We start from the raw sequence: 57032 nt of genomic DNA on the forward strand, positions 1-57032 counted from the left end.
TGGGAGCCCGAGTAGACCACTTCGTAGTCTTCGTCGGGGGTGATGCCCTGCTTCGGGAACAGGGCACGCGGTGCCAGGTTGCCGGAGTTGGAGGTGGGGGAGGTGTGCGCGACGCGCTTGCCCTTGAGATCGCTCAACTCGTCGATGCCGCTGTCCTTGCGGGTGTAGACCTGCAAGGTATAGCCGAACTCGCCGTCGTCGCTGCCCATGATCGCGAACGGCACCGCCCCGGCGAGGTTGACCGCGAACGGCGTCGGCCCGGTGGAGAAGCCCGCGACCTGGATGCGCCCGCTGCGCATCGCTTCGATCTCGGCAGCATTCGACTGCACGGCGTAGAAGCGAACGTCCTTGCCGGTGACGTCGCGGAGGTGCTCGATGAACGGCTCCCAGATATCGGCGTAGATCGCCGGGTCCTCGACCGGGGTATAGGCGAAGACCAGCGGATCGGGATCGAGATACTGGGATTCGTCGGTCGGCGCATCGGCGACCAGATCGCCATCGGCGTCGCAGTACATGGGCGCCAGGTCCCCGCGTTGCGGGCACGCATCGGCGGCCTGAGCCGAGAGAGCGAGGCCGCAGCCGAGCAGCAGCGTGGTCAGCAGGGAAAGCGGCAGGCGCAGCGAGGGGGAGCTGGAGGATTCGAGGCGTCGTAGCATGGCGGATCTCCTGGAGCGGAGGTTGTTATAGGCGACACCGGCTGCGCGATTTGTCGATCTCTTTGGAGGCGCTTTGGGTGTCATGGTTTTGTCACAGTGTGCGCAAAATCCGCCGTAAAGCGCATACGACTTTCGCTAATGACTGCGTTTCATGTTCGTTTCCGAGCAGAAAAGAAGAGTGTTGGTGTTTTTATTGTTATGTTATAACATTAATTGGCCAGGACGCTCCGGAGGAGATCGCCATGCCGTCACCGCTTATCGAGGAAGAGAGCCAACTGCTGGCCATGCCCGAGGATGCCTACATGAACGAGGCTCAGCTCGACTTCTTTCGACGGCGTCTGCTGGCGGAGCAGGCGGATCTTGAAGTCGCGCTTGAAGAGACTCGCCGCACCATCGTCGACAGCCGTGGCGTCGGCGACGAGGCCGATCTGGCCGCCAACGAGGAGACGTTGCGTCTGCTGCTGCGTCAGGCCGACCGCGAGACCCGGCTGCTGCGCAAGGTTGCCGGTACCCTGAAGCGCTTGGACGAGGGCGACTATGGGTTCTGCGAAGAGACCGGCGCGCCGATCGGCCTGCGACGATTGTTGCTGAGACCCACCGCCACGCTCTGCCTGGAGGCCAAGCAGCGCCAGGAGCAGCGCGAACACCACTATGCCAAGCGCCGCAGCGCCTGACTCCAAACGCTGCAGCGTGAGAGGCGCTACGGCTCCGCGGCCCTGACACGCGCCGCACCAGCCGCGTCCTGGCAACGACCGATGCCGTGAGGAAACGATCATGAGTGAAAAAACACCGAGTGAACCGCGCCCCATGGCGCAGCCGCTTCCCGTCACCGTGCTGTCCGGCTTTCTCGGCGCCGGCAAGACCACGCTGCTCAACCACCTGCTCAACAACCGTGACGGCCGCCGTATCGCGGTGATCGTCAACGACATGAGCGAGATCAATATCGATGCCGCCCTGGTCGAGCGCGAAGTCGATCTCAACCGTGCCGAAGAGAAGCTGGTCGAGATGAGCAACGGCTGCATCTGCTGCACCCTGCGCGAAGACCTGCTGATCGAGGTGAATCGCCTCGCCGAGGAGGGGCGCTTCGACTACCTGGTGATCGAGTCCACCGGCATCTCCGAGCCGCTGCCGGTGGCGGAGACCTTCACCTTCGAGGATGAACACGGCCGCAGCCTGTCGCAGGTGGCGCGCCTGGATACCCTGGTCACGGTGGTCGACGGCGCCAACTTCCTGACCCAGTACTACGAGGCCAAATCGCTGGCCGAGGCCGGTGAAAGCCTGGGCGAGGAGGACGAGCGCAACGTCGCCGACCTGCTGGTCGACCAGATCGAGTTCTGCGACGTGCTGCTGATCTCCAAGAGCGATCTGATCGACGCTGCTCAGCTCGCCGAAGTCGAGGCGGTGCTCAGAACCCTCAATCCGGACGCCGAGATCCACGCCATCAGCCACGGCCAGATCGCCCTGGATCGGGTGCTCGATACTGGCCGCTTCAGTTTCGATAAGGCCCAGCTCGCCCCGGGCTGGCTCAAGGAGCTGCGCGGCGAGCATGTCCCCGAGACCGAGGAGTACGGCATCAGCAGCTTCAGCTTCGAAGCGCGCCGGCCGTTCCACCCGCAGCGCTTCTTCGAGCTGTTGCACGGCGACTGGGGCGACGGCCGCCTGCTGCGCTCCAAGGGCTTCTTCTGGCTCGCCAGCCGGCCCGAGTTCGCCGGCCAGTGGAGCCTGGCCGGCGGCATTGCCCACCACGGCTTCGCCGGTCTGTTCTGGCGAGCGGTGCCCGAGTCGCGCTGGCCCCAGGACCCGGAGTATCTCGCCTCGATCCGGGAGAAGTGGGAAGAACCCTTCGGCGACATGCGCCAGGAGCTGGTGTTCATCGGCCAGGGGCTCGACGTGGCGCACATCCGCCGCCGCCTGGAAGCCTGCCTGCTCGACGACGACGAACTGGCCCGCGGCAAGGTGTACTGGAAAAGCTTGCCCGATCCCTTTCCCGACTGGGGTGTCGCCGCCTGAGCCTGCTGTTGACGACTCGCTATGGTCTGGTCTCCACCAGAGCTTCCCCGGTAACCCCTCGCGGTTTACCGGGGTTTTTTTGGCCGCCATAGTCAGCGGTCATCGTGCGAGTGGTCATTCACGACCTCGACAGCCGCCCGGTGGATGTTTGGTTCCGCCATCAAGATGCAGATATTGCTAAAAAATTATTAGCAAGCTACATTTTTGCCATCATCCGTCTCAGTCAGGAACAGGATTCATGGCATCTCCCAAGCTGTTTACACCGTTCAAGCTCGCCGAGCTCGAGCTGCCCAACCGTATCGTGATCTCGCCGATGTGCCAGTACTCGGCCGACGGCGAGGGCAGCATGACCGATTGGCATACGATCCACCTGGGCCAGCTGGCGCTCTCCGGCGCCGGCCTGCTGATCATCGAGGCCTCGGCGGTGGCCGAAGCGGGACGTATCACCCCGGGCGACGTCGGGCTCTATTCCGACGCCAACGAGCAGGCGATGGCGCGTACGCTCGCCTCGGTACGCGCTCACTCGCCGATGCCCATCGGCATCCAGCTCGGCCACGCCGGGCGCAAGGCCTCCTGCCAGGCCCCCTGGGAGGGCGGCAAGCAGTTGAGCCTGGAGGCGGGAGGATGGCAGACCCTGGCGCCCTCCGACGTGCCCTATCAGGACGATCAGCGCCCGCCGCAGGCGATGACGCTCGACGATATCGACGCGCTCAAGGCGGATTTCGTCGCCGCGGCGAAGCGTGCCGAGCGTCTCGGCTTCGATCTGATCGAGCTGCACGCGGCCCACGGCTATCTGCTGCATCAGTTCCTGTCGCCGCTCTCCAACCAGCGCGAGGACGCCTACGGCGGCAGCCTGGAGAACCGCATGCGCCTGGTCCTCGAGATCTTCGAGGCGGTGCGCGAGGTATTCCCGGCAGACAAGCCGGTGGGCATTCGCATCTCCGGCAGCGACTGGGTCGAAGGCGGCTGGGATCTGGAGCAGAGCGTGGCCCTGGCTCAGGCGCTGGACGCCCGCGGCTGCAGCTTCATCGACTGCTCCGGTGGCGGGCTCGACCCGCGCCAGGCGCTCGATGTGGGCCCCAGCTACCAGGTGCCGTTCGCCCGGCGCATGAAGCAGGAGGTCGCCATGCCGGTGATCGCGGTGGGTCTGATCACCGAGCCGGAGCAGGCCGAAGGGATCGTCTTCAGCGGCGAGGCCGACGCCGTGGCGCTGGCCCGCGGCATGCTCTTCGATCCGCGCTGGCCGTGGCACGCCGCAGCCAAGCTGGGGGCCAGCGTGCACGCACCCAAGCAGTATCTACGCAGCCAGCCGCATACCTTGAAAGGGCTATTCGGCTAGGTTTTTCGGCAGGGACGTTTCGGCTGGCGCGATTCGAGAGCGGACGCACGCGCAGGCATTTTCCTGTACACCCCTCTTGGCGCTCATTTCCAAACCCTCTGGCGATGGGCGCCGGGGGCATGGCAAAGCGAGGGTCCCTTGCCATGGATGCAAAAGTAGCGCCCAGGGATGGGTTCACAGCGCCCTCACGACGCCCTGCCGCCGGATAAGCCCACGTCGCTTGGCGGCTGTGAAAGACGTTCTTAGCAAGTGTCGTCCACCCCCTTGGGCGCCCCCTCGCGCAGCTTGGCGATCGCCTCGCGGGCATCCTCCAGGCTGGTCGGATCGTCGATGGTGGCGGGCACGTCGAAGGTCTCCCCGTCGGCGATCTGGCGCAGCGCGCGGCGCAGGATCTTGCCCGAACGGGTCTTGGGCAGGCGGTCTACCACCCGCACCTGCTTGAAACTCGCCACCGGGCCGATCCGTTCCCGCACCAGGGCGACCAGCTCCCGCTCCAGCTTGGCGTGGTCGCCATCGAAGCCATCCTTGGGGATCACCAGGCCCAGCGGTAATTGCCCCTTGAGCGCATCCTGGGCGCCGATCACCGCGCACTCGGCCACCGCCGGGTGCGAGCCGAGTACCTCCTCCATCTCGCCGGTGGAGAGCCGGTGGCCGGCGACGTTGATCACATCGTCGGTGCGCCCCATCACGAACAGGTAGCCGTCCTCGTCGATATAGCCACCGTCGCCGGTGAGGTAGTAACCCGGATAGGTGGCCAGGTAGGCGCTGTACAGGCGCTCGGGGTCGCCCCAGATACCGGCGAGGCAGCCCGGCGGCAGCGGCTGCTTGATCACCACGCTACCCTCGGTCAGCGCGCCCACCTCCTCGCCGTGGCGATCGAGGATGCGCACATCGTAGCCCGGCACCGGGAAGGTGGCGGAGCCGGCGCGGGTGGGCACCGGGTCGAGCCCCAGCGGATCGGCGGCGATCGCCCAGCCGGTCTCGGTCTGCCACCAGTGGTCGACGATCGGCACGTCGAGATGCGCCTTGAGCCAGTGGTAGGTGGGTGGGTCGAGACGCTCCCCGGCGAGGAATAGCGAGCGCAGGCTGGAGAGGTCGTAGCCCTCCTTCAGCCGCGCCTCGGGGTCCTCCTTCTTGATCGCGCGGAAGGCCGTAGGCGCGGTGAAGAAGCTCTTCACCCGATACGCCTCGATCACCCGCCAGAAGGCGCCGGCATCGGGAGTGCGCACCGGCTTGCCCTCGTAGACCACCGTGCTGGCGCCGCGCAGCAGCGGGCCGTAGACGATGTAGGAGTGGCCCACGACCCAGCCCACGTCGGAGGCGGAGAAGAACACCTCACCCGGGGCGATGTCGTAGATCGTCTCCATCGAGTAGTGCAGCGCCACGGCGTAGCCGCCGGTATCGCGTACCACGCCCTTGGGACGGCCGGTGGTGCCGGAGGTGTAGAGGATGTAGAGCGGGTCGGTGGCCTTGACCGGAACGCAGTCGGCGGGCTCGGCCGTGGCCATCAGCGTCTTCCACTCGGCCTCGCCGGGGCCGAGCTCGGCGCGGCAGGCGTCGCGCTGCAGGTAGACGCAGTGAGCCACCGCATGGGCGCTGCGCGACAGCGCCTCGCGCACGATCGGTTGGTAGGCCACCACGCGGCCGGGCTCGAGCCCGCAGGAGGCCGCTACTACCACCCTGGGCTTGGCGTCCTCGATCCGTGCCGCCAGCTCGCGGGCGGCGAAACCGCCGAACACCACCGAGTGGATGGCGCCGAGGCGTGCGCAGGCGAGCATCGCGATCAACGCCTCCGGCACCATCGGCATGTAGATCACCACGCGCTCGCCCGGGGTCACGCCCAGCCCGCGCAGGGCGCCGGCGCAGCGGGCGGTGGCATCGCGCAGCTCACGATAGGTGTAGCGCCGCTGCTGGCCGCTGAGCGGCGAGTCCCAGTAGAGCGCGATGCGCTCGCCGTGCCCCTGCTCGACGTGATGGTCGAGGGCGGCATGGCACAGATTGAGCTCGCCATCGCCGAACCAGCGGGCGTGTCCGTTTGCGTCGTAGGCGAGCGCTCGGGTCGGCGGGGTGAACCAGGGCAGACGCCGGGCCTGGCGCATCCAGAAGGCTTCCGGGTCCTCGAGGGAGGCTCGGTACTCGTCCTGATAACGGCTCATGGCATACCCCGCTGAAGTGCCTGCCCGGCCCATCCCGCCGGGGCTTGATGACACTGTATGAGGGGTAACGTCCGACGACCGTCAGACCATCGGCTAGCTTCGACGAATGGACGCCGAACCGGGCACGATGGGTGATCGTGTTCGGTGCGCTGGCGTCACCCCTGCGATCTCCTCGGAGGGCGAAGTCGCGCTCGGCCCGGGCCATCGTGTCCGCGCGCCGTACTACCGGGTAATCCATGGCTGCCGGGCGCGGGGGAGACCCAATGAATCAGTCGCCGATGCGGTCCAGCCGTGCCATCTGCGCCGCGGGAATCTCCAGCGCTGCCGCCTGGATATTCTGCTGCAGATGATCGGGAGACGAAGTCCCGGGGATCAGCAGGATATTGGGTGAACGAGCCAGCAGCCAGGCCAGTGCTACCTGCATCGGGGTGGCGTCCAGCGTCGCCGCGACCTCGGTGAGCGTCTGCGACTGGAGTGGGGTGAATCCGCCCAGCGGGAAGAACGGCACGTAGGGAATGCCCTCCGCGGCCAGCTGATCGATCAGCGCATCGTCGGCGCGGTTGGCCAGGTTGAACTGGTTCTGCACGCAGACGATGGGCACGATCTTCTGTCCGTCGGCCACCTGGGTCGGCGTGACATTGCTCAGGCCGATATGCTTGATCAGGCCGCGCTCGCGAAGTTCCGCCAGTGTCGTCAGCGGGGCCTCCAGCGAGCCCTCCGCCGGCCCATGCACATCCAGCATGCTGCGCAGGTTGACGACCTCCATCTGCTCGAGCCCCAGATTGCGCAGGTTGTCTTCCACAGCCTGGGTCAGCTCGGCGGGCGAGAGGGCGGGCAGCCAGGCGCCGGTGTCATCGCGCCGGGCACTGACCTTGGTGACGAGGCAGAGATCGCTCGGATAGGGGTGCAACGCCTGCTTGATGAGCTGATTGGTGATGTGGGGGCCGTAGAAGTCCGAGGTGTCGATATGATCGATACCGGCGGCGATGGCCGCCTCGAGGACCTGCAACGCCCGCGCCGGATCCTTGGGCGGACCGAACACGCCGGGGCCGGCGAGCTGCATCGCCCCATAGCCCAGTCGTTTGACCCGTCGGTTGCCGAGTGGGTAGGTGCCAGCCTTGTCGATGAGGGACATGCGTTCACTCCTGTGTCGAGGTCGGGGCGTCAGATGCCCCGATGTCCCCTCATGGTAGGCGCGTCAGTGCTGTGCGACTATTGCCCTCAATACATACAAGGTGTGCGGAGAAATGCACAATGAGTGCCGATCTCGGTGATCTTCAGGTCGTGCTGGCCGTGGCCAGAGCCAAGGGGTTTCGGGAAGCGGCGCGGCTGAGCGGTAGCAGTGCGTCGCGCTTGAGCGATGCGGTGCGGCGTGCCGAGACGGCGCTGGGCATTCGGCTGTTTCATCGCACCACGCGGGCGGTGACGCTGACCGAGGCCGGCGCTGCCCTGGTCGCGCGGCTGGCGCCAGCGGTCCAGGAGGTCGAAAACGCGCTGGATGCGATCAACGGCTTTCGGGATCGCCCCGCCGGCACGCTACGCCTCAATGTCCCGGTCAGTGCGGCGCGGCTGATCCTGCCATCGATCCTGCCCGATTTCCTCAAGGCTTACCCGGAGATCCGCGTGGAGGTCACCGCCGACAGTGCGGCGACGGATACGCTGGCGGCGGGCTTCGATGCCGGCATTCGCTATGACGAACTGCTCGAGCAGGACATGATCGCCGTGCCCATCGGTCCGCGCGAGCAGCGTTTTGCGCTGGTGGCCTCGCCCGACTACCTGGCGCGTCGAGGCACGCCCACGCACCCCCGCGAGCTGCTGCAGCATGCCTGTATCCGTGGCCGCTTCACCAACGGTAACCGGGCGGCATGGGAGTTCGAGCGCGGCGAGGAGTCGATGCGCATCGAGCCCACCGGCCCTTTGACGATCAGCATCGGCGGCGGCGTGGATCTTGGTGTCGAAGCGGCACTGCAAGGCGTCGGCCTGATCATGCTCTTCGAGCAGTGGCTTGAACCGTACCTTCAAAGCGGCGCGCTGGTGCCGGTGCTCGAATCCTGGTGGCCGCGGTTCACGGGACCCTATCTCTACTATTCGGATCGAAGGCTGGTACCCGCGCCGCTACGGGCCTTCATCGATTTCGTTCGCGATCACGGCTAGCGTTCCCGGCGGCGCAATAACGTATCCTGAGCCTCTTCGCCGCTTCCCTGGAGCTTTCCATGCGCATGTCGCCGCTGCCGCCGCTCAACGCTCTGATCGCTTTCGAAGCGGCGGTGAGACACATGAGTTTCACTCGCGCCGCGGTCGAGCTGAATCTGTCCCAGAGCGCGGTGAGCCGCCAGATCGTTCATCTCGAGCAATTTCTGGGACGCAAGCTTTTCATCCGCGAGCAGCGCCAGCTGACGCTGACCCGTGCGGGCGAAACCTATGCGCTGCAGGTGCGCTCGATTCTGGACGACTGTGTCAACGCCACCGCCGAGGTGATGAAGAGCACTGGCGAGAACGAGTTGACGGTGGCCTGTACCGCGGGGGTGGCCCAGTTCTGGATGGCGCCACGGCTGGGCGATTTCCGGCGTCAGTACCCCAACTTCAAGCTGCGCCTGATCGTGCGCGACGGCGTGACTTCGCTCTCCTCGTTCGAGTTCGATATCGGGCTCTACTATCTGAAACAGGCGTCCCTGCCAGGATTCGAAACCACTCATGCGATCCCCGAGAAGGTCTTCCCGGTCTGCGCGCCCGCCTATCTCGCGGCGTGTCGCGAGCGTTACGGCCTGGGCGAGCACCAGAAGCTCGAGCCCGAGCATATCCTGCAGGAGACGCTGTTGACCCTGGAGGATGCCCAGAGCCTGTGGATCTCCTGGCGCGACTGGTTTCAATACCACGATGTGACCATCTCGCCGTCGACCCAGGCGGTGATCTTCAATCACTACCCCACGCTGGTCGAAATGGCGGTATTCGAGCAAGGCATCGTGCTCGGCTGGCGCCACGTCATCGACAGCCAGATCGAGCGTGGCCGCCTGGTGGTCGCCTCTGACCACTGGGCCAGCCATGGCGGCGGCTACTATCTGATCACGCCGGACGAGCGTCGGGAAAACGTCGCCACGCGCTGTTTCAAGCGCTGGCTGCTGGAGATATCACCGCGGGAAGCGTGAGCGGGCGATCGATGCGCTGGCCGCATGCTGCCATGCGTTTTTAGCGCTTTTCATGGGCTCGAGGCGCTGGGTAGGCTCAAGCCATATTCGAGTCACCCACAAGAGCCCAAGCCATGACCGAACCTACCTCCTCCCGCGCCACCCCGGCGGTGCTGTTCCGTAATGCCAGCCTGGTCGACGGATCCTCCCCGCAGCCACGGGCCGGCGTGCACGTCTTGGTCGAGGGTGACCGCATCACCCAGGTTTCCGACTCGCCGATCGAGGCACCCCGGGACGCCCGCGTGATCGACCTCGAAGGGCGCACGCTGATGCCGGGCCTGATCGACTGCCATGTCCACGTGATCGCGACCACGGCCGATCTCGGTGCCAACGCGCTGCTGCCGGACGCCCTGGTGGCCGCGCGCGCGACACCGATCATGGAAGGCATGCTGATGCGAGGCTTCACCACGGTGCGCGACGTGGGCGGTGCCGATCGGGGCATCCAGCAGGCGGTGGCGGAAGGGCTCTTCGTCGGGCCGCGTCTGGTGATCTGCGGCAAGGCGCTCTCCCAGACGGGCGGGCACAACGATTATCGCGGCTTCTATGACGAGCGTGACGATCAGTACCAGACCCGGCGACTGGGATCGATGGGCCGTATCTGCGACGGCGTCGAATCGGTGCGTCGTGCGGTGCGCCAGGAGATCAAGGCCGGCGCCCAGTTCATCAAGGTGATGGCCAACGGCGGCGTCTCCTCGCCCAGCGATCCGATCGATTTCCTGAGTTTCTCGGTGGACGAGCTCAAGACCATCGTCGAGGAGGCCAGCAACGCCCAGACCTATGTCAGCGCTCATCTCTACACCGACGAGGCGATTCGACGTGCCGTCGAGGCCGGCGTCCGCTCGCTCGAGCACTGCAACCTGATCACGGCGGACACGGCCCGACTGGCAGCGGAGCGTGGTGCCATGGCCTGTCCCACCCTGGTGACCTACGAACGTCTCAAGATCGAAGGCGCCGACTACGGTCTCAAGCCCGAGTCGGTGGCCAAGATCGACGACGTGCGCCTGGCCGGGCTGGAGAGTCTGGTGACCATGCGCGAGGCCGGCCTGGAGATGGCCTACGGCACCGATCTGCTCGGCGAGATGCATCCGCATCAGTCGGAGGAGTTCGTGATCCGCGCCCAGGTCCTGCCGGCCCATGAGGTGATCCGCAGCGCCACCGCCACGGCGGCCAAGCTGCTGCGGATGGAGGGCGAGATCGGCTGTGTCGCGCCGGGGGCGTGGGCGGATTTGATCGTGGTCGACGGCAATCCACTGGAAGACATGAGCCTGCTGGCCGGCCAGGGCAAGCACCTGTCGCTGATCATGCAGGGCGGCCGTGCGGTCAAGGATCGCTTGAGCCGCTGACACCCGTTCGATCCGGGGCTAGCGTTCGCACCGGGTCGGCACAACGACATGCAAGACAGTCACGACGCATAACAATCACGACTCATAACAAACAAGAACGGGAGGCTGCGATCATGCAGGCATTCTTCGTCATCGCGTATATCGTGTTGATGGTCGTCATCGGGCTCTACTTCTCGCGACGCAAGGTTCACGACGACACCGACTTCATCGTGGCGGGGCGTTCGCTCTCCACGCTGGTGCTGACCGCGACGCTGCTGGCCACCTTCGTCGGCTCCGGCTCCATCGTCGGCGGCGCCAGCTTCGTGTTCCAGCACGGCCCGGGGGCGGCAATCTTCTTCTTCGCCGGCACGCCGATCGCGGCGCTGGTGGTCTACTTCCTGCTGGCGCAGAAGATGCGGCGTTCGCGCGCCACCACCATTCCCGGGCTGATCGAGGAGCGGTTCGGCTCCACGGCGCGCTCGATCGCATCACTGATCATCCTGCTGGCCTACGTCGGCATCGTCTCCTACCAGTTCACCGGGGCGGGCCAGGCGCTCAACCTGGCGTTCGGCCTGCCGGTGTGGCAGGGGGTGGTGATCGCCGCGCTGGTGATGATCGGGCTGGCGACCATGGGCGGGCTGGTCTCGGTGGCCTATACCGACTACCTGAGCGCCATCATCATCTTTGGCAGCATGCTGATCGCCTTGCCGCTGGTGCTGACTCGGCTGGGCGGTCTCGGCGACATGATGGATGCGCTGCCGGCCACGCACCAGACACTGCTCGGCGGTCTCACGCCATGGCAGGCGCTGGGCTATTTCCTGCCGCTGTTCCTGCTCATCCTGGGCGACCAGAACCTGTTTCAGCGCTTTGCCGCCGCGCGGGATCCGGCCACCGCCAAGAAGGCCGCGATGGGGCTGGTCATCGCCTCCATCGTCTGCACTTCGCTGATTACCCTGCTGGTCTGTGCCACGCGGGTGATGTATCCCGATATCACGCCGTCGACCGCGATGATGACCCTGGCCCAGCAGGGGTTGCCCACGGTGGTCGGCGGGCTGCTGCTGGCGTCTCTGGTGGCGCTGCTGCTGACCACCGGCAACTCGTACCTGCTGTCGGCCTCGGCCAGCCTGACCCAGGACATTCTCGGTGGATTGCTGAGACTGAATATCCCGGCGGGCAAGGCGCTGCTCGTCAACCGGTTGACCGTGGTCGGGTTGGGCATTCTGGCCTGGGTCCTGGGGGCGTTCTTCCCCAGCGTGCTGGCGATGCAGATGTACTCCTACGGCATGTACGGGGCGGCGATCACCCCGGTGTTCCTGGCCGCGCTGCTGTGGCCACGGGCGACTCCGGCCGGGGCGCTGGCGGCGATGATCGTCGGCGGCGTGATGACGCTGGTGTGGGAGATCGCGCTCGGCAAGCCGATGGGCTGGAACAGCGTGCTGGTGGCGATGCCGCTGGCGGCGGTGACGCTGATCGGCGTGAGTCTCGCCGGGCGGAGGCAGCCCACGGTGTCCGCCGGCGCCTGACGCGCGCGGCGGTAGCGCGGAAACCAAGCGGCCGGGCCATCATCGATGGCCCGGCCGCTCTGTCTTGGCCACTGAGTCGCCGCGGGAGCTCAGTGGGCCAGCCAGCCGCGCTCGATCAGCGGGGCGAACAGGCGCCGATAAAGGCCGCGTGACAGGCCATGGAGCGACGGCATGTAGAAGCGTTCGGTGATGGCCAACAGCGTGGCAACCAGGGCCGAGACGACGATGGCGCCGAGCATGTCCAGGGGAAAGTGAACGCCGAGGTAGACCCGGGACCAGGCGATGCCCAGCCCCAGTCCGGCGAAGAGATAGCCGAGCGGACGCCACTCACGGGACAACAGTAGCGTGATCGCCAGTGTCGAAATCACGGTCATGTGATCGCTGGGAAACGAGCTGTTCGCGGCGTGATCCAGGTAGGTATGGCCGACGGGAATGACGAAGGGGCGAGGATGATCCCACAGCAAGGCGATGACTTCGTTGACCGACAGGGCGAAGACGCACCCCAGCAGGGCTTTCAGCGCCAAGCGCTGGCGGGCGGGGTCTCGGTGCAACCAGCCGAGAATCATCAGTAGCGGCACGAGATAGATGGCGTAGATGGCCAGGGCGTAGGCCAGTGACAGGGTCAGATGCGAAGCGTGCGACGGGGCATTGAGCCAGGCGAAGAGACGTAAGTTGAAAGATTCCATGATCCGGTACGGTAGCGTCCTGAATGAAGCCGCTCATGCTACAGCCGCCAGGGAAGGCGATTCGCAGGAATTGGTAACGATAGTGTGATTTTTTATTCGCCACCCCGTGCGGGTGTCTGCCGGCGGCAACGCTTCGTCAGTATGATTTCCGCCACCCGTGGGGCACGCCACGATGTTCGCCAGCCGAAACCCGAGTGCGACTAAAGTCTGGTCCAGCCGAATGCCGTGACCGCTCCCGGATCCCGCCGCAAAAATCTTTTCTATTCATAGGCTTGAAATCGTCTTGTCGATGGCCATCCATTTTCTTTGGAACCCATCGAGAAAAAGCGATTTGTGACGCCACAATCGGCCGTGACACCTTCCCAAGCCATGACACATGCGTTACAGGGCGTGACTCATGGCAGCGAAGAACCTGGGCGATCCCCCTCCTTCTGTCCAGTGCCGCAATGTCGCTCTGACGAGGCCCGTCGTGACGTCCGCGTCGTTGACATCGCGCGTCCCGCATTACGCCTGTAGCCGATAGCGCCGCCGACCCTCGTCGCGTCGTTCCGGGTGTTCGTACCGGACGATACGACGCTATTGGCCCCGACTTACGACATTCGAGACAGCCTACCCATGACTTTATCCCAGCAATTGGCGGCACGGATCGTGGCGTTGACCTATGAGGATCTTCCGGCGACCGCCATCGACAATGCCAAGACGGCGATTCTCGACACGTTAGGCTGCGCGCTTGCCGGAGCCAGGGAACATGCGGTTGACACCTTGATGGCGACGCCCGGGATGGCGACTTCTGGCGAGTGTTCGCTAATGGGCCGGAGCGAACGCCTAGACCTATTGAGTGCCGCGCTGATCAACGGGTGTGCCGCGCACGCGCTCGACTTCGATGACGTCAATACTGCCATGGGCGGGCATCCGTCCGCGCCGCTGCTGGCGGGGCTGTTGCCGTTGGCGGAGGAACTCGATAGCAGCGGGAGGACGCTACTGCTCTCCTTCATCGCGGGGTTCGAGACCGAAACGCGACTGGCGCGGGCGGTCAATTTCTATCATTACGATCTTGGCTGGCATCCGACCGCCACGCTAGGCGTATTCGGCACCGCTGCCGCCTGCGCCAAGCTTCTGAACTTGAGCGCGAACCGTACTGCGACAGCGCTCAGCATCTGCGTGAGCCTCGCCAGCGGCGTCAAAGCCAACTTCGGCACCATGACCAAGCCTTTCCACGTCGGACACGCCGCGCGTCATGGCGTGATGGCGGCACTGATGGCACGCCAGGGTTTCTCTGCCAGTCTGGACGCCTTCGAACATCGTCAGGGCTTCTTCAACGTCTTCAACGGCGAGGGCAATTACCATGCCAATCGCGTCCTCGAGAATTGGGCCGCGCCGCTCGATATCGTCACGCCGGGAATCGGCATCAAGCTCTACCCATGCTGTGACAGCACCCACGCCAGCATCGATGCCGTACGCTTGCTCCAGGGCGAGCAGGCGTTCGATGTCACGGATGTAGAACGCGTCGTGGTGACGATTCATCCGCTACGCCTGACCCACGTCGACCGCCCCATACTGCGCAGTGCGACCGATGCCAAGTTCAGCGTCCAGTACTGTATAACGCGGACATTGCTGGATGGGCGAATTGATTTCGATAGTTTTACCGAGCATGCCTATGAGAACGAGGCGGTGAAGTCGCTGATGGCCAAGGTCGAAACGCGCCCTCATGCCCATAGCGCGCCGACCCCCGAGGGAAACTATCTCACCGAGCTTTGCATCGTGCTGCGAGACGGGTCGCAGCGGTTCAAGCGGCTGGACCGCCCGTTGGGGCGTCATGCCGAAGAGCCTGCGCCGACAGCCATGATTCGCGCCAAGTTCGACCGCTGCACGGCGCATGTCCTATCCGCCGAAGCCGGCTCACGACTGCATGATACCGTCATGGGATTGGAAACGCTGATGCGCGTGAGCGAGTTGACGGCGCAGGCCCGTTCCACCGAATGACGGGCGGGACCATCACCTGAGGAACCAACGTACTCACTCGGCCGGGTTTGCCATGCACGGTGCCGACAGGCCCCGTAAGGTCATGGCGAGCGTGGCGCTGGCGCTTGTCGGCGTGGTTGTTCAGTGCGTACAACGGTCGTTCGAGCCCTCGCGCCCAGCCCGTGTCGGCTAACGCTCTGTTGTTTCTCCCTCCCATCTTCTCGGCTGCGCACTGTTACTTGTGAACCCTTGCGCGGCTGATTCTCCTCAGCGCTGTCATCCGTGCCGCTGTCGGCTCGACGATGCGATGTCGTGACGAAGGAGCACGCTGCTGGCACCGATTCGGCGTGCAGTCCTCGTGCCCAAGTCAAAGCCGATGGCCACGGCATGGCTCCGGGATTTCGGCCCATGGCGAGGCTATCGGCGAGGGTAATATGGCAGGTAGAACACTGTAACTTTAGTCTAAGATTAGCTCGGTATCCCCTCTTATACCTAAGTTCATGTTGTTCATAAATATTTGATTTCTAATATGAATAAAAAGATTCTACCGACGGTGAAAGCTAGGTATAGCGCAATGCTATGGGTCTGGCAAAAAAACGCATTCGTGGCGCTCCAGCTTTTTCCCTAGCGTGGCTCCCCAGACCACAGAGGGGAGAGGTACATGAAAGCCATATCCAAGGGATTGATGCCAACGGTCGTTGTCTGCATCGCGCTGATGGGGGCATCTATCGCCTTCATCGTCATGGGCGCAGGCCTTCCATTGGAATCGGCGATGTTTCCATTGGGCGTTCTCGGCGTCGTGTGTGTCTTGAGCGTCGTGCTGCTCGTGCAGTCCTGCCTGCAGGACCGCAAGCGGGAGGCCGGCGAGGGTCATCCCGAAAGCCTGGGCAAGGTCGTGCTCGGCCTGTTCTGCGTGCTGGTCTACCTGGTGGCCGTTGCCAAGCTCGGCTTCTATGCCTCCACCTTTCTGATGATTCCGCTGATGAGCGCGGCATTCGGTTATCGCCGATGGGAGCGCAGCCTGTTCGGCTCGGCGCTATTCACGGTGATGCTCTATCTGCTGTTCGACATGGCCATGGGCAGAAGCTTGCCCCATGGCTGGCTGATGTGAGGCACGTCCATGTTTGAAGCACTCTGGCACTCCCTGCCCGATATTCTGAGCGTCAGCAGTCTGCTGGCCGTCGCGGTCGGCGTCGTCGCCGGCATTTTCCTCGGTGCATTGCCGGGGTTGAGTGCCACGCTCGGCATCTCGGTATTGCTCCCTTTCACCTTCGGCATGAGCCCGCAGGTTGCGCTCGGGATGATGGCGGGGATCTATAACGGCTCGATGTACGGTGGCGCCATTCCCGCCATCCTGTTGCGTATCCCTGGCACGCCAGCGGCCGTGGCGACCACCTTCGATGGCTACCCTATGGCGCAGCAGGGCCGTGCCAACAAGGCGCTGCGCGTGGCGCTTGTCTCCTCTGCCATCGGTGGTTTGGCCAGTGGACTGGCGCTGATGTTGCTGGCGCCGCCGCTGGGCAGTGTGACGCTAATGTTCGGGCCAACCGAGATTTTCTGGGTCTCCGTGTTCGGCATTCTGAGCATCGCATTATTGATCAAGGGCAACGCCCTGAAAGGGTTGATCAGCGCAGGCATTGGTATCTTCGTCGCCACGGTTGGGATCGACCCGGTGAGTGCCAATGAGCGCTTTACCTTCGGCTCGCTTTATCTCGATGACGGTATCAGCGTGATCGTGCTGCTGATTGGGCTGTATGCGATGCCACCGGTCATCGACACCTTGGTCAATCCACAGAATGGTGAAGAGAGCCACGTCAAAGAGGTGGACGACGAAGGTTTCTTCAGGTCTTTGGCATCAATGCTCGGCTACTGGAAAACTTGGTTACGGGCATCTCTGATCGGTATCGCAGTAGGCATTTTGCCGGGCGCTGGTGGGTCCTTCGGGACATTCATCAGTTACAACGAAGCCAAGCGAAGTGCGCGCAACTCGGAAGCGTGGGGTAAGGGGGAGCCAGAGGGCGTCGCCGCCGCCGAGACCTGCAACAACGCCGATACCGCGGCTTCGATGATCCCGGCGCTGACCCTGGGCATCCCCGGCACCTCGGTGGCTGCTGTCATGCTGGGGGGATTTCTCATCCATGGACTGCAGCCTGGCCCCAACCTGTTCCGAGAGCACCCGGACGAGGTGTTCGGCTTCATGTGGCAGTTCCTGATTGCGTCGGTGATGCTGCTATTTCTTGGCGGGTCCGTGGCGACCCGACTCTTCTCCAAGGTGCTCCATCTGCCGAGACCGCTGCTGGGCAGCATCATCCTTTCGCTGATGGTGGTCGGCGCCTACTCGATTCACGAAACCCTGTTCGACGTCTTCTTGATGTTCGGTTTCGGGGTGTTCGGTTACGTACTCGAGAAGCTCAAATTCCCGATGGCGCCCATCGTGCTTGGCGTCATCTTGGGCGGGTTCATGGAGTACAACTTCCGTATTTCGATGCTGATGAGCGGCAACGATCCCGCCGTGCTGTGGGGCTCGGCTCCATCGATCGTGCTCATTGCGATGATCGTGATGCTGATCGTCTTGACGTGCTTCAAGCAACGTCTGTCGTCGCTGATCGGTAAAAGACTCACCAACTAGGAGAGGCACCATGTTGAATCACCGGAACAAGATGACAATGATGACGGGCCTGGTGGCGTTGATGCCGCTGGTGGCTCAGGCCGACTTTCCGGACAAGGACATTACCATCGTGGTCGGCTACGGACCCGGTGGGGGGACCGATATTACCGCGCGTGTGGTCGGGCGCTATCTCGAGAAGTACTTGGATGGCGATGCCAGCGTGGTGGTCAAGAACGTCAAAGGGGCCGGTGGCGTCATCGCGCTGACCCAGGTATCCCGGGCCGATCCCGATGGCTATACGGTGGGGACCTTCAACGTGCCCGCATCGATCGGGCGGATGGTCGACCGCAAAGTGAGCTACGACCTCGATAGCTTCGAATTTCTCTCCAGTGTCACTTCGGATCCCAATACGCTGATCACTCAGCGCGATGACGATATCGATTCGCTGGAAGATCTTAAGCAGACATGCGCCGATGGCGGCCAGTTGACGCTTGGCCTGGCGGGATACGGTGGTGAAGACCACTTCGCCGCCAAACAGGTCGAGAGTGCCCTGGGCTGTCACTTCACTTACGTGCCACTGGGCGGCGACGGCTCGGCCCGGACGGCACTGATGGGCGGGCATGTCGACCTCGCGGTCGTCAACGTCAGTGCCGCCTACAATTATCAGGATTCCGTGAATTTCCTGGGTGTAATGGATGAATCTCGCTCGGCGTACCTGCAGGACGTGCCGACCTTCGAGGAGCAGGGTTACGATATCGACATGGCCTCGACTCGGGGCTACGTGCTGCCCAAGGGAACGCCGACAGCGATCGTCGACCAGTATAATGAAGCCTTCGCCAAAATGTTCGAGGATCCCGAGTTTCTCAAGGACATGAGCCGAGAGGCGGTACCCGCGGCCTATCTCGATGCCGATGCCTGGAAAGGGCTGGTCGAGCAGCAGCACCAGGCCGTCGTCGAGCTCTGGAACCGCGACCCCTGGAAGTGAGGGCGCGCTCAGGCCTGGGTTAGCCGGCCTGGAGGGGCCGCGCTACCGAAAGTGTCTTCATCGTCAGGAGTCGGCATGAAAGCCAGTATCCGCAGCCTCGAGGTGTTTCGTTCGGTGATGCACACGGGTTCGATCAGCAAGACCGCCATCGAACTGAACGTATCGCAGCCCACCGCCAGCGGCATCGTCAAGAGGCTGGAGGAGAAGGTCGGCATGCCGCTGTTCTATCGCACCAGCTTCGGTCTCTCGCCGACGCCGGAGGCGGTACAATTGCTGCCCGAGGTGGAGCGTATTTTCGGCCACTTCGATCATATGCAGACCAAGATCGACAATATTGCTCGAGGCGGCGATGCCTTTCTGGCGGTGCAGTCGATCTCCTCGATGTCAAAGCACTTCGTGGCGCCGACGATTCCCCGGTTCATGGCTGCTTATCCCAGAGCGAAGGTCTCGTTTCATGCCGGACAATCCTCTCAGGTGATCGGCAATATCGAGGTCGGCTCGTTCGATGTCGGTTTCATCTATGGTTCCAAGGTCAACGAGACGCTCGAGGTCATTCCGCTGGAACAGATCCAGTATCGGTGTATCGTTCGCCGAGACAGTCGGCTGGCCAGCAAGGCGGTGGTGGATGTCGCCGATCTCGCGGATGAGATTCTGATCCTCAATCGCAGCGGTACCTACCTGCGACATGCCGTCGAGCGCGCGCTGCAACGGCAGGGCTCGCATCTGGAGCCACAGATCGAAGCCGGTACCATGCAGGCCTATGATCTGATCAGTCAGGGCGTCGGCGTGGGCATTCTCGATGCCTCGCTGATCACCGAGGGACACTATGCCGATCTGATCTCTCTTCCCACGACGCTCGACATTCGCGTGCAGGCATCGCTCATCTATAACAGAAACGTCTCTCTGTCGTTCTTCGCCCGGCAGTACATCGACATGGTCGTCGAGCGGTTTGCGCCCACCCGAGGCGTGTCAGCGCCGCTCGACGGGTAGCGATCCGCCGCTGGCTTCGCGCTTCGCCGTGCGTCTCGTCGAGACGACGAATGCCACGATGAAGACGAGCGAGAACAGCAGCACGATGGTCGGTGCCGGGGCGCTGTCCAGGAAGAACGAGAGATAGACACCGAGGAAGGCGATGATCGCCGACATCGTCACCGACAGCAGCAGCATGGTGCCAAAGCGCCGGGTCAGCAGGAAGGCGATGGCGCCGGGCGCGATCAGCAGGGCAATGGCCAGGATGATCCCCGCCGCCTTCAGGGCGCCGACGATGGTCAGCGACATCAGGCAGAGCAGGCCATAGTGCAGCAGCCCGGTTCGCAGTCCCACCGCCCGGGCCTGGGTCGGGTCGAAGGCGTGGAGCAGAAAGTCCTTCCACTTCACGCCGATGACGCCAACGGTGACCAGGGCGATCAGCGCCGATTCCACTATGTCACGCCAGGCGACCCCGAGGATGTCGCCGAACAGGATGTGGTCGAGGTGGACCGTTGACTGGATCTTGACGAACAGCACCAGGCCGATGCCGAACATGCCGGAGTAGACGATACCCATGACGGTATCCTGCTTGATACGGCTGTTCTCCTCGAGGAAGCCGGTGGCAACGGCACAGAACATGCCGGCGACGAAGGCGCCGATGGCGTAGGGGATGCCGACGAGATAGGCGATCACGACACCCGGGAAGACCGCGTGGGAGATGGCGTCGCCCATCAGCGACCAGCCCTTGAGGACCAGAAAGCAGGAGAGCAGGGACATCGGGATGGTCACCAGCACCGCGATGATCATGGCGTTGACCATGAAGCCGAACTGGAACGGCATCAGCAGCGTCTCGAACCCGCTCATCGAGGTGACTCCGTGGGCCCGGAGGCTGGCGATCGTGTCTGGCTCGTCGATGACTGCGCCAGCGATGCGGCGGCCCTGCGTCTCGCCGCCAGCATGCCGTGGTTGGGTGCGAACACGAACGCCAGAAGGAACAGCACCGTCTGCAGCACGACGATGATGCCGCCAGTGGCGCCGTCGAGAAAGTAGCTGGCATAGGCACCGAAGAAGCTGGTCAGCGTGCCGATCGTCACCGCGATGATCAGCAGGCGCGGGAAGCGGTCGCTGAGCAGATAGGCCGTCGCGCCCGGGGTGATGACCATGCAGATCACCAGAAAGGCACCGACCGTCTGCAGCGCCGCGACGGTGGAAGCGGCCAGCAGGGTGAAGAACAGGATCTTGAGCGCCGTCGGATTGAGCCCGATCGAGCGGGCATGGTTCTCGTCGAAGAAGGTCACCATCAGATCCTTCCACTTGGCCAGCAGCACGACCAGCGATACCACCGCGATCGCCACCAGCTGGAGCGTGTCGGCGGGGGTGATCGCCAGAATGTTGCCGAGCACGATGGTCTGGATATTCACCGAGGTCGGCGACAGCGACACCATGAACAGCCCCAGGCCGAAGAACGAGCTGAAGATCAGGCCGATGATGACGTCTTCCTTCAGCTTGCTGCGCTGGTTGAGAAACAGCATCGTCGCGGAGGCCAGCCCACCGGCGAAGAAGGCGCCGAGCGAGAACGGCAGCCCCAGCATGTAGGCACCGGCGACGCCAGGCACGATCGAGTGCGACAGCGCATCGCCGATCAGTGACCACCCCTTGAGCATCAGGTAGCAGGAGAGAAACGCGCAGACCCCACCGACCAGTGCGGATACCCACATGGCATTCTGCATATAGCCGTAGCCGAAGGGTTCGAGCAGCGCACCGATCATCGTCGCTCCCCTGGCTTGCTCGAGGGCCGCCTGGCGGCGATGCCGTTCTGCAGCACCAGGGGCCGTTCATCGTCGGTGAACACCCCCACGGCCTGGGGCGGCGCGCCGGCCTGTTGGGATTGGTCGAGCACGAAGTGCCGCAGCACGCCGCCGAAGGCGCGCTCGAGGTTGTGCTGGGTGAATATCTCGTCGGTGAGGCCGTGGGCGAGCACCGTGCCCTTGATCATCACCGTGCGGTCGCAGAACTCCGGAACCGAACCGAGATTGTGGGTCGAGACCAGCATCACCCGCCCCTCGGCGCGCAGCTCTCTCAGCAGGTGGATGATCCGGTCCTCGGTCTGCACATCGACGCCGGTGAACGGCTCGTCGAGCAGAATGACGCGGCTGTCCTGGGCCAGCGCACGGGCCAGGAACACACGTTTCTTCTGGCCGCCGGAGAGTTCACCGATCTGGCGCTGGCGGAACGCCTGCATATCGACCCGGGCCAGTGCCGTCTCGACCGCGTCGCGATCCTGCCGCTTGGGGATTCTGAGCATGCCCATGTGCCCGTAGCGGCCCATCATCACCACGTCCTCGACCAGCACCGGAAAGTTCCAGTCGACCTCCTCCGACTGCGGCACATAGGCGATCAGGTTGCGCTTGAGCGCCACGCGCGCTGGCACCCCCAGTACGCGTATTTCGCCCCGGGCCAGGCGCACGAAGCCCATGATCGCCTTGAACAGGGTCGACTTGCCGGAACCGTTGACGCCGACCAGCGCGGTGATCGTACCGGTGGGGATCTCGAAACTGGTATCGCGCAGCGCGGTGTGCCCGTTGCGATAGATGACGGCGGCGTCGGTCACGCGGATGCCCGCGCCGGCCCGATCGGCAGTCGTGGCATCCGCCTTGTGATCGGCAGGTGCCGTATCGCGCCGCCTCGTCATGAAGAGGCTCCCTGGTTCAGGCCGTCCACGATGGTCTCGGTGGTGACGCGCAGCAGATCGATATAGGTCGGTACCGCGCCATCGGGATCGCTGAGCGAATCCACGTAAAGGACACCGCCATAGTGAATGCCGGTTTCGCGGGCCACTTGGCGGGCCGGCTTATCGGAGACGGTACTCTCGCTGAAGATGACCGGAATATCGTTGGCGCGGATGACGTCGATGACCTGGCGAACCTGCTGTGGCGTACCCTGCTGATCGGCGTTGATCGGCCACAGGTAGCGCTCGCGGAGGTCGAAATCCCGTGCCAGATAGGAGAATGCCCCCTCGCTGGTCACCAGCCAGCGATGCGTCTCCGGGATCTGGGCCAGCGCTTCACGGATCGGCGCCACGGCAGCCTCGATCTGCTGCTTGTAGCGCGCCGCATTGTCGCGGTAGGTGTCGGCGTTGTCCGGGTCGTACTGGATGAAGGCGTCGCGAATGTTGTCGACGTAGATCATCGCACTCGCCGGTGACATCCAGGCATGCGGGTTGGGTTTGCCGTCGTAGGGCCCTTCGGCGATGCTGATCGGGCTCACGCCCTCGGAGACCACGACACTCGGTACCTCCTGCAGGTTGTGGAAGAAGCGCTCGAACCAGCGCTCCAGGTCGAGCCCGTTCCAGAGGATCATGTCGGCATCCTGGGCACGCAGTATGTCGCGCGGGGTCGGCGCATAATTGTGGATCTCGGCGCCCGGACGGGTGATGGATTCCACCGTGGCGGCATCCCCGGCCACGTTCTGGGCCATATCCGCGATCACCGTGAACGTCGTCACCGCCTTGAACTTTTTCCGCTCGGCATCCTGCGCGAAGGCCGGCAGCGCGATCAGCAGCATCGCGAAGGCCACGATCCGCACCAGTGTCCAACGTCGATCCATCATCCCAGGCATGAGGCGCTCCTACTCGAAACGAGATTGGCCAGGGTAGTCGCGACCGTTGTGCTCCAAGCCCACGCAGTGCTTCGAGCGCGAAACGTTAGCGCGATTCGTTTTTTTACCCTGGTTAAATGGTGTTCCTTTGGTTTCGATGTATAGCATCGGTTGATTCGGCTGTGAAGGGAAAAGCGACTTCAATCGAAAGGCGAGGGTCGGAAGCGGGGAAGGACGGCCAAACCGGTGGTGAGGGCGAGAGCGTGCCGGATGGCGCAGCGCCCGCAGGCGCTCGGGCTCAAAGCTGTGCCAGTAGTCCTCGACAATCCTGATGGTGCCAGTCGGTGAGGCTTGGCCAACGGTTGTCCGCGACATTGACCAGGACGGTGCGGGTACCGGCGGCGCGACCGCACTCGAGATCCAGCGGGCTGTCGCCGACCATGACCACCGCCGAGGGTTCGACCCGCCAGTGATGGATGAAGTGGTCGAGGCCGCCGGGGTGGGGTTTGGGCGGCGCTTCGTCGCGGCCGAGCACGTCCGCGTGGGCGAAGCAGTCGGCGAGGCCGATCGCCTCCAGGGTGATATGCGCCAGCTCCTTGGCATTGCGTGTCAGGATACCCAGCCGGCAGCCGCGATCACGCAGCGCCTTTATCAACTCGACCGCACCGCTGGCGGCGGTCGAGCGCATCGCCAGCTCGCGTTCATGCTCGAGCAGCCAGCTGTGCTTGGCGTCGCGCTCGGCAGCCGGGAGCGTATCCAGGTGGTGCAGGATATCGGCGCCTTCGGGTATCTCCAACTCGCGGCGGATCGCCGGGAAGTCGTGCACACCGACGGTGAGCGTGCCATCCATGTCGAAGACCCAGTGGCGTATTGGCTTTAAGGCAGGCGAGGTCATAGCGAGTGTGCCGCGTGTCAAAAGGCCATCTTGCCATGGGTGTCGTCGGTTGTCCGTGATGCCGGCGCTTAGCCCATGTCGACAGCTGCCATGTCGATGGCCGTTGCACCATGCCCGACGCCCGGACGCGAGACCCCGAGGCGCGAGTGTCGCGCCGGGCTCGCCTTCTCGGCACCCGCGGCCCGCCGGCGATGATGGCGAATCAGACCGTGTCTTCGATCTGCCAGTTGATCGGGACCGTGGCGATGCCGGCGGAGGGCGGCAGCGTGACGAGCATCTGCACCACGCGGGCGACCTCCTCGGGTTGGGTGACGCTGGCGCCATCGACCTGTGCGGCGGTGGCCATATCGGTCGCGACGAAGCCGGGGCAGATCGCGGTGGCGCGGACACGGGTCTCCGCCGTGCAGTGGCGCAAGCCGTGGACGAACGCCTGGGCGGCAAACTTGCTCATCGCGTAGAGACCGGAAGCGGCGGACCTGACCCTCAGCCCGGAGAGCGAGACGATCGAGATCACCTTGCCCTGTTCGGCGGCGACCAGGTGCGGCCAGGCTTGTTGGGTGAGCAGCATCGGTGCGCGGGCATTGACCGCCATCACGCGGTCGAACTCATCGCCACTCGCTTCCAGCACCGTCGATTGGCTGAGGATGCCGGCGTTGTTGATCAAGGCATCCAGGCGGCCGAAGGTGCGCAGGGTGTCATCGACCCAGGCCTGGCCGCTGGCGGCATCGAGGGCATCGTAGTGACAGCTCAGCCAGTTGGCGCTCTCCGGGCGTTCGCTGGGCGGGGTACGGCAGCCAAGGCTCACGCGCCAGCCGGCGGCCAGCAGGGTGTCGGCGATGCTGGCGCCAATACCGCGATTGGCGCCACTGATCATGGCAACCGGGGCGTCGGACATGATCTCTCTCCTGGTTGGGATGGAATGACGGGTGGGGTGACGGGTGAGGGCCAAGCCAGGCCGCTGGGCATTTTCCTCATGTTCAGCCTGCTACTTGCAGCGGTCTATCACCGCGCCTGGCTCTTCATGTTAGTGGCTGGCTGCCAGGAACGTCATTGTCGGGATTTATCTGTCGCGCCATGTCTCGAGCAGGTCGCCCAGGGTCTCCTCCAGCACCTCGCACAGGCGTTCGACGTGTGTGCGGTTGAAGACCAGCGGCGGGCGGATCTTCAGCACATTGGCCTGTGGCCCGGTGGCGCTGATCAGCACCTGGCGCTCGCGCAGGCCGTCGACCAGCGTCTGCGCGAGCGCGGCGTCCGGTGCGCCCTTTGCATCGAGCACCTCGACACCGGCCAGCAGACCCGCACCGCGCACCGCGCCGAGCCGGTCCGTGGTGGCCGCGATCTGACCCAGGCCGGCGTGGAGCTCGGCGCCAACCGCGGCGGCCTGGGCCACCAGATCCTCCTCGGCCATGACGCGCTGGACCGCCAGCGCGGCGGCGCAGGCCACGGGATTGCCGCCGAAGGTATTGAAGTAGCGCGCCGTCTCCCCGAAGTGGTCCATCACCTCGCGCCGGCCGGCAACCCCGGCCACCGGGTGGCCGTTGCCCAGCGGTTTGCCGAGCGTGACCAGATCGGCCCTGACGCCGTGGCGTGGGAAGCCCCACAGGACGCCGGTGCGGCCGAGCCCGGCCTGCACTTCGTCGGCGATATAGAGCCCGCCGGCACACCGGATGGTCTCGACCGCCGGGGCGAGAAACCCGACCGGATCGGTCACGATGCCGTCGCTGGAGAAGACGCTGTCGAGCAGCAGCGCGGCGGGGCGGATGCCGTGGGCGGCGAGATCGTCGATCGCCGCCTGCACGCCGGCGGCGAAGCGTGCGCCCATCGCCGCGACGCCGTCACCGCGATCCACCGGCGCGGGCACGGTGCGCACGCTCCTGCCCAGCTTGACCTTGCTGCCGAGGGAGGGCGACGCCTCGGCGATCGCCTGGGTCACGCCGTGATAGGCCAGCTCGGTGACGATCAGCCCCTCGCCGCCGGTGAAGGCGCGGGCCATGCGCAGGGCGAGATCGTTGGCCTCGCTGCCCGAGCAGGTGAAGACCAGCTGTTCCAGCGGCGCCGGCAGCGAGTCGATCAGCCGCTCGGCGCAGTCGAGGATCGTCTCGTGCAGGTAGCGGGTATGGGTATTGAGGGTAGCCGCCTGGGTGGCGATGGCTGCCACGACCTTCGGGTGGCAGTGGCCGACACAGGCGACGTTGTTGTAGGCGTCCAGGTGCGCCGTGCCGTGGCGGTCGAAGAGCCACACGCCCTCACCGCGCACGGGATGGAACGGCCGCTGATAGAACAGGCGGTAGGAGGCGCCGAGCAGGCGCTGGCGCCGCGCCAGCAGGGCCGCGTCGACGGCATCGTCATCTTTCACGCTGGGCTCCTGCATGTTCACTCTCCCGTACCCGGTGGATTGATGGGTGAGTCGAGGGCCTCGCGCAGGCGGTGCTGGAAGGTCGCCGCGGGCAGGCTCAGGCAGTGCTCCAGCGCCCGGCGGGAAGCGGCCGTATTGCGCAGCAGATAGTCGGCGTTTTGCGGGTAGCGCTCGGCGCGATGGGTGGCGATGGTAATCGCCATCGCCAGCCGGGTCTCGATCAAGCCGCGCAGCAGCGCGCACTCCGTCTCGTCGAGCGGCGAGTGGGCATGATAGCCGGCGATCAGCGCCAGGGCCCCCGCCAGCGGATCGGCGGCACCCTTCATCTGGTAGGCCGCGGCCACGGCGAGATCGATCACCCGCGGGGCGAACAGCATGTCGCCGAAATCGATGATCGCGGCGGGGTGTTCGGGCGCGGCGTTGGCGTCGTCCGCGGTCGGGGCAAACAGCACGTTGTGACCGTTGAGGTCGTTATGGATCGGTTGACGCGGCAGCACCGCCAGGCGCGGGCGCAGCTGCTCGGCGAAGCGCTGGAGCAGGTCGCGGATGCGCTGGCGCGAGGCGTCATCGAGGCTGTCGGTCTGCGGCAGCAGGTCGTCGGCGCGCTGCAGGTCCCATGGCATCGACAGCTCGCGAACCGGGTGGTCGAAGTCGGCCAGGGCGGTATCGATCCGCGCCAGCCAGCCGCCGAGCCTGAACTGGAAACGCGGGGAGGCCACCCGGTCGGCCAGCGGCGTGCCGGGCAGGAAGGTCGACAGGCGCACGTGACTGACGCGGCCGTCGTCGAGACGCAGCGGTGGCGCTGGATCGCCATCGCGGTCGCGCAGCACCCGCGGGACCGGCAGGGCCGGGTCCTGTTCGGCCAGGTGCATCAGCGCACGGACCTGAAAATCGCTCACCGCCTGGCGCTCGGCCGGGTGGGTGAACTTGAGCAGATAGCGCTGGCCGTCGGCCGTCGCCGCGCGGAAATTGCAGTCGCGCTCGCCGCTGAGCGGCTCGAGGGTGGCAGCGAGGCCGAAGCGCTCGGCCAGCACTCGTCGGGCGGTCCCTGGTGACACCGTCAGGGCCGTGGCCGCGAGGACGTCCGTGCTCTCGTGTGCGGGAATCGTCGTCATTCGAACCCCGACAGCGCGCTGATCAGGTTGTCGCCGAGGGCGTCGGAGAGGTAGCCACCCTCCTGCACGATGACGGTGGGCAGGCCGAGCTGGGCGATCTGGTGGGTGATCCGCGCAAAGCCCTCCGTAGTCACCGCGACACCCTGGTAGGGGTCGTGTTCGTAGATGTCGAGGCCGAGCGAGACGACGAGCGCGCCGGGGGCGAAGTCGGCGATGCGCTCGCAGGCGCGGTTCAGTTGGCGCAGATAGCCAGCGGTCTCGAGCCCCTGGGGCAGCGGCAGGTTGAGGTTGTAGCCCTCGCCCGCATCGCGACCGGTTTCATGGGCGTGACCGGTGAAGAAGGGCGTCATGAAGTGCGGGTCGGCGTGCAGCGAGACCGTCAGCACATCGTCGCGGTGGTAGAAGATGCCCTGGGTGCCGTTGCCGTGGTGAACGTCGATATCGAGTATCGCCACCCGCGCATGGTGGCGGCGCAGCTCGCTGGCGGCGATGGCGGCGTTGTTGAGATAGCAGAAACCGTTGGCACGCTCTGCATAGGCGTGGTGCCCCGGTGGGCGGCACAGCGCATAGGCGAGGCGGTGGCCTGACTGGACGTGGCGAGTCGCGCTCAGGGCGCACTGGGCGGCACCTCTCGCCGCCCGCCAGGTGCCGGGCCCGATCGAGGCGGCCATATCGCCCAGGTGGAAGCCGACCCGCCCGACCAGATGATCCGGGTAGGTGCAGGGCTCGCCGGGAAAGGGGTGGACGTTGGCGACCACCTCTTCCGGGTTGCGGTCCTCCAGGGCCAGCCAGCGGCTATGGACGTGTTCGAGGAAGTCGAGATAGCGCGGCGTATGCACGGCTGCCAGCGTGTCGTGGTCGACCTCGGTATCCGCGGTGACGAGGGTATGGCCGCCGCTGGCCGCAGAGCGCTGCAGGCGATCGGCCCGCTCCGGCTGCTCGTTGCTGCGGCGGACCTGACCGCGCACGACGAAGAACTGCGGGTCGTGATCGCGGTGAGCGTCACTCACGAAGACATGCATATTGTTCTCCACTTGTCGGAAAGTCTTCGACACCGGCGTCAGCCGCGCGGCCAGAGACGTCTGTCGTGCCCACGAGCGCCGAAGCCGCAGTCAGCCCTTGGCACGTTCCCGGAACATCTCCACCACCCGCTGCTGGGCGACGCCGATGTGGTAATCCAGCGCCGCCTCGCCGGCGTCGGGCGAGCGGGTGCGCAGCGCCTCCAGAATCGGCTCGTGGGTATCGGCGACGCGCAGGGGGTCATCGTAGAGCTGGCCGATCAGCAGAATGCAGAAGCGCATCTCGTGACACAGCTCGTCGAACACGCGCACCAGGCGCTGGTTACCGCTGAACTCGCACAGCATGCGGTGGAACGCGACATCCTCCTCGATCTGCTGCACGGCGGTGCCGTCGCGGGCCACCTGGCGCATCGTCTCGAGCTGATGGCTGAGCGCCGCTTCCATCGCGGCGGTCAACTTGCCGGCCAGCAGGCGAATGGCGTGGCGTTCGAGGCAGAGGCGCAGGTCGTAGACGTCATCCAGCTCGTCGGCGTTGAAGGTACGCACGAAGAAGCCGCGCCGGGGCTGGGAGACCAGCATGCCACGACTTTCGAGCAGGCGTGCCGCTTCCCGCACCGGGGCACGACTGACGCCGAAGTCGCGTGCCAGCTGCGCTTCGGCCAGATGCACGCCGGGTGCGAACTCCCCCTTGAGCAGCGCTTCCGTCAGCATGTCGGCAATCTGGTTGACCAGATCGCGCTGCTGGATGGTGGCGAATCCCCGTGTGGTCGTCGTCATGGCATCTCGTTTGGCTGGCGGTTGGCATCTTTCAGATACTCTCTCAGCGATCGTATCGGGTCGACTGTCGAGTGTCGACAGTTTGAGGATGGCCTGATAGGTTAATCGCCAGGCCCGCTCGACAATGCGGTCACCGATGACAACGGCAACGCCCCAAGTCCCCACAGGAGATCGATGATGGAAATGGCGACCGACGCCCACCACGCCTCGACACAGGCCGCCCGCCGCGACCTGGCGGCAGCCTATCGGCTGATCGCGCATTTCGGCCTGGATGACAGCATCTATACGCATATTTCCGCGCGTGCCGAGGCGGGCAAGGAGAACTTCCTGATCAACCCCTACGGTTATCGCTTCGAGGAAGTGACCGCAGCCAATCTGGTGACCGTCGACCTCGACGGCAACGTGGTCGACGATCCGGCGCGTGCCGGGATCAACAAGGCCGGCTTCACCATCCACAGTTCGATCCACGAGGCGCGCCCGGACGTTCACTGTGTGCTGCATACCCACTCGGTGGCCGGTGTCGCTGTCTCGTGCCTGGAAGAGGGGTTGTTGCCCTTGAACCAGTGGTCGATGGAGTTCCACGGCCGCACCGCCTATCACGACTACGAAGGGATCGCCCTGGACCTGGCCGAGCGCGAGCGACTGGTCGCGGATCTGGGCGACAAGCCGATCATGGTGCTGCGCAATCACGGCATGCTGGTGTGTGGCCGCAGCGTCGGCGAGGCGTTCAAACGGATGCACAACCTCGAGCGCAGCTGTCAGGCGCAGCTCGCGCTGATGGGCAGCGGCATGAAAGTCCGCCGGGTGGACGACGCCCTGGCCGAGCACACCGCCCAGCAGTACGAAAAGTGGGACGCGGATCACGGTGTCACCGATCACGACCCGGAGTGGGACGCCTACTTGCGCCTGTTGAAGCGCATTCAGCCCGATTTCGAGGGCTGACGACGCGCCGCCGGAGGCTCGCGCCTGTCGTCGATCCCTGCGGTTGGCTATCACGAGGCTGGATGGAAACGAGGCTGGATAGAACGAGGTTGGCCATCACCAAGCTGGATACGAGAAGGCGCGCGGTAACCCTGAACACACCGCGCTGAAGGCGTCTGAAAGTCGCTTTGCCAGTGGTTCGAAGATTCGACAAATCCAATAACGACGAGATCTGCCATGACCCTGCTATCGTCCGTGACCGGCCGTCTGACGGCGGCCGCACTATCGCTTGCTGTCGCACTGCCCGCCGTGGCTCAGGAAACGCCACAATCCGGCGGTGTCGCCAATGTCGCCATTCAACCCGAGCCCCCGGGGCTGATGCTGCCGCTGGTCCAGAATGCCCCGACCCAGCGGGTGGCCGGGAATATCTTCGAAGGGTTGCTGCGTTACGACGCCGAGCTCGAGCCGATGCCCCAGCTGGCGACCTCCTGGGAGATCAGCGACGACGGCCTGACCTACACCTTCCATCTGCACCCCGACGTGACCTGGCATGACGGCGAGGCGTTCTCCGCCGCCGACGTGGTGTTCTCCGCCGACGTGTTCCTGCGCGAGACCAACCCGCGAACCCGGGCGATTCTCGACCACGTCGCCAGCATCGAGGCGCCTGACGACGAGACGGTGGTCTTCACGCTCAAGCAGCCCTTCCCGGCCTTCATCCAGGCCTTCGAGGTCGGCACCCTGCCGATCGTGCCCAAGCATCTCTATGCAGGCACCGACTTCTACAACAATCCGGCCAACAACCACCCGATCGGCACCGGCCCGTTCGAGTTTGCCAAATGGGATCGCGGCTCGGTGATCGAGCTGGACAAGAATCCGGACTACTACGAAGCGGGCAAGCCCTATCTCGACAAGATCTACTGGCACGTGATCCCGGATGCGGCGTCCCGGGCAGCGGCCTACGAGAACGGGACCCTGAACATCATGCCCGCCGGGTCGGTGGAGAACTTCGATATTCCGCGTCTTGCCGGGATGGACGGAAGCTGCATGACGGAAGCGGGCAACGAGTACTTCAACCCGTTCGCCATGCTGTGGCTCAACAACCGTGAAGGGCCGACCGCCGACAAGCGCTTCCGCCAGGCGGTGATGTACGCCCTCGATCGCGATTTCGCCAAGAACGTGCTCTGGAATGGACTGGGCAAGGTGCCCAACGGCCCGTTCAGTTCGACCCTGGCCGCCCATGACGACGATCTCCAGCCGTACCCCTACGACCCGGACAAGGCCAGGAAGCTGCTCGCCGAGATGGGCTACCAGGGCGAACCGGTGCGCCTGTTGCCGCTGCCCTACGGCGAGACCTGGACCCGCTGGGCGGAAGCCGTGCGCCAGAACCTCGAGGATGTGGGCATCGACATCGAGACCGAATCCTCGGACGTGGCGGGCTGGAACCAGAAAGTGAGTGACTGGGACTACGATATCGCCTTCACCTACCTGTTCCAGTACGGCGACCCGTCACTGGGGATCGCGCGGACCTACGTCTCCAGCAATATCGCCAAGGGCTCGCCGTGGAACAACGTCGAGGGCTACGAGAACCCCGAGATCGACAAGCTGTTCGCCGCTGCCGCGGTGGAGAACGACGCCGACGAACGCCAGGCGATGTACGACCAGATTCAGCAGACGCTGCACGACGACGTGCCGCTGGCGTGGATCATGGAGCTGGCGCAGCCGACGATCTACCGCTGCAACGTGCATGACCTGATCACCACCGGTATCGGTCTCAACGACGGGTTCAAGAACGCCTGGATCGAGCAGTAGACGACCCCGGTTTCGGTAGCAAGCGTCGGTGGCCTGCGGGTGGCCGACGCTCGACGAGGACAGAACCATGGCTTATGTCTCTCTGATCCTGGGTCGCGTCGGCAAGGCCGTCATCGTGCTGTTGGCGATCCTGGTGTTCAATTTCTTCCTGATTCACGCCGCTCCCGGCGATCCCGCGGCCGTCATGGCGGGCGAAGCCGGGGCGACCGACCAGCAGTTCCTCGACGACCTGCGCGAACGCTTCGGTCTCGACCAGCCACTGCCGGTGCAGCTCTGGCGCTACATGAGCGGCGTATTGCAGCTCGACTTCGGCTACTCCTATCGCCAGCAGATGCCGGTGCTCGATCTGATCCTGGATCGACTGCCGGCGACGCTGCTGCTCACCGGCGCGGCGTTCTGCATCTCGCTGCTGTTCGGGATCATCGCGGGGACGCTGGCCGCCATGCGCGCCAAACGGCCATCGGGGTCGATCATCATGGGGCTGGCGCTGCTGTTCTACGCCACGCCGCTCTACTGGGTGGCGATGATGGCGGTGCTGGTCTTCTCGGTGACGCTGGACTGGCTGCCCGCCTACGGCTACTCGACGGTCGGCGCCGACTACACCGGCCTGGCCCACGTCGGCGACGTCGCGGTTCATCTGGTTCTGCCGGCGCTGACGCTGGGGCTGTTCTTCATGGCGGTCTACACCCGGATGACGCGCACCTCGATGCTGAGCGTGTCGCAGCAGGATTTCGTCAAGACGGCGCGGGCCAAGGGGCTGGCGCCGGGGGTGATCCAGCGTCGGCATATCCTGCGCAACGCGCTGCTGCCGATCATCACCCTGGCCGGGCTGCAGGCCGGGCAGATGGTGGGCGGGGCGGTGCTGACCGAGACCGTGTTCGCCTGGCCCGGCATCGGCCGGCTGATGTACGAGGCGCTGATGCAGCGGGACTACAACCTGCTGCTGGGCATCTTCTTCTTCTGCGCGCTGCTGGTGATCCTGTTCAACATGCTGACCGACGTGATCTATCGGCTCGCCGATCCGCGTATCAAGCAGGGCGCTACCTGAATGTCTGCGCGGACGAATCGCTTTGCTATGGCCGCCGTCCTGGCGGCCACCGAAGGCCAGCCTGCGGCTGTTCCTTTTCGCTCCCGGCGAAATGGTGCGCGGTGCTCTAGCGCAATCCTAACAGCCAGTTATGTCTTGCTCTCTGCGCGCCGAGCGCCTCGCGCTTCATTCCGCTCGGCGATCCAGGCAACTCTTTCTTTGGGGGCCGCATGAATTTCTTCAAACGCTTTGCCCAGAATCGCGGTGCCCTGGTGGGGCTGGTGATTCTCGGTCTGGTGGTGCTGCTGGCCTTGCTGGCGCCCTTTCTCTATCCCGACTCGCCCTGGCGCATGGTGCAGCGGCCGTTTCTGGCGCCGGGGGAGGTCTCCGGTTTCTGGCTGGGCACCGATGTCATGGGGCGCGACGTCGCTGCGGGGCTGGCCCACGGCGCCTGGGTGTCGCTGCTGATCGGCTTGATCTCCACCGTGGTGGCGCTCGCCATCGGGGTGCCCCTGGGGGCGCTGGCGGGGTATTTCGGTGGCAAGATCGACGACGCCCTGATGCGCTTCACCGAGTTCTTCCAGACCATTCCCAACTTCGCGCTGGCGATCGTGCTGGTGGCGATCATGGAGCCGAGCACGTTCTCCATCGTGCTGGCCATCGCCATCGTCAGCTGGCCGCCGGTGGCGCGCCTGGTGCGCGGTGAATTTCTCTCGATCAAGCATCGCGAGTACGTCGAGGCGGCGCGCCTGGTCGGCCAGACCCACCGTGACATCATCATCAAGCAGATCCTGCCCAATACGCTCTCACCGGTGATCGTGCTGGCCTCGCTCATGGTGGCCACGGCGATTCTGCTGGAATCCTCGCTCTCCTTCCTCGGTCTCGGCGATCCGGACACCATGTCCTGGGGCTACATGATCGGCGCCGCGCGGACGGTCATGCGCCAGGCCTGGTGGCTGTCGGTCATTCCGGGGGTGGCGATCCTGCTCACGGTGCTGGCGCTCAATCTGGTCGGCGAAGGGCTGGATGATGCACTGAACCCCCAGCTCGCCAGAGCACGCTAGGAGACCGACCATGAGTGAACCCACACGAGAATCCGGCGCGCCCCTGCTACGTATCGAGCGCCTGTCGCTGGCCCTGCCGGAGGGCGCCGACCGGCTCTATGCCGTCGACAACGTCAGCTACGACCTGAAGGCGGGCGAGATCCTGTGCGTGGTCGGCGAATCCGGCTCCGGCAAGTCGATGACGGCCAATGCGCTCATGGGGCTCTTGCCGAGCGGTGTGCGTGTCGCCCAGGGGCGGGCGCTGTTCGACGGCCAGGACGTGCTGGCGATGGATGAGCTCAGCCACCGTGCCCTGCGCGGGCGGCGCATCGGCATGATCTTCCAGGAGCCGATGACGGCGCTCAACCCGCTGATGCGGGTCGGCGAGCAGATCGCCGAGGTGTTCGAGGCGCACGGCCTGTTGACCCCGCGGGCGCGCAGGGAGAGGGCGCTGGCGCTGCTCGAGGAGGTCCGCCTGCCCGATCCGACATCGGCGCTGCGCGCCTACCCCTTCGAGCTTTCCGGCGGCCAGCGTCAGCGGGTGATGATCGCCATGGCGCTGGCCCTCGAGCCGGAACTGCTGATTGCCGACGAGCCGACCACGGCGCTGGATGTGACCACCCAGGCGCAGATTCTGCATCTGGTGAAGGATCTGCAGGCGCGGCGCGGTATGGCGGTGATGTTCATCACCCACGATTTCGGCGTGGTCGCCGAGATCGCCGATCGCGTCTGCGTCATGCGCGAAGGCAAGATCGTCGAGATGGGGGAGGCCCGCGAGGTGCTCGACCATCCCCGGCATGACTACACCCGTGCGCTGATCGACGCCATCCCCGCCGATGTCGTGGCGGCGGTAGGAAGACCCGCCGATGCCGTGGCGGCGGTAGGAAGACCCGCCGATGTCATGGCGGCGGTGGAAAGGCCGGGGGATGCCATCCCGCCGCCGCGGGACGACACGGATTCGACACCGCTACTGTCGGTCAGCGGCCTCGACAAGATCTATCGCTCCAGCGGCGGCTGGTTCCAGCCCAAGCGTGAAGTCGTCGCGCTCGACGGCATCGGCTTCTCGCTCGGCAAGGGCGAGACGCTGGGGATCGTCGGCGAGTCGGGCTCCGGGAAATCGACTCTGGGGCGCTGCATCGTGGGCCTGAACCGGCCGGACAGCGGCGAGATCCGTCTCGACGGGGTGGATCTGAGTACCTTGGAGGGCCGCGAGCGGCGAGCGCATCGCCGTCGCATCCAGATGGTCTTCCAGGACCCGTATGCGTCGCTCAACCCACGCATCCGTGTCGGCATGGCCATCGCCCAGGGGCCGATCGCCAACGGCGTGCCCAAGGCCGAGGCGCTGGCACAGGCGCGGGCGCTGCTGGCAACGGTGGGGCTCGATGGCGGCGCCGCCGAGCGCTATCCCCACGAGTTCTCCGGCGGCCAGCGTCAGCGTATCGGTATCGCCCGGGCGCTGGCGCTCAATCCCGAACTGATCGTGGCCGACGAGGCCGTCTCGGCGCTGGACGTCTCGATCCAGGCGCAGGTGCTGAAGCTGCTCGATGACCTGAAACAGAAACTCGATCTCTCGCTGCTGTTCATCACCCATGATCTGCGGGTGGCGGCCCAGATCTGCGATCGCCTGATCGTGATGCAGAAGGGGCGAATCGTCGAGCACGGCAGCGCCAGGGAGATCTTTACCTCGCCGCAGCACCCCTATACCCGCGAGCTGCTGGAAGCGATACCGGGACGCCGCGAGGCGCCGGCGCCGGCGACGGCAACCGCCGGGGTGCTCTGAATCGATCAACGACAAATGGAACGCATGACGACCATGGAAACCGAACGCCACGGGCAGAGATCCGGACCACGCGCCGACGTGCCAACCGTGCAGGGCGTGCTGTTGGGGACGCCCGAGATCATGACGACCTACATCGCCGCCTTCGAGCAGATGGCGCCGCATATCCGTCTGTCGCTGCCGGACGCCATCACCGACCCCGAGAGCGTGACCTTCGCGCTGGCCTGGGACCCGGGGGCCGAGGATTTCCGGCCCTATCCCCATCTGCGCCTGGTGTCGTCGATCGCCGCCGGCGTCAACGGGATTCTCCAAAGCCCCAGCCTGCCGAGTGACGTGCCGCTGATGCGCATTGCCGGTGAGTCCCAGGCCCAGATGATGGCGGGGTTCGTGACCTGGCACGTGCTGTGGCATCACCGCCGCTTCGGCGACTATCTAGACCATCAGCGTCAACGCCACTGGCAGCGTCTGCCGAAGCGCGACGCCGCCGACGTGCGGGTGGGGCTGCTGGGGGCGGGCAGGATGGGCGGGGCGGTGGCGCGCTCACTGGTGGCGCTGGATTACGACGTGGCGATCCATTCGCGCAGCGGGCGCAACCTGCCGGCCGGCGTCGAGGGATTCAGCGGTGAGGCGGGGCTCGAACGGCTCTCCGCGCGCAGCGACATCCTGATCAATCTGCTGCCACTGACCCCGCAGACCCGGGGCATCCTCGACGCCGCGCTGTTTGCCCGGATGCCCCGGGGCGCGGCGCTGATCCACGTCGGGCGCGGTGAACATCTCATCGAGGACGACCTGCTCGCGGCCCTGGCGAGCGGCCAGCTTGCGGCGGCCTCGCTGGACGTCTTCGCGATCGAGCCGCTGCCGCAGGATCATCCGTTCTGGCGGCACGAGCGGATCCTGGTCACCCCGCACGACGCCTGTGACTCGACGCCGCCGCAGGTGGCCCAGGAAGTGGCGAAGGCGCTGCAGCGTCTGGAGCAGGGCCAGCTACCCACGAGCGTGGTGGATCGAGAGGCAGGGTATTGAGCTCGAGGTGGACGGCGGACAATAAGGACAACCCATGAAGACCTTCTTTCACGACGATCAGCTACTGCATCAACCGCAGACCTATTTCTCCCGCGGCAAGATGCGCAAGCCCCAGGAAGTGCGCGATCGCGCCGAGCATCTGCTGGCCGCGGCCAGGCGGCTCGGTTTCCAGGTCCAGGCGCCGACCGACCAGGGGGTCGGCCCGCTGCGCGCCGTGCACTCGCTGCCCTATCTGCGCTTTCTCGAGAGCGCCCACCGGCGCTGGCACGAGCTGGGCGAGGACTGGGGCGAGGAGGTGATCTCCAATGTGTTCGTGCGCTCGCCCAACGCCCTGCGTGGCATTCTTGCCGAAGCGGCGCGCTATTTGGCCGATGGCAGCGCCCCGGTGGGCCGGCACACCTGGCAGGCGGCCTACTGGGCGGCGCAGAGCGCGGTGGCGGGGGCCGACACCCTGCTCGCCGGCGAGCGCTTCGCCTATACGCTGTCGCGCCCGCCGGGTCACCACTCGGGGATCGACTCCGCCGGCGGCTTCTGCTTTCTCAACAACGCGGCGATCGCCGCACAGCGTCTGACCTCGCGCTATCCCCGCGTCGTCGTGCTCGATACCGACATGCACCACGGCCAGGGCGTGCAGGAGATCTTCTACGAGCGCGACGACGTGATGTATATCTCGATCCACGGCGACACCACCAATTTCTACCCGGCGGTCTGCGGTTTCGAGGATGAGCGCGGGCGCGGCGCGGGGCTCGGTTACAACCTCAATCTGCCGATGCCCCACGGATCATCGGAGGCGGTCTTCTTCGCGCGTCTTGAGGAGGCCTGCCAGGCGATTCGCCTGTTCGAACCGGATGCGCTGGTGCTGGCGCTGGGCTTCGATATCCACGAGAAGGACCCCCAGGCCAAGGTGGCGGTCTCCACGCCGGGATTCGAAAGGCTCGGCCGCGACATCGCCGCCCTCGATCTACCCACGCTGGTGGTGCAGGAGGGCGGCTACTACCTGGAAGGGCTCGAAGAGAACGCGGTGCGCTTCTTCGAGGGATTGTTGGAGACATAGCAACCCGGGACGGCCTCTATAGATTCTGCACCCGGAAGTCCCTTGATCGGTCGACTTCGTCGCCGGCGACCATGAAGCGGCCATGGCCGCGGTAGTGGAGCGTGCGGGGACGTTCGATCGAGCTGTCGACATGCGCCTTGACGATCTCCCAGATGAACAGCTCGTGGCGATCGATCTGGCTGTCGTCGACCAGACGGCATTCGAAGCTGGCGTAACATTCGGCGACCAGCGGTGCCGAGACGATCTCTCCCTCCTCCGGTGTCAGACCGAAGGCATCGAACTTGTCGATGGCGTCGCCGTCGCTGTTGCCGACACCGACGACCGCATCGACCAGGTCGAGCGTTGGCACGTTGATCGTGCATTCGCGGCTTTCACGCACCAGACGATGGCTATGGTTGCCGGCGGTAATCAGGCAGCCGAAGTGTGCCGGGGCGAAGCCGAGCATCAGGTGCCAGCCCATCACCATCAGGTTGCGTTCGCCCCGCCATTGGGAGCCGACCAGCACGATCGGCCCCGTTTCCAGATGGCAGCGGCACTGGTCCAGCGGGAAATCGGTCTTCGACGGTCTCAAGCCAGGTACCTCTCGGCCGACATTGTGGCTTTAGAATAGACCACCGCCATCGATGACCCGCATACCGGTTATCGATGCCTTCAATTTTCCGTCACAATCTTGTGATTATATCCTTGCTGCCAATCCCCCCGACTCCCCCCTCCAAGGAGAAGCAGCGTGAAAATTTCCGGGCGCATCAAAGCGTTGATCGTTATGGCCGTCGTCATCTACGTGCTTGCGCACGTGGTGCGCGCCATGGTGATGATGCTGCTGCGCTCGACGCCGCTGCTGCCGGCCTCGCGGCGCTCGTCGGCACTGCCATCACGAACGCCGCAGCTCGAGCAAGACGCTGCCGAAACCTTGAAGCACTGCACGCGCTGCTGAGCCACGGCTGTGGCCAGAAGCGATAACCCCGGCCGATGCCGGGGTTTTTCGTGATGGCAGCGAGTCGCTGTGCTCACGGCGTGGCGTCGAGCCACCCGTCGACGAGCTCGCGGTTGTCGGCAATCCACTGGGCGGCGCCCTTGTCAGGGTCTCCCGCGTTCTCGATGACCAGCATCAGTTGAGAGAGCTGCCCAGGCGTCATGTGCCAAGCGTCGAGAATGGCCGTGAGTTCCGGGTTGCTCGCGCTGAAACCGTGATGGGACACCCATTTGATCTCCTCGCCGGCACTGAACACCTTTTTGGGGTCCGCGAGAATCTTGAGATCGTACTCGGCAAACGCCCAATGCGGCTGCCACAGGGTCGCGACGATCGGCTTCTTCTCCCGATAGGCCTGCTTGAGTTGCGCCATCATCGCCGACTCGCTGCTACTGAGCTGGCGAAACGGCAGATCGTACTCAGCGATCGCCGTGTCGGCCTCATCGGCGATGGTGGCACCGGGCTCGATACCGAAGATCGTCGGCTTGCCCTGGTAGTCGAACGCCGCGGCATGATTCGCCAGATCGGCCACGGAGTCGACGTCATCCATGTAAGTGGGGACGACCAGAGCATCCAGCGCGTCGTCATACCAGGTGGCGTGAAGATCGATACGGTCGCGGTAGGGGTCGACATAGGCGTGGTCGCTGGGGAGCCACACCTCGAGCGAGATATCGATGTCGCCCTCGGCCAGGCCGCCGAAGAGAATCGGCTTCGAGACTTCGTCGAGGGTGACGTCGTAACCCTTCTCGCCAAGCAGCTGCTGCCACATATGCGAGACGGCAATGTTTTCCGCCCAGTTGTTGGTGCCGATGGTGACCGACTTGTCCGCCGCGCTCGCGGGGGCGATACCGACCACGGCGAGGCCCGCAGTAGCCAGCAGCATTTTCAGAGAAGACATGGGTTATCCTTTTAAGAGATTGACGTTCCAGACGCGGACCCAAGGTTGTTGTTGTCGCTTGGAGGTCGCGCTCTTAATGTATATACATTATCGGTACGTGAGATTCTACCCGGGGCGGGGCCTGAACCGATCGCGACGGCGTGCCGCCGGTAGGTCGCAAGGGCCATGGTTGCCGGGCGGCCAGGAGCGATCGGGGAGCGGCGCGATGTCCAGCAGGGATGACGAGCAACACGAGTGGGGTATTCTCCGGCGCCAGGACATGGTCGCCGTTGCCTGGAAAAACGGTGGGGGCGTCACCCGCGAAGTCGCGCGTGAGCGTGGCGATCTTCCGCCGGGCTGGCGGATCTCGGTCGCCGATCTGGAGCGCTGGGGCGCGTTCTCCCATTTCGGCGGCTATCGACGCCATTTCGGCGTGCTCGGGGCGAATCCCGTCGTGCTGTCTTTCCGTGATCGACGGATCACCCTCGCCACCGGCGACGTGGTGGTGTTCGACGGTGACGAGCCGGTCGCGTGCGAGCTCCCCGCCGGCCCGAGCCGGGCCTTGAACCTGATGTTCGATCCCCGCCGATGGCAGGGGTCTCTTGTATCTTGCAGGTCGGGGTCGGGGTCGGGGTCGGGGTCGGGGTCGTGGCCATCGCCTATCGCCGATGAGACGCTCGCGGAGCGCTGGTTCGTGCTGGCGCAAGGGCGGCTGGATGTCGGTGCATCGTCGCGGGGCCAGGAAGCCATTGGGCCTGGCGATGCGCTGCGCTACCCTGCCGAGCATGGCGCAAGGGCAGGGGGGCCACGCCTCTGCCCGGCCGACGATGGCGAGCACGGCGTCATCGGTTTTGATATCCAACTGAAAAGACGCTTGCTGGCGCCGGATGGCGCAAGTGTCCAGCAGCGGTTCTAGTGGTCGGTCAGGATGCCCGGCACAGACTCTTGCCTACAACAAGGAGCAGGCGTGAATCGGCAGCCCCCACGCTATCAGGTCATCAAGCAGTATCTACTCGAGCAGATTCAGCGCGGCGATTTTCCGGTGGATCACCAGATACCGCCGGAGGAGACGCTGGCGACCACCTTCGGGGTCAGCCGGATGACGGCCAACAAGGCGATTCGCGACCTGGTCCAGGAGGGATATCTCTGGCGTCAGTCGGGCATCGGCACCTTCGTCGCCGATCGCCGCTCCGAGTCCCCGCTGGTGGAGATCAACAACATCGCCGACGAGGTCAGAGGGCGCGGGCACGCCTACGCCAACCGGGTGATCGTGCGTGAGGCGGTGGTCGCGGACGACGAGATCGCCATGCGCATGGGCGTCAAGGTCGGCAGCCAGCTGTTCCATTCCCGCCTGGTCCACTTGGAAGATGGCATGCCGATCCAGCTGGAGATCCGGTACGTCAATCCCCGCTGGGTGCCGGGCTACCTGGACGCCGATTTCGAGCGCCAGACACCCAACGAGATTCTGGTGGCGGCCTGTCCGATCAGCGACATGGAGCATATCGTCGAGGCCGTGCCAGCGGATGCTCTCGCCTCCCGGTTTCTCGAACTGGAGGTCGGCACGCCCTGCCTGAGCGTGCGTCGCCGCACCTGGTCGAAGGACCGCCTGATCAGCTATGCGCATCTGCTGCATCCCGGCGATCGCTACAAGCTGCGTTCGATGGCGCATACCGGCGGGCGCTGAGCCAGGTGCTCCATCCTGGTGACGCTCGACGCCGCGGGTGGGCCGTCGAGGCGGTAGGCATCGCGCCGTTCAGGCGACGATCGCCGCCACCATGAGTGCCGCGGGGAGCGCCAGGACGAGACTCAGCAGCGTCCGAATCAGCCAGATCACCACGATTTGCCCGATCGACAGCGGTATGCGGGTCGACAGGATGCAGGGTATCGATGCCGAGAAGAACAGAATCGAGGATACCGACACCACGCCGGCGGTGAATCGGGCCGGCAGCGAGGCGTCGGCCGTCAGCAGGGCCGGCAGGAACATCTCGGCCAGCCCGGAAGCCACCGCCTGGGAGAGCTGGCGTGCCTCATCGATCCCGAACAGGGCGATCACGGGGTAGAAGATCATCCCCAGCCACGCGAACACCGGCGTGTACTTGGCAAGCAGCAGACCCAGCAGCCCCACCGACAGGATCGAGGGCAGGATGCTGATGGTCATCAGCAGGCCCTCCTTCAGGTTGGTGATGACGCTGCTGCCGAGTCTCGGCGCGCGGTCGGCGGCCATCAGGCTCTCGTGCCAGGCCCGGCGCAGGCGCTGGCCGCGGGGGACCTCGGCTTCGCCATCCGCCTTGCGGTCGTCCATCCCGGCCAGCGGCGGCAGGCGGACGCTGATGGCGCTGACGATGAAGGTGATCAGCAGGGTCAGCCAGAAGTAGAGATTCCACATCGCCATCAGGTCCAGCGTCTTGGCCACGATGATCATGAACGTGGCCGACACCGTCGAAAAACCGGTGGCGATGATCGCCGCCTCGCGCGCGGAGTAGCGACCCGCCAGATAGACGCGGTTGGTAATGAGCAGCCCGATCGAGTAGCTGCCGACGAAGGAGGCCACGGCGTCGATCGCCGAGCGCCCGGGCGTGCGCCAGATCGGGCGCATCAAGGGTTGGCACAGCACGCCCACGCCCTCCATCAGCCCGTAGTTGATCAGCAGCGCCAGGAAGATCGCGCCCACCGGCACGATCAGGCCGACCGAGATGACGAGCTTGTCGAACAGAAACGGCAGCATGTCCGGGGCGAAAAGTGCCGCCGGTCCCCAGCCGCTGACGGCCATGATCGCCACGCCTGCACCGATGAGCTTGAATAGGGTCAGCACGGTTTCGGTGCGACTGGCCCGCCATCGTCCGCTCCACAAGGGGTAGAGGGCGCCGGCCACAACGAGCACCAGGGCATAGAGGGTCACGCCACTGCCCATCAGCGCGCGCAGGCCGATGACGAAGTGATCGAGCAGAATGGTGCGCCGGTCATCGATCGAGAGGGGGACGAAAAACACCAGGATGCCCAGTGCGCTGGGGATGATGAGTTTGAACAGCTGGGTCGGCGACGGCCTGAACGCCTGTTCGGACTCGGCCTGGGATGATGACGGCATAAGAGGCTCCTGAAAATGTTGTTGGTTGTTGTCGTCGGCCGTGGCGGTCAGTCGCGCCGTTGCAGTCTCTGCAAGACGTCGCGCAGCTCCCTTCGGTTGTCTTCGTCCCGGGCGTGACGACCCTCTTCGATCTGCCACACGCCGGCCACCATGACGTCGCGAATCTGGGCCTGGCTCCCGGCGAAGAGCCAGCGACCCATCCGCGACGTGTCGCTGGCGCTCGCCAGATAGGGATCGTCACCATCCAGCACGACCCAGTCGGCGCGCTTGCCGGGGGCCAGTGCACCAATCGGCTGGCCCGAGGCCTGGGCACCGCCGGCGGCCGCCTGGGTGTAGAGCCACTCCGCGACGCTGCGCTGCCGTGGACTCTGCAGCACGTTGCGCCGCTGCGTTGTCAGGCGTTGCCCGTACTCCAGCAGCCGCAACTCCTCGACGACGTTCAGGGAGACATGGCTATCCGACCCGATGCCCCAGCGGCCCTGGCGGGCGGCATACTTTTCACTGGGGAAGAGGCCGTCGCCGAGATTGGCCTCGGTGGTCGGGCAGAGCCCGGCGACGGCGCCGCTGGCCGCCAGATCGTCGATTTCGCCGTCATCGAGGTGGGTGGCATGAATCAGGCACCAGCGCGCGTCGATCTCGACGTTGTCCAGCAGCCACCGCACCGGCCGCTGGCCGGACCAGGCCAGGCTGGCCTGGACCTCCTTCTGCTGTTCGGCGACATGAATATGGCGTGGGCCGGCCGGGTTGGCGGCGAGTACCGCGGCGATCTCCTCGGGAGTGACCGCCCGCAGGGAGTGCAGGGCCATGCCGAGCGTATGGCGCGGATCGGCCTGGCAGCGCCCTTGCAGCGCATCCAGCCGGCGCAGATAGGCGTCGACGCCATGAACGAAGCGCCGCTGGCCCCGGGTCGGCGGCGCGCCGCCGAAATCGCTGTGGGCGTAGAGCACCGGCAGCAGTGTCATGGCGATACCGCTGCTGGCCGCTGCCTCCAGCAGCGCGTCCGACATCGCCAGCGGGTCCGCGTAGGGTTCCCCGGACGGGGCGTGGTGCAGGTAGTGGAATTCGCTGACCTGGGTATAGCCGCCCTTGAGCATCTCGACGTAGAGCGCGCGGGCGATGATCGCCACCTCGTCGGGTGTCAGCCGGTCGACCAGCGCGTACATGTGGTCGCGCCAGCTCCAGAAGCTGTCGGGCAGCGCCGATCCCACCTCCGCCAGGCCGGCCATGGCGCGCTGAAAGGCGTGTGAGTGAAGGTTCGGCATGCCCGGCAGCACCGGCCCTTTCAGCCGCTCGGCACCCTCGTCGGTGGCGTCGCTGGTGACGCCCTCGATGATCCCCTGATCGTCGACGCTCAGACGGACGTCGCGGTGCCATCCGTCGGGCAGGAGCGCGGCGGCGGCGAAGTAGGTTCTGGACACGGTGGGCGATCCTTGGCATCGATTTGTATATACATATAGCGTGCTTGCCGTGGCAGTTCAAGACGGGGCCTGCATGCGCCATTTCAGTGCGATCGGCCCGTCCATGCACCTTGTTTGGGATTCTCTGGTGCTCGAGGGGGAGAATCGGTCGGTCGATGCGTTTTCGTTTGACAGCTTAATGTATATACATATTCAATGGCTTCATCCGCGACCGCGGGCACCCGTATCTCGTGGCCTATCGCTTGCCTGGAGCTCTCATGAAAGATTCCCGTTTTCGTGACGTCGACATCCGCGCCCCTCGTGGCAACACCCTGACAGCCAAGAGCTGGCTGACCGAAGCGCCGCTGCGCATGCTGATGAACAACCTCGACCCGGATGTGGCCGAGAACCCCAAGGAGCTGGTGGTCTATGGCGGTATCGGGCGTGCGGCCCGGGATTGGGCGTGTTTTGATGCGATCGTCGCGTCGCTCGAGAGCCTGGAGACGGACGAGACGCTGCTGGTGCAGTCGGGCAAGCCGGTCGGGGTGTTCAAGACCCATGCCGATGCGCCGCGGGTGCTGATTGCCAACTCCAACCTGGTACCGCACTGGGCCGACTGGGAGCATTTCAACGAGCTCGATGCCAAGGGCCTGATGATGTACGGCCAGATGACCGCGGGCTCGTGGATCTACATCGGCTCCCAGGGCATCGTGCAAGGGACCTACGAGACCTTCGTCGAGGCCGGACGCCAGCACTACGATGGCAAGCTGGCAGGGCGCTGGGTGCTGACGGCGGGGCTCGGGGGGATGGGCGGCGCGCAGCCGCTGGCGGCGACGCTGGCGGGGGCTTGCTCGCTCAATATCGAGTGCCAGCAGTCACGCATCGATTTCCGGTTGCGCACGCGCTATGTCGACGAGCAGGCAGACGACCTGGACGATGCGCTGGCCCGGATCGCGCGCTACACCGCCGAAGGCAAGGCGGTTTCCATCGCCCTGCACGGCAATGCGGCGGAAATTCTGCCTGAGCTGGTTCGGCGTGGCGTGCGCCCGGACATGGTCACCGATCAGACCAGCGCCCACGATCCGCTCAACGGTTATCTACCGGCCGGCTGGCGCTGGGAAGACTACCGGGCGCGCAGCAAGCGCGAGCCGCAGGCGGTGGTCAAGGCGTCCAAGGCGTCGATGGCGGAGCACGTGCGCGCCATGCTGGCGTTCGCCGAGCAGGGTATCCCTACCTTCGATTACGGCAACAACATCCGCCAGATGGCGCAGGAAGAGGGCGTTGCCAACGCCTTCGACTTTCCCGGTTTCGTCCCCGCCTATATTCGGCCGCTGTTCTGCCGGGGCATTGGCCCGTTCCGCTGGGCGGCACTGTCCGGCGATCCGCAGGACATCTACAAGACCGATGCCAAGGTCAAGGAGCTGATTCCCGATGACGCGCACCTGCACCGCTGGCTGGACATGGCTCGCGAACGGATCAGTTTCCAGGGGTTGCCGGCACGTATCTGCTGGGTCGGTCTGGGCCTGCGCGCGAAGCTGGGGCTGGCGTTCAATGAGATGGTGCGCAGCGGCGAACTCTCCGCGCCGGTGGTCATTGGCCGCGATCATCTCGATTCCGGCTCGGTGGCCAGCCCCAACCGCGAAACCGAAAGCATGCAGGATGGTTCCGATGCCGTGTCCGACTGGCCGCTGTTGAACGCGCTGCTCAATACGGCCAGCGGTGCCACTTGGGTCTCGCTCCATCACGGTGGCGGCGTCGGCATGGGCTTCTCGCAGCACGCTGGCATGGTGATCGTCTGCGACGGCAGCGACGACGCCGCGCGCCGCATCGCTCGGGTCCTGCACAACGATCCGGCCACTGGCGTGATGCGCCACGCCGACGCCGGCTACGACATCGCGATCGAGTGCGCCAAGTCTCAGGGACTCGACCTGCCGATGATCAAGTAGCTCCGGAACGTCGACAGTGGCCGGGGAGGCTCTCCCCGGCCGCATTGACGACATGGGCCGCGTGGTAGTTTCACGCGGTCCGACAGCCTCTCGTGTCAGGGTATAAAAATGTCAAAACCCGCTCCCAGAAGCCTCAAGCTCAGCGTATTCATCCCGACGTTCTTGATCGTCGCCGTCGCCGCGATCATCGGCCTGGTCGACAACGAACTGCTGATCGACGTCGCGCGGGATATCTTCTATTTGACGCTCTCCGACTTTGCCTGGCTCTATCAACTGGTCGCCGTGGTGGCTCTAGCCGTCGTCGGGTACGTCTTCTGTTCCAAGGTGGGCAACATTCGCCTCGGTGGCGCGGATGCCAAGCCCAGGTTCTCGTTGATGTCGACTTTCGCCATGGCCCTGACGGGCGGTATCGCCACGGGGGTGGTCACCTACGCCGTCAATGAACCCATCATCTACATGGGCAATGTCTACGGCGAGATCGACCAGCAAGCCTTCGCGCCGGGCAGCGGCGAGTCGGCGGTTTTCGCGCTGGCACGCAGTTTTCACAACTGGAGCTTCATTCCCTACGCGATGTATGCCGTGGTCGGCATGATGATCGCCTACATGCACTACAACCGACGCCAACGCTTCTCCATCTCGGCGGCCATCTCGCCGATCATCGGCGATCATCACCGTCGTCCGGCGATCACCGCCATCATCGATATCGTGTCGGTGCTGGCGATCGCGCTCGGCCTCGCATCGTCGCTGGGCGCCGGCGTCGCCCTGATCGGCTCGGGGGTGTCGCGGGAGTATGGCGTGAGCGTCGGGCCCACCACCTGGCTGGTGCTGGTGGCGATCATCACGGTGATCTTCATCGCCTCCTCGGTGTCCGGGCTCAAGCGTGGCATTCGCTATCTCTCCTCGCTGAATGCCTATCTCTACTACGCCATGCTGGCACTGCTGCTGATCATCGGCCCGGTGATCTACATGCTGAATCTCTCCACCACCAGCATCGGCTATTGGCTCGACAACTTCTTCACCTGGGCGTTCGACACCAAGGCGCTGGGCGGTGAAGCGCTGGTGACCTGGTGGACGATGTACGACTGGTCGATCTGGATCGCCTACGCCCCGCTGATGGGCCTGTTCCTGGCGCGCATCTCCTACGGGCGGACGCTGCGCGAGTTCCTGATGATCAATTGGCTGCTGCCGGCGATCTTCGGCATCGTCTGGTTCACGGTCTGGGGCGGCAGCGCGATCCAGTGGCAGTTGGACGGCACGCTGGACCTGGCCGCGATCATCAAGCAGGACGGTGCCGTGGCCGGCCTGTGGGGCTTCCTCCACCAGTTGCCGCTCGCCTGGCTGCTGGTGCCGGCCACGATCCTGGCGCTGATCCTCTCGTTCGCCACCGCCGCGGACTCGATGTCGGCGACCATCGCCACGATCTGCACCCGGGGCATGACCGCCGACGATGAATCGCCCACCTTCCAGAAGATCCTGTGGGGCGTGTCGATCAGCGTCATCGCGTTCGTCATGGTCGCCTTCGGGGGTGGCGAGCAGGGCGTCGATGGGATCAAGTATCTCGCGGCGGCGGGCGGCTTCTTCGTGGTCTTCCTGTTCGTTCTGGTCCTCGCCGCGAGCGTCAAGGCGCTGATCTACGGGCGCGAGAGCGCCATCGCCACGGCGCTGCCCAGGGACGCGGCCAGCGGCGCCACGGCGGCGAGCGAGGGGTGAGACGATGAAAACCGTCACGCTCGGCAACGGGCCACTCTCCTGGCGCATCATCGTCGAGGTGGCCTGCCATGGCGCGCAGCTGGCGCTCGATGACGGGCGCTGGGCCAAGGTTCGCGAGGCTCGCCAGGCGGTGGAGGCGTTCGCCCGGGAAGACACCCGTTATTACGGCATCAATACCGGCCTCGGGGCGCTCTGCCAGGTACGCCTGGCGCCGGATCAACTGGTGCGGCTCTCCTATCACACCCTGATGAGCCACGCCTGTTGTGTCGGCGCCCCCCTGCGCGACGACCAGGTCCGCGCCATCATGGCGACCGCCGTGGTCAATTACAGCCACGGCCATTCGGGCATCAGTCCCCAGATCGTCGAGCGGCTGCTCGACTTTCTCAACCACGGGGTGACGCCGGTGGTGCCGGGACAGGGGTCGGTGGGGTATCTCACCCACATGGCGCATATCGGCTTGGCGATGATCGGCATCGGCGAGGTTCGCCACGAGGGCCGGGTCATGAGCGCCGAGGCAGCACTGGCGCGGATCGGCAAGCCGCCGGTGGCCCTGGGCGCCAAGGACGGCTTGAGTCTGGTCAACGGTACCCCGGCCATGACCGGGTTGGCCTGCCTGGCACTGGATGGCGCCAATCGCTTGAGCGCCTGGGCGGACGTCGGCGCGGCGATGAGCTTCGATGCGCTGGGTGGCCAGCTGGCGGCGTTCGATGCCGATGTCCTCGCCCTCAAGCCGCAGCTCGGGATGCAGATATGTGGCGCCACCCTGCGGGAGCTGCTGCACGACAGCCCATGGCTCGCCGCGCGCCGTGGCGGGCACCTGCAGGACGCCCTGAGTCTGCGCGCGATTCCGCAGGTCCACGGCGCCTGTCGCGACCAGCTGGCACACGCGGCCCAGCAGATCGAGCGTGAGCTCAACGGTGCCACCGACAATCCCCTGCTGCTGAAGAGCGGCGACGGCTACCGGGTCGTCTCGCAAGCCAACCCGCATGGCGAGTCGATCGCCCTGGCCTGCGATCAGTTGGCGATGGCGGTGGCGGAGTGGAGCGCGATCTCCGAGCGGCGCATCTACCGCCTGGTGACGCCGGAAGTGAGCAGCCTGCACAGTGGCCTGCCGCCCTTTCTCTCGGCGGAGAGCGGGATGAAATCCGGGCTGATGATCGCGCAGTACACGGCCGCTTCGCTGGCCGCCGACAACAAGCGCCTGGCCCAGCCGGCGGTGATCGACAACTACCTGACCTCCGCCCTGCAGGAGGATCACCTCAGCCTCGGCGACAGCGCCGCGCTGAAGCTGGATGTCGCGCTGGACAACGCCTTTCGCATCATCGCCATCGAGTGGCTGTGTGCGGCGCAGGCCTTCGACCTGCTGCCGAGCGAGCGCTTCGCCACCGGCACCAGTGCGGCATGGCGCTGGCTGCGCACTCTCGTCGGCGTCTACGAGGAGGAGCATCCGCTCTCCCGGGATATCGAGCGAGCCTTCTCGGCGATGCGCTCCGCCGCGATCCCTGAGTCCGTGGCGGCGACCCTGAGTACAGCGCCGGAAGCGCGCGCCCTCACCTTGACCTGATCTTTTCCGACCGCACGGAGGCAATCGCCCATGACCCAGCTCTGGCACCACTGTCACGCCATCACCATGGCCGAGGGCCGCTACTCCCTCATCACCGACGCCGCGCTCGTCATTGCCGATGGACGGATCGACTGGATCGGCAAGGCCGACGATCTGGCCGAGCAGGATTTCGAGGCGATCCACGACCTCGGCGGTCGCTGGCTGACGCCGGGGCTGATCGACTGCCACACCCATCTCGTGTTCGGGGGGGACCGCAGCGGTGAGTTCGAGCAGCGTCTGGAGGGCGTCGACTACGAGACGATCGCCCGTCAGGGCGGCGGTATCGTCAGCAGTGTCAGAGCGACCCGGGAGACCGACTTCGAGACGCTCTACGCAAGCGCCGAAGCGCGGGCGCGGGTGCTGCTGGCCGAGGGCGTGACCACACTCGAGATCAAGTCCGGCTACGGTCTCGATCTCGATAGTGAACGGCGCATGCTCCGGGTCGCCCGCGAACTGGGCAAACGCCTGCCGGTGACGGTAAAGACGACCTGCCTGGCCGCCCACGCCCTGCCGCCGGAGTACGCCGGTCGCAGCGATGACTACATCGAACGGGTGTGCGAGACGATGCTGCCGACGCTGGCCGCGGAGGGATGGGTCGACGCCGTCGACGGCTTCTGCGAGGGCATAGCGTTTTCTCCGGCCCAGATGCGGCGGGTCTTCGAGACGGCTCGCCGGCTCGGTCTGCCGGTCAAGCTGCACGCCGAGCAGCTGTCGCACCTGGGGGGTTGCCAGCTGGCGGCCGAGTTCGGCGCACTGTCGGCCGATCACGTCGAGTACGCCAACGCCGACGATGCACGGGCCATGGCCGCCAGCGGTACGACCGCCGTGCTGCTCCCCGGCGCGTTTCTGACCCTGCGGGAGACCCAGCTGCCGCCGATCGAGGCGTTTCGCGAGCACGGCGTCGCCATGGCGTTGGCTAGTGACCTCAATCCCGGCACCTCGCCGGTGTTGTCGCTGCGGCTGATGATGAACCTCGCTTGCACGCTGTTCCGCCTGACGCCGGAGGAGGCCCTGGCCGGCGTGACGCTGAATGCGGCCAGGGCGCTCGGCATCGAGGCCAGCCACGGCTCGCTCGAGGTGGGCAAGGTGGCTGACGCGGTTGCCTGGGACGTGACCGGGCCGGCGGAACTCGCCTACTGGCTGGGCGGCCAGCTACCCAGCATCCGCTTCTATCATGGAGAGCAGGTCAGCGCATGAACCGCTGCCATTTGATCCGGGGAGCGACGCTTCTACTGGTACCGCCGCCCCACGCCGGGATTCGTCTGAAGCCGTAAGTCGCTGCCGGGCTCTCTGCCGCCGGCATGGCCTCCCGGCTGCTGTTCGGCGCAGGCGTTCTCGGGAGCCAAAAAAAGCCCGCGCTCGATGAGCGCGGGCTTTTTTCTCTGCTACCTGGCAGCCGGCTTACTTGTTCGGCTGCTTGGTCACGCGCAGGTAGGGCTTTTTCTCGTCCCAGCCGTTGGGGAACAGCTCCTTGGCTTTCTCGTTGTCGATCGACGGCACGATGATCACGTCGTCGCCATCCTGCCAGTTGACCGGGGTGGCGACCTTGTAGCCGTCGGTCAGCTGCAGGCTGTCGAGCACGCGCAGGATCTCGGCGAAGTTACGCCCGGTGCTGGGCGGATAGGTGATGGTCAGGCGCACCTTCTTGGCCGGATCGATGATGAACACCGAACGCACGGTGTTGGTGCCGCTGGCGTTGGGATGGATCATGCCGTAGGCTTCGCTCACCGAGCGGTCGGCATCCGCCAGCAGCGGGAAGTTGAGCCCGCAGCCCTGGGTCTCCTCGATGTCGCCGACCCAGCGCTGGTGGTCGTCCAGCGGATCGACCGAGAGGCCGATCGCCTTGGTGTTGCGACGCTCGAACTCCGGCTTGAGGCGCGAGACCTCGCCGAGCTCGGTGGTGCACACCGGCGTGAAGTCGGCCGGGTGGGAGAACAGGATGACCCAGCTGTCGCCGGCCCACTGGTGGAACGAGATCGGCCCTTCGGTGCTCTCCTGGGTGAAATCCGGGGCGGTATCGCCGAGTTGTAACGCCATGACTTTCTCCTGTTGCCGTTGACGGCTTCCTTCCGAAGCCTGGGGTCGGAACTCCATCATGACGAGCCCGGGCAGTGCTGTGAAACAATCGATAGCGATAACGACATGCCCGCGCTCGCACGATATGTCCGTGACGTTCCTACAACGTGGTAGCCAGCGCCCGATATCTCAAGGGCGCCGTGCGGTTTTGGTGGCTGAACCTTCGGGCACGATTTCAGTTCGCGGGCGCCGCTGCCCCCAGGTAGTGCTGGCGCCAGTAGCGGATGTCGAGCGACGACACGCTGACGGTGCGGCCGCTGCCGGGCGCATGAATCATCTGGCGGTCGCCCATGTAGATGCCGACATGGGTGGCACGGCTGCCCGAGCCGAAGAACAGCAGGTCGCCGGGACGGGCGACGTCGATCTCCTTCAGGGCGTGGAACTGCTCGTTGGAGGTTCGCGGCAGCGAGATGCCGATCTTGCCGTAGGCCATCTGTACCAGCCCCGAGCAGTCGTAGCCCCGGGGTGTGCTGCCGCCCCACTGGTAGGGCGTGCCGAGCGCGTCCTTGGCGGCGGACATCACCAGAATGCGGTCGATGGAGAGATTGTTGCCGTCGATGGCCGGGCCATCGTCGCGGGTGACGATCGCCTTCTGGGTACTGCAACCGGCGAGCAGCAGCAGGAGCAGGGCGAGGAACAGCAGGCCCGGCTGGGAGAGCGTTGCCTGGCGATTTGATCGGGTCGAGGGAGCCTGCCGCGCCGCGGTGAATCGGGAGAAATGGTGGGGAGTGGTGCCTGTCGCCATGCCCGCGGGCCCTGTCTGCCGGTTTCAACCGAGTGTAGAGCAGGGGCCCGGTGCTGCAAAGTCGTCCGGCCCTGGCGTTTCGGTATGCGGTCGTCGTGGTCCTCTTCTCGCCGGGGGCGGGAACCGCAAGGCTTGAGAGCGGCAGAAGTCGCCCCCACTGTTCTGGTGTCCCATCGGCGTTTCGGCTGTCTGTCGATATCGTCATCCGAATCCACAGGAGGATCCCATGTCCATTGCCGAAGACCAGGTTCCCGGCGTACAAGCCGCGCCGGCGGAGACGCAAGGCTTCGTGTTCAATCACACCATGCTGCGGGCCAAGGACCCGGCGGTGTCGCTGGCCTTCTACACCCGTGTGTTCGGCATGCGCCTGCTGCGCAAGCTCGACTTTCCGGAGATGCAGTTCACGCTCTATTTTCTGGCCCGGGTCGACGACGACAGCGCCATCCCCGAAGCCGATGGCGAGCGTACCGCCTACACCTTTTCGCAGAAAGGCGTACTGGAACTGACCCACAACTGGGGCAGCGAGCACGATCCCGAGCTTTCGTATCATGACGGCAATGCCGAACCACAGGGCTTCGGCCATATCTGCTTCGCGGTGCCGGATCTGGCGGCTGCCGAGCAGTGGTTCGATGCCAACGGGGTCGAGTTCAAGAAGCGCGCCGACCAGGGCAAGATGAAGAACGTGATCTTCGTCAAGGACCCCGATGGCTACTGGATCGAGGTCGTGCAGCCCTCGCTGTCGAAAGGGCTGGGAGCCTAGGGCATATCCCCCGGCGTCTCTCCACCCGGCAGGGCGTCGCTCGGGCGTTGGGGGAGGTCGCCTCGGGTAGCGGCATAGGGGGCGCGCCGCAGGCAGGTGCGGTCGATCTGCTCGAGCGTCGGCCGTCCCAGCTGCGCCATCAGGTTGTGCAACTGCTCCTTGAGCAGGTCGATGGCATGGGCCGCCCCGGCCTCTCCGCCCAGCGCCAGGCCGTAGAGCGTGGCGCGGCCGCAGAGCACGCCCTCGGCGCCCAGCGCCACGGCCTTGGCGATATCGCTACCGCGGCGGATGCCGCTGTCGAGCAGCACGTGCATCGACTCTCCCACCGCGTCGACGACCTCGGGTAGCGCATCCAGCGTCGCCGGCGCGCCGTCGAGCTGACGGCCGCCGTGGTTGGTGACGACCACGCCGTCGGCGCCGATGCGTTTGGCCTCGAGCGCGTCCTCGGCGTTGAGGATTCCCTTGATCAGCAGCTTGCCGGGCCAGCGCTGGCGAATGTCGGCCAGCACCTCCCAAGTCAGCCGGCGGGTCATGCGCTGATTGATGTAGCCGGCGGCGCTGCCCGCGCTCTGCTGTTCCTTGGGCAGATACTTCATCAGGTTGCCCAGCGTCGGCAGGCCCTGGGGCCAGAGCGCTCGATAGGCCCACTGCGGATGCAGGGCGGCGTCCACGAGATAGGGCAGCGCCAGGCGCCGGGGATTGAGGTAGCTTCTCGAATCCCATTCGCGACGTCCCAGCACCACGGTGTCCGTGGTGACCATCAGCGTGTCGACGCCGACGCGCTTCGCCCGCTCGAGCATGTCGTTGCGAACGGCCTCGTCATCCAGCACGTAGAGCTGGAACCAGAGCCGCGCCTCCGGCACCGCGTCGGCGAGGGTTTCCAGGCTGGCGCAGGAGACCGTGCTCAGGGTAAACGGAATGCCGCGACTGGCGGCCGCCCGGGCCAGCGCGATATCGCCGTCCCGCCACAGCATGCCGTTGTAGCCGGTGGGCGCGATCGCCAGCGGCAGCTCGGCGGGGGCCCCCAGCAGCCGCGTGCGGCTGTCGCGCTGCTCGACGTCGACCAGCGTTCGCGGTTGCCACCCCCAGGCGGCGAAGGCGCGACGGTTGTCGTGCAGGGTGATCTCGTCTTCCGAGCCGCCGTGGACATACTCCCAGGCGAAGGCGGGCAGGCGCCGGCGCGCCATCCAGGCGAGTTCGTCGATGCTCTGGGCGCGGCGCCAGGCATGGTGCGAGGAGTAGCGTCGTTTCACGGGGCCTCTCGATGTCGGCGGAACGGTGATGGAATCGACGTTAGGCTTTGTACGAAAACTGCCTGCGCTCGGCCATACGGCGTTAAAAAACAGCTCAAAGTACTCATTTACGCCCCGTAAACTCCGTCTCTTCGCTGTTTTTTGCCTTGTCTGGTCATCGCTCGCCGACTTTTCGTACGAAACCCTAGCACGCCAACCATGGGTCGACGATGCCACCAACGGCGAGTCGACAGGGGGCGGACACCGACGCGCGCGAGCGGGGACACGGGTCGGCCCGCTCCCGGGGAACCCTCGGATGGCATTGGCGTCTGAAAAGGGATTTTCTCCGGTGCAGCCTGATCCGAGACGATCGGGTATGCTTCCAGTTCGATTGCCGACAGACATAAGGATGGGGTGTTCATGGATCGTAGAAGTGTGCTGAAAAGCGCGATTGCCCTGGCTGCCTGGTATGGGTTGCCCTCGGCACCGCTGTTCGCGGCGGCGCGTGCCACCAGTGACATTGCCGATGGCGAGGCGTCTTCCTTCAGCTTCGATTGGCTGCAGGGATTTGCCCGTGACCTGGCTGCCAAGGCCTACCAGAGCACTGTCGAGCAGCTACCGCCGACCCTGGCCGACCTCACGCCGCAGAAGTACAACGCCATCGGCTACGATCCCGACCATTCGCTGTGGAAGAGCATGAATGGTCCGCTCGACATCCAGTTCTTCCATGTCGGCATGGCGTTCAACCAGCCGGTCCGGATGTACTCCATCGATCCGCAGACCCAGCAGGCCAAGGAGATCCACTTCCGGCCGGACCTGTTCGATTACTCCCGGGCCGACGTCGATGTCTCCCAGCTCGAGGGCCAGGGCGATCTCGGCTTCGCCGGATTCCGGGTGTTCAAGGCGCCTTCGCTGACCGAGCGCGATATCGTCTCCTTCCTCGGCGCCAGCTACTTCCGTGCCGTCGACGACACCTATCAGTACGGTCTGTCCGCTCGTGGCGTGACGGTCAACACCTACAGCGACGGCAAGACCGAGGAGTTTCCGGCCTTCACCCGGTTCTGGTTCGAGACGCCGAAGCCCGGCGCGACGACCTTCACCGCCTATGCGCTGCTCGATTCACCGAGCCTCGCCGGGGCCTATCGCTTCGTCATCCACTGCGAGGACGAGCGCGTGGTGATGGATATCGACAAGCATCTCTATCCGCGCGAGTCGATCGCCCAGCTCGGTATCACGCCGATGACCAGCATGTTCAGCTGCGGCACCCAGCAGCGCGACATGTGCCTGACCTTCCACCCGCAGATTCACGACTCCGACCGGCTGTCGATGTGGCTCGGCAACGGCGAGTGGGTCTGCCGCCCCCTCAACAATCCGCCGCGGGTCCAGTTCAACACCTTCGGCGACGATAACCCCAAGGGCTTCGGCCTGCTCCAGACCGACCACGACTTTACCCATTACGAAGACATCGTCGGCAACTATCACAAGCGGCCGAGCCTGTGGGTCGAGCCGAAGGGGCAGTGGGGCAAGGGCGAGATCCAGATGCTCGAGATCCCGACCACCGGCGAGACCATGGACAACGTGGTGGCGTTCTGGAAGCCCGAACAGCCGATCGAGCCGGGCCAGGAACTCAACTACGGCTACAAGCTCTACTGGAGCGCGCAGCCGCCGGTGAAGCCCGAGCTGGCTCGCGTGCGCAAGACCTTCACCGGCATCGGCGGTTTCCCGGAGGGCTGGGCGCCGGGCGAGCACTATCCCGAGGTGTGGGCCAAGCGGATCGCAGTGGACTTCATCGGCGGCGAGCTCAAGCACCTCTACGACAACGATATCGACATCAAGACCCAGCTCGACGTGCCCGAGGGCGACGTCAAGCAGCTCGATATCCTGTGGGTGGAGGAGATCGAGGGCTTCCGCATTCAGTTCGACTGGTACCCCACCAGCGACTCCACCGATCCCATCAATATGCGCCTGAATCTGCTCGCCGACGGCAAGACGGTGAGCGAGACCTGGCTCTATCAGTACTTCCCGACCCCGCCGGAGGAGCGTCACTATCCGGCACATCCCGCCCAGGGGTGAGGGCGGAGCGAGTCGATACGACGGAAAGCGGGGCGGCCATCTGGCCGCCCCGTTTCTTTTCAAGCGCCCCGAAACCGGCGCAGGCCGAAGCCGATTTTCAAGCGCCCCGAAACCGGCGCTGGCCGAAGCCCGCGACTAGTACCCGAACCGGGCCGCAACGGGGCCGGTGATCTCGGCGATCGTGGCCAGCTCCGCGTCGCTGAACCTGGGCTTGTAGTAGGTCGGCGCATGCAGGCCGCTGGCGGCGTCGGCCAGCGCTTGCGGCGCCAGCTCGAGCTCGGCGTGGTCGAAGACCGCCTGCAAGCTCTCGTGGGGTTCGCCGCAGAGCGCCTCGTAGCGCACCAGCAGACAAGCCGATTCGAGCTCCGGGTCGGCGTCCAGCGTGTCGGCGACATGGGCGTAGATCGCCGCCCAGTAGCGAGCCCACCCTTCGACTTCATTGCCGGATTGCCATAGCTCGGTGATGCGCCGGGTCTCGTCGTCGTCGCCCACGTTGATCGCCCGCCGGTCGAGACCGAACTCGTAGTGCCCCACCCGGCGCATGTGCTCCAGGGCGCGCGGTTCGCTGGTCTCGCCGGCCACGAACAGCTTCTGCTGCTTCATCAGCGAAGCGATGTGCCAGACCGGATCGCGAATCACCAGGATGAATTTCGCCGCCGGGTAGAGCCGGTGCAGATAGCCCAGTCGCACCAGGTTGTAGTTGCCCTTGGCGACGTAGCGCTGGCGATCGCGCACCGCGAGCAA

At 65.3% G+C, this 57032-nt stretch carries 50 protein-coding genes (2 of these 50 only partly in view); 28 read left to right on the forward strand and 22 right to left on the reverse strand.

Features of this window, described 5'->3' with window-relative positions:
* Positions 1–656 carry the 5' portion of a phosphate/phosphite/phosphonate ABC transporter substrate-binding protein gene (gene phnD / locus AAGT95_RS08450; protein ID WP_342596189.1) on the reverse strand. The gene continues 355 nt to the left of window position 1, outside the view, so 656 of the gene's 1011 nt are visible here — the first part of the coding sequence; the start codon lies at positions 654–656; its stop codon lies beyond the left edge, outside the window.
* 242 nt (positions 657–898) lie between these two features.
* Between phnD and dksA the strand changes: the two genes are divergently transcribed.
* The 3 genes from dksA (at position 899) to AAGT95_RS08465 (ending at position 4005) form a co-directional block, all read left to right on the forward strand.
* Complete coding sequence (gene dksA, locus AAGT95_RS08455; protein WP_342596190.1) at positions 899–1330, forward strand: RNA polymerase-binding protein DksA; 432 nt, start codon at positions 899–901, stop codon at positions 1328–1330.
* 100 nt (positions 1331–1430) lie between these two features.
* The gene (gene zigA, locus AAGT95_RS08460) at positions 1431–2666 is read left to right on the forward strand and encodes a zinc metallochaperone GTPase ZigA (RefSeq protein WP_342596191.1); all 1236 of its coding nucleotides are present in this window, start codon (positions 1431–1433) and stop codon (positions 2664–2666) included.
* Between the two features lie 238 nt (positions 2667–2904).
* Complete coding sequence (locus tag AAGT95_RS08465) at positions 2905–4005, forward strand: NADH:flavin oxidoreductase/NADH oxidase (RefSeq protein ID WP_342596192.1); 1101 nt, start codon at positions 2905–2907, stop codon at positions 4003–4005.
* A gap of 242 nt (positions 4006–4247) precedes the next feature.
* On the opposite strand, the gene AAGT95_RS08470 is transcribed toward AAGT95_RS08465, so the two are convergent.
* Both AAGT95_RS08470 and AAGT95_RS08475 read right to left on the reverse strand, forming a co-directional pair.
* The gene (locus AAGT95_RS08470; RefSeq protein WP_342596193.1) at positions 4248–6161 is read right to left on the reverse strand and encodes a propionyl-CoA synthetase; all 1914 of its coding nucleotides are present in this window, start codon (positions 6159–6161) and stop codon (positions 4248–4250) included.
* A 268-nt stretch (positions 6162–6429) separates the two neighbouring features.
* The gene (locus AAGT95_RS08475; protein ID WP_110676086.1) at positions 6430–7296 is read right to left on the reverse strand and encodes an aldo/keto reductase family oxidoreductase; all 867 of its coding nucleotides are present in this window, start codon (positions 7294–7296) and stop codon (positions 6430–6432) included.
* 119 nt (positions 7297–7415) lie between these two features.
* On the opposite strand from AAGT95_RS08475, the gene AAGT95_RS08480 reads away from it, so the two are divergent.
* The 4 genes from AAGT95_RS08480 to AAGT95_RS08495 all read left to right on the forward strand — a co-directional run bounded on the left by AAGT95_RS08480 (position 7416) and on the right by AAGT95_RS08495 (position 12191).
* Complete coding sequence (locus tag AAGT95_RS08480) at positions 7416–8315, forward strand: LysR family transcriptional regulator (RefSeq protein ID WP_342596194.1); 900 nt, start codon at positions 7416–7418, stop codon at positions 8313–8315.
* A 59-nt stretch (positions 8316–8374) separates the two neighbouring features.
* The gene (locus AAGT95_RS08485; protein WP_342596195.1) at positions 8375–9307 is read left to right on the forward strand and encodes a LysR substrate-binding domain-containing protein; all 933 of its coding nucleotides are present in this window, start codon (positions 8375–8377) and stop codon (positions 9305–9307) included.
* A gap of 113 nt (positions 9308–9420) precedes the next feature.
* Positions 9421–10689, forward strand: coding sequence for an amidohydrolase family protein (locus AAGT95_RS08490; protein ID WP_342596196.1), 1269 nt, complete (start codon positions 9421–9423; stop codon positions 10687–10689).
* A 113-nt stretch (positions 10690–10802) separates the two neighbouring features.
* A complete protein-coding gene (locus tag AAGT95_RS08495) occupies positions 10803–12191 on the forward strand; it encodes a sodium:solute symporter family protein (RefSeq protein WP_342596197.1) in 1389 nt (462 codons plus the stop codon).
* 89 nt (positions 12192–12280) lie between these two features.
* Here the strand turns inward: AAGT95_RS08495 and AAGT95_RS08500 are convergent, their stop codons facing one another.
* A complete protein-coding gene (locus AAGT95_RS08500) occupies positions 12281–12877 on the reverse strand; it encodes a phosphatase PAP2 family protein (RefSeq protein WP_342596198.1) in 597 nt (198 codons plus the stop codon).
* Positions 12878–13492: 615 nt separating this feature from the next.
* Here AAGT95_RS08500 and AAGT95_RS08505 point away from each other — a divergent pair.
* The 5 genes from AAGT95_RS08505 (at position 13493) to AAGT95_RS08525 (ending at position 19422) form a co-directional block, all read left to right on the forward strand.
* Positions 13493–14860 (forward strand): MmgE/PrpD family protein, encoded by a 1368-nt coding sequence (locus tag AAGT95_RS08505; RefSeq protein ID WP_342596199.1) that lies wholly within the window; start codon positions 13493–13495, stop codon positions 14858–14860.
* A 640-nt stretch (positions 14861–15500) separates the two neighbouring features.
* The gene (locus AAGT95_RS08510; protein WP_342596200.1) at positions 15501–15950 is read left to right on the forward strand and encodes a tripartite tricarboxylate transporter TctB family protein; all 450 of its coding nucleotides are present in this window, start codon (positions 15501–15503) and stop codon (positions 15948–15950) included.
* A 9-nt stretch (positions 15951–15959) separates the two neighbouring features.
* Entirely contained in the window at positions 15960–17468 is a 1509-nt protein-coding gene (locus tag AAGT95_RS08515; RefSeq protein ID WP_110706974.1) for a tripartite tricarboxylate transporter permease, read from the forward strand.
* Positions 17469–17478: 10 nt separating this feature from the next.
* Complete coding sequence (locus tag AAGT95_RS08520) at positions 17479–18432, forward strand: Bug family tripartite tricarboxylate transporter substrate binding protein (protein WP_110706973.1); 954 nt, start codon at positions 17479–17481, stop codon at positions 18430–18432.
* Positions 18433–18507: 75 nt separating this feature from the next.
* Positions 18508–19422, forward strand: a complete 915-nt coding sequence (locus tag AAGT95_RS08525; protein ID WP_110706972.1) for a LysR family transcriptional regulator — start codon at positions 18508–18510, stop codon at positions 19420–19422.
* On the opposite strand, the gene AAGT95_RS08530 is transcribed toward AAGT95_RS08525, so the two are convergent.
* From AAGT95_RS08530 to AAGT95_RS08575, 10 genes are all read right to left on the reverse strand, one after another.
* A complete protein-coding gene (locus AAGT95_RS08530; RefSeq protein ID WP_110706971.1) occupies positions 19402–20265 on the reverse strand; it encodes a metal ABC transporter permease in 864 nt (287 codons plus the stop codon). The two genes, AAGT95_RS08525 and AAGT95_RS08530, sit on opposite strands and share 21 nt — an antisense overlap.
* Complete coding sequence (locus AAGT95_RS08535) at positions 20262–21170, reverse strand: metal ABC transporter permease (RefSeq protein WP_342596201.1); 909 nt, start codon at positions 21168–21170, stop codon at positions 20262–20264. The genes AAGT95_RS08530 and AAGT95_RS08535 overlap by 4 nt, the downstream gene beginning before the upstream one ends.
* On the reverse strand, positions 21167–22093 hold the full coding sequence (locus AAGT95_RS08540; protein ID WP_342596202.1) for a manganese/iron ABC transporter ATP-binding protein: 927 nt from the start codon (positions 22091–22093) through the stop codon (positions 21167–21169). Before AAGT95_RS08540 ends, AAGT95_RS08535 begins: the two co-directional genes overlap by 4 nt.
* A complete protein-coding gene (locus AAGT95_RS08545; RefSeq protein ID WP_342596203.1) occupies positions 22090–23019 on the reverse strand; it encodes a metal ABC transporter substrate-binding protein in 930 nt (309 codons plus the stop codon). The genes AAGT95_RS08540 and AAGT95_RS08545 overlap by 4 nt, the downstream gene beginning before the upstream one ends.
* 277 nt (positions 23020–23296) lie before the next feature.
* Positions 23297–23848: an HAD-IA family hydrolase gene (locus AAGT95_RS08550; RefSeq protein WP_342596204.1), complete on the reverse strand. Its 552-nt coding sequence runs from the start codon at positions 23846–23848 to the stop codon at positions 23297–23299.
* A gap of 247 nt (positions 23849–24095) precedes the next feature.
* Complete coding sequence (locus AAGT95_RS08555; RefSeq protein ID WP_342596205.1) at positions 24096–24788, reverse strand: SDR family NAD(P)-dependent oxidoreductase; 693 nt, start codon at positions 24786–24788, stop codon at positions 24096–24098.
* Positions 24789–24953: 165 nt separating this feature from the next.
* Positions 24954–26264, reverse strand: a complete 1311-nt coding sequence (locus tag AAGT95_RS08560) for an aspartate aminotransferase family protein (RefSeq protein ID WP_342596206.1) — start codon at positions 26262–26264, stop codon at positions 24954–24956.
* Positions 26265–26266: 2 nt separating this feature from the next.
* Entirely contained in the window at positions 26267–27364 is a 1098-nt protein-coding gene (locus tag AAGT95_RS08565; RefSeq protein ID WP_342596207.1) for a phosphotransferase, read from the reverse strand.
* A complete protein-coding gene (locus AAGT95_RS08570; RefSeq protein WP_342596208.1) occupies positions 27361–28386 on the reverse strand; it encodes a histone deacetylase family protein in 1026 nt (341 codons plus the stop codon). The genes AAGT95_RS08565 and AAGT95_RS08570 overlap by 4 nt, the downstream gene beginning before the upstream one ends.
* 90 nt (positions 28387–28476) lie before the next feature.
* Positions 28477–29160, reverse strand: a complete 684-nt coding sequence (locus tag AAGT95_RS08575) for a GntR family transcriptional regulator (RefSeq protein WP_110597576.1) — start codon at positions 29158–29160, stop codon at positions 28477–28479.
* Between the two features lie 174 nt (positions 29161–29334).
* On the opposite strand from AAGT95_RS08575, the gene AAGT95_RS08580 reads away from it, so the two are divergent.
* The 7 genes from AAGT95_RS08580 (at position 29335) to AAGT95_RS08610 (ending at position 37814) form a co-directional block, all read left to right on the forward strand.
* Positions 29335–30102: a class II aldolase/adducin family protein gene (locus AAGT95_RS08580; RefSeq protein ID WP_425356050.1), complete on the forward strand. Its 768-nt coding sequence runs from the start codon at positions 29335–29337 to the stop codon at positions 30100–30102.
* 216 nt (positions 30103–30318) lie between these two features.
* Complete coding sequence (locus AAGT95_RS08585) at positions 30319–31890, forward strand: ABC transporter substrate-binding protein (RefSeq protein WP_342596209.1); 1572 nt, start codon at positions 30319–30321, stop codon at positions 31888–31890.
* Positions 31891–31957: 67 nt separating this feature from the next.
* The gene (locus AAGT95_RS08590) at positions 31958–32938 is read left to right on the forward strand and encodes an ABC transporter permease (protein ID WP_342596210.1); all 981 of its coding nucleotides are present in this window, start codon (positions 31958–31960) and stop codon (positions 32936–32938) included.
* A 209-nt stretch (positions 32939–33147) separates the two neighbouring features.
* Positions 33148–33981, forward strand: coding sequence for an ABC transporter permease (locus AAGT95_RS08595; protein WP_110597572.1), 834 nt, complete (start codon positions 33148–33150; stop codon positions 33979–33981).
* Between the two features lie 10 nt (positions 33982–33991).
* Positions 33992–35740, forward strand: coding sequence for an ABC transporter ATP-binding protein (locus AAGT95_RS08600; RefSeq protein ID WP_342596211.1), 1749 nt, complete (start codon positions 33992–33994; stop codon positions 35738–35740).
* A gap of 24 nt (positions 35741–35764) precedes the next feature.
* A complete protein-coding gene (locus AAGT95_RS08605) occupies positions 35765–36760 on the forward strand; it encodes a glyoxylate/hydroxypyruvate reductase A (RefSeq protein WP_342596212.1) in 996 nt (331 codons plus the stop codon).
* Between the two features lie 34 nt (positions 36761–36794).
* On the forward strand, positions 36795–37814 hold the full coding sequence (locus AAGT95_RS08610; protein ID WP_342596213.1) for a histone deacetylase family protein: 1020 nt from the start codon (positions 36795–36797) through the stop codon (positions 37812–37814).
* A 16-nt stretch (positions 37815–37830) separates the two neighbouring features.
* Here the strand turns inward: AAGT95_RS08610 and AAGT95_RS08615 are convergent, their stop codons facing one another.
* Positions 37831–38385: a flavin reductase family protein gene (locus AAGT95_RS08615; protein WP_342596214.1), complete on the reverse strand. Its 555-nt coding sequence runs from the start codon at positions 38383–38385 to the stop codon at positions 37831–37833.
* A gap of 156 nt (positions 38386–38541) precedes the next feature.
* Here AAGT95_RS08615 and AAGT95_RS08620 point away from each other — a divergent pair, with 156 nt between their 5' ends.
* A complete protein-coding gene (locus AAGT95_RS08620) occupies positions 38542–38748 on the forward strand; it encodes a hypothetical protein (protein ID WP_110597567.1) in 207 nt (68 codons plus the stop codon).
* Between the two features lie 73 nt (positions 38749–38821).
* Here the strand turns inward: AAGT95_RS08620 and AAGT95_RS08625 are convergent, their stop codons facing one another.
* Entirely contained in the window at positions 38822–39682 is an 861-nt protein-coding gene (locus tag AAGT95_RS08625; protein ID WP_342596215.1) for a glycine betaine ABC transporter substrate-binding protein, read from the reverse strand.
* A gap of 205 nt (positions 39683–39887) precedes the next feature.
* On the opposite strand from AAGT95_RS08625, the gene AAGT95_RS08630 reads away from it, so the two are divergent.
* Positions 39888–40577 carry a HutD/Ves family protein gene (locus tag AAGT95_RS08630; protein WP_342596216.1) on the forward strand — a complete coding sequence of 230 codons (690 nt, stop codon included), beginning with the start codon at positions 39888–39890 and terminating at the stop codon, positions 40575–40577.
* Between the two features lie 51 nt (positions 40578–40628).
* A complete protein-coding gene (hutC, locus tag AAGT95_RS08635; RefSeq protein ID WP_110597564.1) occupies positions 40629–41345 on the forward strand; it encodes a histidine utilization repressor in 717 nt (238 codons plus the stop codon).
* A gap of 69 nt (positions 41346–41414) precedes the next feature.
* Here hutC and AAGT95_RS08640 read toward each other — a convergent pair whose 3' ends face one another.
* The gene (locus AAGT95_RS08640) at positions 41415–42746 is read right to left on the reverse strand and encodes a YjiH family protein (RefSeq protein WP_342596217.1); all 1332 of its coding nucleotides are present in this window, start codon (positions 42744–42746) and stop codon (positions 41415–41417) included.
* Positions 42747–42793: 47 nt separating this feature from the next.
* Positions 42794–44164, reverse strand: a complete 1371-nt coding sequence (locus AAGT95_RS08645; RefSeq protein WP_342596218.1) for a formimidoylglutamate deiminase — start codon at positions 44162–44164, stop codon at positions 42794–42796.
* Positions 44165–44421: 257 nt separating this feature from the next.
* Between AAGT95_RS08645 and hutU the strand changes: the two genes are divergently transcribed.
* The 4 genes from hutU to hutI all read left to right on the forward strand — a co-directional run bounded on the left by hutU (position 44422) and on the right by hutI (position 50599).
* Complete coding sequence (hutU, locus tag AAGT95_RS08650; protein WP_342596219.1) at positions 44422–46089, forward strand: urocanate hydratase; 1668 nt, start codon at positions 44422–44424, stop codon at positions 46087–46089.
* Positions 46090–46197: 108 nt separating this feature from the next.
* Positions 46198–47799 carry a BCCT family transporter gene (locus AAGT95_RS08655; protein WP_342596220.1) on the forward strand — a complete coding sequence of 534 codons (1602 nt, stop codon included), beginning with the start codon at positions 46198–46200 and terminating at the stop codon, positions 47797–47799.
* Between the two features lie 4 nt (positions 47800–47803).
* Positions 47804–49363, forward strand: coding sequence for a histidine ammonia-lyase (locus tag AAGT95_RS08660; RefSeq protein ID WP_342596221.1), 1560 nt, complete (start codon positions 47804–47806; stop codon positions 49361–49363).
* 30 nt (positions 49364–49393) lie between these two features.
* The gene (gene hutI, locus AAGT95_RS08665) at positions 49394–50599 is read left to right on the forward strand and encodes an imidazolonepropionase (protein WP_342596222.1); all 1206 of its coding nucleotides are present in this window, start codon (positions 49394–49396) and stop codon (positions 50597–50599) included.
* Positions 50600–50803: 204 nt separating this feature from the next.
* On the opposite strand, the gene AAGT95_RS08670 is transcribed toward hutI, so the two are convergent.
* Positions 50804–51439, reverse strand: a complete 636-nt coding sequence (locus AAGT95_RS08670; protein ID WP_035475066.1) for a peroxiredoxin — start codon at positions 51437–51439, stop codon at positions 50804–50806.
* Positions 51440–51653: 214 nt separating this feature from the next.
* Complete coding sequence (locus AAGT95_RS08675; RefSeq protein WP_110597555.1) at positions 51654–52223, reverse strand: C40 family peptidase; 570 nt, start codon at positions 52221–52223, stop codon at positions 51654–51656.
* A 226-nt stretch (positions 52224–52449) separates the two neighbouring features.
* Between AAGT95_RS08675 and gloA the strand changes: the two genes are divergently transcribed.
* The gene (gloA, locus tag AAGT95_RS08680) at positions 52450–52983 is read left to right on the forward strand and encodes a lactoylglutathione lyase (RefSeq protein WP_342596223.1); all 534 of its coding nucleotides are present in this window, start codon (positions 52450–52452) and stop codon (positions 52981–52983) included.
* Here gloA and AAGT95_RS08685 read toward each other — a convergent pair.
* On the reverse strand, positions 52980–54236 hold the full coding sequence (locus AAGT95_RS08685) for an alpha-hydroxy acid oxidase (RefSeq protein ID WP_342596224.1): 1257 nt from the start codon (positions 54234–54236) through the stop codon (positions 52980–52982). The genes gloA and AAGT95_RS08685 overlap by 4 nt on opposite strands.
* A 399-nt stretch (positions 54237–54635) precedes the next feature.
* Here AAGT95_RS08685 and AAGT95_RS08690 point away from each other — a divergent pair, with 399 nt between their 5' ends.
* Positions 54636–56288, forward strand: coding sequence for a glucan biosynthesis protein (locus tag AAGT95_RS08690; protein ID WP_110597553.1), 1653 nt, complete (start codon positions 54636–54638; stop codon positions 56286–56288).
* 135 nt (positions 56289–56423) lie between these two features.
* Here AAGT95_RS08690 and AAGT95_RS08695 read toward each other — a convergent pair whose 3' ends face one another.
* Positions 56424–57032 carry the 3' portion of a sulfotransferase gene (locus AAGT95_RS08695; protein WP_342596225.1) on the reverse strand. Its footprint extends 573 nt past the window's final position, so the window shows 609 of its 1182 coding nt (coding positions 574–1182); the start codon falls outside the window, past its right edge; the stop codon is at positions 56424–56426.

The organism is Salinicola lusitanus (assembly GCF_038648475.1).
GTDB classification, from domain to species: domain Bacteria; phylum Pseudomonadota; class Gammaproteobacteria; order Pseudomonadales; family Halomonadaceae; genus Salinicola; species Salinicola lusitanus.

What these genes read in the sequence shown, in the direction of transcription:
- dksA (WP_342596190.1), top strand. Translation starts at nt 899, where the DNA reads ATGCCGTCACCGCTTATCGAGGAAGAGAGCCAACTGCTGGCCATGCCC.
- zigA (WP_342596191.1), top strand. Translation starts at nt 1,431, where the DNA reads ATGAGTGAAAAAACACCGAGTGAACCGCGCCCCATGGCGCAGCCGCTT.
- AAGT95_RS08465 (WP_342596192.1), top strand. Translation starts at nt 2,905, where the DNA reads ATGGCATCTCCCAAGCTGTTTACACCGTTCAAGCTCGCCGAGCTCGAG.
- AAGT95_RS08470 (WP_342596193.1), bottom strand. Translation starts at nt 6,161, where the DNA reads ATGAGCCGTTATCAGGACGAGTACCGAGCCTCCCTCGAGGACCCGGAA.
- AAGT95_RS08475 (WP_110676086.1), bottom strand. Translation starts at nt 7,296, where the DNA reads ATGTCCCTCATCGACAAGGCTGGCACCTACCCACTCGGCAACCGACGG.
- AAGT95_RS08480 (WP_342596194.1), top strand. Translation starts at nt 7,416, where the DNA reads ATGAGTGCCGATCTCGGTGATCTTCAGGTCGTGCTGGCCGTGGCCAGA.
- AAGT95_RS08485 (WP_342596195.1), top strand. Translation starts at nt 8,375, where the DNA reads ATGCGCATGTCGCCGCTGCCGCCGCTCAACGCTCTGATCGCTTTCGAA.
- AAGT95_RS08490 (WP_342596196.1), top strand. Translation starts at nt 9,421, where the DNA reads ATGACCGAACCTACCTCCTCCCGCGCCACCCCGGCGGTGCTGTTCCGT.
- AAGT95_RS08495 (WP_342596197.1), top strand. Translation starts at nt 10,803, where the DNA reads ATGCAGGCATTCTTCGTCATCGCGTATATCGTGTTGATGGTCGTCATC.
- AAGT95_RS08500 (WP_342596198.1), bottom strand. Translation starts at nt 12,877, where the DNA reads ATGGAATCTTTCAACTTACGTCTCTTCGCCTGGCTCAATGCCCCGTCG.
- AAGT95_RS08505 (WP_342596199.1), top strand. Translation starts at nt 13,493, where the DNA reads ATGACTTTATCCCAGCAATTGGCGGCACGGATCGTGGCGTTGACCTAT.
- AAGT95_RS08510 (WP_342596200.1), top strand. Translation starts at nt 15,501, where the DNA reads ATGAAAGCCATATCCAAGGGATTGATGCCAACGGTCGTTGTCTGCATC.
- AAGT95_RS08515 (WP_110706974.1), top strand. Translation starts at nt 15,960, where the DNA reads ATGTTTGAAGCACTCTGGCACTCCCTGCCCGATATTCTGAGCGTCAGC.
- AAGT95_RS08520 (WP_110706973.1), top strand. Translation starts at nt 17,479, where the DNA reads ATGTTGAATCACCGGAACAAGATGACAATGATGACGGGCCTGGTGGCG.
- AAGT95_RS08525 (WP_110706972.1), top strand. Translation starts at nt 18,508, where the DNA reads ATGAAAGCCAGTATCCGCAGCCTCGAGGTGTTTCGTTCGGTGATGCAC.
- AAGT95_RS08530 (WP_110706971.1), bottom strand. Translation starts at nt 20,265, where the DNA reads ATGAGCGGGTTCGAGACGCTGCTGATGCCGTTCCAGTTCGGCTTCATG.
- AAGT95_RS08535 (WP_342596201.1), bottom strand. Translation starts at nt 21,170, where the DNA reads ATGATCGGTGCGCTGCTCGAACCCTTCGGCTACGGCTATATGCAGAAT.
- AAGT95_RS08540 (WP_342596202.1), bottom strand. Translation starts at nt 22,093, where the DNA reads ATGACGAGGCGGCGCGATACGGCACCTGCCGATCACAAGGCGGATGCC.
- AAGT95_RS08545 (WP_342596203.1), bottom strand. Translation starts at nt 23,019, where the DNA reads ATGCCTGGGATGATGGATCGACGTTGGACACTGGTGCGGATCGTGGCC.
- AAGT95_RS08550 (WP_342596204.1), bottom strand. Translation starts at nt 23,848, where the DNA reads ATGGATGGCACGCTCACCGTCGGTGTGCACGACTTCCCGGCGATCCGC.
- AAGT95_RS08555 (WP_342596205.1), bottom strand. Translation starts at nt 24,788, where the DNA reads ATGTCCGACGCCCCGGTTGCCATGATCAGTGGCGCCAATCGCGGTATT.
- AAGT95_RS08560 (WP_342596206.1), bottom strand. Translation starts at nt 26,264, where the DNA reads ATGCAGGAGCCCAGCGTGAAAGATGACGATGCCGTCGACGCGGCCCTG.
- AAGT95_RS08565 (WP_342596207.1), bottom strand. Translation starts at nt 27,364, where the DNA reads ATGACGACGATTCCCGCACACGAGAGCACGGACGTCCTCGCGGCCACG.
- AAGT95_RS08570 (WP_342596208.1), bottom strand. Translation starts at nt 28,386, where the DNA reads ATGCATGTCTTCGTGAGTGACGCTCACCGCGATCACGACCCGCAGTTC.
- AAGT95_RS08575 (WP_110597576.1), bottom strand. Translation starts at nt 29,160, where the DNA reads ATGACGACGACCACACGGGGATTCGCCACCATCCAGCAGCGCGATCTG.
- AAGT95_RS08580 (WP_425356050.1), top strand. Translation starts at nt 29,335, where the DNA reads ATGATGGAAATGGCGACCGACGCCCACCACGCCTCGACACAGGCCGCC.
- AAGT95_RS08585 (WP_342596209.1), top strand. Translation starts at nt 30,319, where the DNA reads ATGACCCTGCTATCGTCCGTGACCGGCCGTCTGACGGCGGCCGCACTA.
- AAGT95_RS08590 (WP_342596210.1), top strand. Translation starts at nt 31,958, where the DNA reads ATGGCTTATGTCTCTCTGATCCTGGGTCGCGTCGGCAAGGCCGTCATC.
- AAGT95_RS08595 (WP_110597572.1), top strand. Translation starts at nt 33,148, where the DNA reads ATGAATTTCTTCAAACGCTTTGCCCAGAATCGCGGTGCCCTGGTGGGG.
- AAGT95_RS08600 (WP_342596211.1), top strand. Translation starts at nt 33,992, where the DNA reads ATGAGTGAACCCACACGAGAATCCGGCGCGCCCCTGCTACGTATCGAG.
- AAGT95_RS08605 (WP_342596212.1), top strand. Translation starts at nt 35,765, where the DNA reads ATGACGACCATGGAAACCGAACGCCACGGGCAGAGATCCGGACCACGC.
- AAGT95_RS08610 (WP_342596213.1), top strand. Translation starts at nt 36,795, where the DNA reads ATGAAGACCTTCTTTCACGACGATCAGCTACTGCATCAACCGCAGACC.
- AAGT95_RS08625 (WP_342596215.1), bottom strand. Translation starts at nt 39,682, where the DNA reads ATGTCTTCTCTGAAAATGCTGCTGGCTACTGCGGGCCTCGCCGTGGTC.
- AAGT95_RS08630 (WP_342596216.1), top strand. Translation starts at nt 39,888, where the DNA reads ATGTCCAGCAGGGATGACGAGCAACACGAGTGGGGTATTCTCCGGCGC.
- AAGT95_RS08640 (WP_342596217.1), bottom strand. Translation starts at nt 42,746, where the DNA reads ATGCCGTCATCATCCCAGGCCGAGTCCGAACAGGCGTTCAGGCCGTCG.
- hutU (WP_342596219.1), top strand. Translation starts at nt 44,422, where the DNA reads ATGAAAGATTCCCGTTTTCGTGACGTCGACATCCGCGCCCCTCGTGGC.
- AAGT95_RS08655 (WP_342596220.1), top strand. Translation starts at nt 46,198, where the DNA reads ATGTCAAAACCCGCTCCCAGAAGCCTCAAGCTCAGCGTATTCATCCCG.
- AAGT95_RS08660 (WP_342596221.1), top strand. Translation starts at nt 47,804, where the DNA reads ATGAAAACCGTCACGCTCGGCAACGGGCCACTCTCCTGGCGCATCATC.
- hutI (WP_342596222.1), top strand. Translation starts at nt 49,394, where the DNA reads ATGACCCAGCTCTGGCACCACTGTCACGCCATCACCATGGCCGAGGGC.
- AAGT95_RS08670 (WP_035475066.1), bottom strand. Translation starts at nt 51,439, where the DNA reads ATGGCGTTACAACTCGGCGATACCGCCCCGGATTTCACCCAGGAGAGC.
- AAGT95_RS08675 (WP_110597555.1), bottom strand. Translation starts at nt 52,223, where the DNA reads ATGGCGACAGGCACCACTCCCCACCATTTCTCCCGATTCACCGCGGCG.
- gloA (WP_342596223.1), top strand. Translation starts at nt 52,450, where the DNA reads ATGTCCATTGCCGAAGACCAGGTTCCCGGCGTACAAGCCGCGCCGGCG.
- AAGT95_RS08690 (WP_110597553.1), top strand. Translation starts at nt 54,636, where the DNA reads ATGGATCGTAGAAGTGTGCTGAAAAGCGCGATTGCCCTGGCTGCCTGG.